Genomic DNA, 42,274 nt, shown 5'->3' on the forward strand with positions numbered 1-42,274 from the left:
ACCCAGCCGGAGTTGGTAAAGATCGAGGTGCCGTTGCCGTTGGGGTTGGCGTTGATGAACTCGATCGCCTCTTCCAGGGTCTCGACGCTGAGGACGCAGAGCACCGGGCCGAAGACCTCTTCACGATAGATGGTCATCTCCGGGGTCACGTCGGCAAACAGGGTCGGGCCCACAAAGTTGCCGTCCGGGTAGCCATCTACCGTGTAGCCACGGCCATCGACCAGCATCTTGGCGCCTTCCTTCTCGCCGGCGGTAATCAGCCGTTCGACGCGCTCCTTGGCCTGGGGTGACACCAGCGGGCCGAGGTCGGCGTCGGTCTGGGTACCGGGGCCCACCTTCATGTTACGGGCCCCCTCGACGATGTCATCCAGCCACTCGCGGGCCTCGCCCACCAGCACCACCACCGAGTTGGCCATGCAACGCTGGCCGGCGGCGCCGAAGGCGGAACCCAGCAGGTTGTTGATCGCCTGGCTGCGGTTGGCATCCGGCATCACGACGCAGTGGTTCTTGGCGCCCATCATCGACTGCATGCGCTTGCCGGCGGCGGCGGCGCGGTTATACAGCAGCGAGCCCACGTGGCTGGAGCCGATAAAGGAGAGCGCCTTGATGTCCTGGTGGTCGGCGATCTGGTTGGCCACGTCCGGGCCACCGTGAACCACGTTGAGCACGCCAGCCGGCACGCCCGCCTCATGGGCCAGCTCGACAAGGCGCATGGAGGAACTGGGATCCTGCTCGGAGGGCTTGAGCACGAAGGTGTTACCGGTGGCGATGGCCAGCGGGAACATGAAGCAGGGCAGCATGATCGGGAAGTTGAAGGCCGTGATGCCGGCGCCAACGCCCAGTGGCTGATGCATGGAATACACATCCACATCCGTCGCCACGTTCTCGGCCAGCTCGCCCATCTGCAGGGAGGTGATCGAGCAGGCATGCTCTACCACTTCCAGGCCACGCCCCACTTCGCCGGCCGCGTCGGGCAGGGTCTTGCCGTGCTCCTCGGTGATCAGCGCCGCGATCTCATCGGTGTTCTCGCGGATCAGCGCCTGCAGCTTGAGCATGATGCGCATGCGCTTGCCGAGAGGTACCTTGCGCCAGGTCTTGAAGGCCTCCTTGGCGCTGGCCACGGCACGCTCCACTTCCTCGGCGGTACAGAACGGTACCCGAGCCACCACTTCCTGGGTAGCCGGATTGACCACATCGCGCCACTCCTGACTAGCGGACTGGATGGGCTGGCCGTCGATATACATGGGAATTTCGCGGACTGACATGGGCATGCTCCTCTCGATTATCGCTATCGGCATATTGCAGGGTTGTCGTTATGAACCGTTTCTGCAGTTGCTGCCGTCTTTCGCCCTTAGACTTTGTGTGTATATAAACACGCAAGATGATGGATACGAGTCTATCCAGAGGTCGCATGGCATGACAACGGGTACTCGGGCACATTGCTTGTGCATTAATGCACAGGAAAATTGCTCAGCGAGGAGCCGTCATGCTCGACTGGCACGATATCCAGATTTTTCTCGAGGTCGCCCGCAGCCAGCGGCTTACCGATGCCGCCCGTCGCCTGGGACTGGACCACTCCACCCTGTCGAGGCGCACTCGGCGCTTCGAGCAGAAGCTCAACACCCAGCTCTTCGAGCGTAGCACCCATGGCTACCACCTCACCCAGGCCGGACAGCAGCTGCGCGCCCATGCCGAGGAAATGGCCCGCCACGCCTTCGAGGCCGGCGAAGGCCTGACCGACAAGAACCACCAGATCAGCGGCCAGATCCGCCTGGGGGTGACCGAGGGCTTCAGCACCTGGGTGATCGCACCGCTTCTCTCGGCCTTCTGCGAGCGACATCCGGGCGTCACCCTGGACCTGCTCGCCCTGCCCCGGGTGGTGAACCTGAGCCGCCATGAAGCCGACCTCGCGATCACCGTGGAACGCCCGGTCAGCCCGGGCCTGGTGGTCTCCCGGCTATGTGACTATCGCCTGCGGCTGTATGGCAGCGACGGCTACCTGGCCCGCCATGGCACGCCGGAGCGCCTCGCCGAGCTGGGCACCCATCGCCTGGTGGGATATGTCGACGACCTGATCTTCAGCGAGCAGCTCAGCTATCTGGAGCCGCTGCTCGAGCCCTCGGCGGCCGGCCAGCCGCCCCACTTCGCCATGCGCAGTACCAGCGTGACCACACAACACGCGGCCTGCCTCTACGGGGCGGGGCTCGCCATCCTGCCCTGCTTCATGGCCAGCACCTCACCGACCCTGTGCAACGTGCTGGAGCACGATATCGCGATCGACCGCCAGTTCTGGATCACCGCCCGCCAGGAGCAGCGCCAGCTGGCCAGGGTGCGGCTGCTATGGGACTTCCTGCGTGAGGCGCTGGAAGACAACCGTGCCTTCCTGATGGGTGAAGCGAAGGAGATGGTGATGCCCGAGGCCGCCCCCGCCGACGGCTAGCGCGGCATGCCAGGCATGGCCCCCATCATGAAGATTGGCTATCGGCTCGGTCGGCAATCTCGCTTGGAGCTAATTGACTGACAGGGAGTAACTTGAGAACCACCCAAGGGGACAAGGCAAGCCAGGCAAAAGAGAGCATTACCGTCGAAAATTGACCTGCCTCGCCGCTCCACGAACGCCGACACCCATGCAGGGGTGGCAATACCTCAGCGCGGAACAAGATAGGGAAGAGCCATATGGACAACCAGCAGCATGCAGGCAAGTGTCCGGTCATGCACGGCGGAAACACCGCCACGGGCCGCGACAACATGGAATGGTGGCCGGAAGCCCTCAATCTGGACATCCTGCACCAGCATGATCGCAAGACCGATCCCATGGGGGCAGACTTCGATTATCGCCAGGAGGTCCGCAAGCTCGACTTCGCGGCGCTGAAGCGAGACATGCATGCCCTGATGACCGACAGCCAGGCGTGGTGGCCGGCCGACTGGGGCCACTATGGCGGCCTGTTTATCCGCATGTCCTGGCACGCGGCCGGCACCTATCGCATCGCCGACGGCCGTGGCGGCGGCGGCACGGGCAACCAGCGCTTCGCCCCGCTCAACTCCTGGCCCGACAACGTCAGCCTGGACAAGGCACGGCGCCTCTTGTGGCCTATCAAGAAGAAGTACGGCAACCGGATCAGCTGGGCCGACCTGATCATTCTCGCCGGCACCATGGCCTACGAGAACATGGGGCTGCCCTCCTTCGGCTTTTCCCTCGGCCGCGAAGACATCTGGCACCCGGAGAAAGACATCTACTGGGGCAACGAGAAGGAGTGGCTGGCGCCTTCCGATGGGCGCTACGGCAGCGTCGACGAGCCCGACACCATGGAAAACCCGCTGGCGGCGGTACAGATGGGCCTGATCTATGTGAATCCGGAGGGCGTCAACGGAGAGCCGGACCCGCTCAAGACGGCCGAGCACATGCGCGAGACCTTCGCTCGCATGGCCATGGACGACGAGGAGACCGCGGCACTGACCGCCGGCGGCCATACGGTCGGCAAGACCCACGGCAACGGCAATGCCGCCGCCCTGGGTGCCGAGCCCGAGGCCACCGATGTCGAATCGCAGGGCATGGGCTGGAGCAATCCCGACATGCAGGGCAAGGCCGCCAATGCCGTCTCATCCGGCCTGGAGGGTGCCTGGACCACCCACCCGACCCGGTTCGACATGGGCTTCTTCGACATGCTGTTCGGTCACGAGTGGGAGCTGAAGAAGAGCCCCGCGGGTGCCTGGCAGTGGGAGCCGGTGGACATCAAGGAGGAGGACAGGCCGGTCGACGCCAGCGACCCCTCCCGGCGCCACAACCCGATGATGACCGACGCGGACATGGCACTGAAGCTGGACCCGGCCTACCGCGCCATCTGCGAGACGTTCATGGCGGACCCGGAATACTTCAAGGCATGCTTCGCCCGGGCCTGGTTCAAGCTGACCCACCGGGACATGGGGCCGAAGAGTCGCTATATCGGCCCGGACGTACCGCCCGAGGATCTGATCTGGCAGGACCCGATTCCCGCCGGCAGCACCGACTACAGCGTCGAGGCCGCCAAGCAGAGGATCGCCGAGAGTGGGCTCTCCATCGGCGAGATGGTCAGCACCGCCTGGGACAGCGCCCGCACCTTCCGCGGCTCCGACATGCGGGGCGGCGCCAACGGTGCCCGCCTTCGCCTGGCGCCGCAGAAAGACTGGGAAGGCAACGAGCCGCAGCGTCTGGCCAGGGTGCTCGAGGCCTACGAGAGGATCAGCACCGAGACCGGGGCCAGCCTCGCCGACCTGATCGTGCTGGGTGGCGGACTGGGCATCGAACAGGCCGCCAAGGCCGCCGGCCACGACGTCCTGGTGCCCTTCCTTCCGGGCCGTGGCGATGCCAGCGCCGAGATGACCGACACGGCGTCCTTCGAACCGCTGGAGCCGCTGGCCGATGGCTTTCGCAACTGGCAGAAGAAGAACTACACGGTCAAGCCGGAAGAGCTGCTGCTCGACCGCGCCCAGCTGATGGGTCTGACCGCCCCGGAGATGACCGTGTTGATCGGCGGCATGCGCATGCTGGACACCAACCACGGTGGCACCAGGCTCGGCGTGCTCACCGACCGTGAAGGCCAGTTGACCAATGACTTCTTCATCAACCTGACCGACATGGACAACGCCTGGAAAGCCGCGGACAACGACGCCTACGAGATCCGTGACCGCCAGAGCGGCCGGGTGAAGTGGACCGCCAGCCGCATCGACCTGGTATTCGGCTCCAACTCCATCCTGCGCAGCTACGCCGAGGTCTACGCCCAGGACGACAACGAGGCGAAGTTCGTCGAGGACTTCATCAAGGCCTGGACCAAGGTCATGAACGCCGACCGCTTCGACCTGGGGCAACGCCAGCCGTGATCACGCCCCGCGCCGGGCGCTTCGCCCGGCTCGCCGGATGAGCGAGACAGAAAGAACAGAGACGCCCGGGGCTTGATCGAGCCCCGGGCGTCTCGTTTCGGCTTGAAGCCAACGGCGGTTCAGGTCCCGCAGAAGGTTCGCAGCACCCGTTCGGTGGGCGGGGCCGGCCGGCTGTGCTCCTCCCGGCCGGGCTGCTCGACAAGAGGCTCGGCCAGCACCTCGCGTAGCGTCTCGAACGGACCGAAGTCATCATGTTCGGCGGCGGCGGCAATCGCCCGCTCCACCTGGTGGTTGCGCGGGATATAGAGCGGGTTGACGGCATTCATGCGGACCACAATCTCACCGATGGCCTCGGTCCCTTCCCGCTCCAGGCGCTGCCGCCAGCGCGGCAGCCAGGCCGCCAGGCCGTCACTGGCCTCGAACAGATCGAACAGCGCGGGGGCATCCTCCTCCACCGCCTCACTCAGGCGGCGAAATGTCAGGGTGAAGTCGGCGCGGCCGGCCTGCATCGCCTCGAGCAGGGCCTCGACCAGCTCGCGATCGCCCTTCTCTTCCCGCTGCAGCCCCAGCTTGGCACGCATCACCGCCAGCCACTCGGCCTCATACCGGGGCTCATAGCGCTTGATCGCCTCGGTGGCCTTCGCGACTGCCGACTCTTGCTCATCATCGAGCAGCGGAAGCAGGGTCTCGGCGAAGCGCGCCAGGTTCCACTGGGCAATCCACGGCTGATTACGATAGGCATAGCGCCCCTGCTCATCGATGGAGCTGAACACCATGGTCGGCGAATAGTCTTCCATGAAGGCGCAGGGACCGTAGTCGATGGTCTCTCCGGCGATGCTGCAGTTGTCGGTATTCATCACCCCGTGGATAAAGCCGAGCCCCATCCACTTCGCCACCAGCGCCGCCTGGCGAGCGGCCACGGCCTCCAGCAGCCCCAGATAGCGCTCGCCCGCGCCCGGCTCGGTGGTCAGCAGGCCTGGATAGTGCCGCTCGATGGCCATATCGGCCAGGGTACGCACCGCCTCCACGTCATCCCGCGCGGCGAAATACTGAAAGGTGCCCACCCGCAGATGACTCGCCGCCACCCGAGTCAGCACGGCGCCCGGTTCCGGCACCCGGCGAAACACCCGCTCGCCGCTGGTGACGGCGGCAAGCGCCCGAGTGGTGGGCACGCCAAGCCGATGCATGGCCTCGCTGACCAGATACTCGCGCAGCACCGGGCCCAGCGGTGCGCGCCCGTCGGCACCGCGGGAGAAGGGCGTCATGCCGGCCCCCTTGAGCTGGATATCGCGCAACCGTCCCTCGCGGTCGACGACCTCGCCAAGCAGCACCGCCCGGCCATCGCCGAGGCGCGGGTTGAAATGCCCGAACTGGTGGCCGGCATAGGCCTGGGCGAGGGGCTCGGCGCCCTCGGGAACGCTGTTTCCGGAAAACCACTGGGCGGCGCGCGATTCATCGAAGCCATCGAGATCGAAGCCCAGGGCCTCGGCCAGCGGTCGATTGAAGGCCATCAGCCGTGGTTCGGACACCGGCACGGGATCGAAGCGCAGGTAAAAGCGTTCGGGCAGGCGCGCGTAGTGCAGAGTGAACTCGGGAAACATGGCAGCTCCAGTCTGGCCGGGAGGAAAGCGAGGGAATAATGCCCGAGTATAACGCTCGGACATTCCTCTATCGACCCAGCTCCTCCCGGCTGACCCAGCTCATTCTGGCTGGCGCCAGCTCTTCACGAATCAGCTCGGCCAGGCGCCGGGCCGGCTCGGTAGGACGCCGCGCGGCACGGTGCAGCGCCAGCTCCACGGCCGGCAACGCCGGCAGGCCGCTGGATTCGTCCAGGGCGCGCAGCTGAGGGCCGAGCATGCTGCGGGTGACTACCACGATGGCCAGCCCCGCCTGGACCAACGGCGCCAGCCCGGCCATGGACTGACTGGTATAGGCCACTCGCCAGTCGCGTCCGGCGGCGGCCAGTGCATCCTCTGCCGACTCACGAAAGAGATCCGCGCCGGGCGAATAGAGTGCCAGCGGCAAGGGGTCGGAGAGTGGCGGCTGACGCTCCAGCCCTACCGCCCAGGTCAGCGGTTCACGGCGGATGACCTCGCCGCCCGGCGAGCGGCGTTGACGAGTGACCAGCGCCAGGTCGAGCTCATCGGCGCGTACCCGCTCCATCAGTTCGGCACTGACGCCACAGATGACCTGCAGGCCGACATCCGGGTACAGCTGATGAAACCAGGAGAACACCGCCGTCAGCAACGGCGCATAGTCCTCGGGAATACCCAGATTGAGCTCTCCGGTAATGCGTCGCGCACGCATATCGGCCAGCACCTCGTCGTTGAGCGCCAGCAACCGCCGGGCATGCTCCAGCAGCCGCTCGCCCTCGGCGGTAAAACGGATACGTCGCCCCTGCCGCTCGTGAAGCGACACCTCAAGCACCGCTTCCAGGCGCGATAGCTGCATGCTCACGGTCGATTGAGTAAAGGCCAGGCGCCGTGCGGCAGCGGTGACGCTGCCGGTATCGGCCACCGCCACCAGGGTACGCAGCAAGGCGAGATCGAGAGTCGGTGCGCGCATTACTCATCAATCCTCTTGATGGTTATGATCAATTAAGATCGATATTGTGATGAGTATGGCACGGTTAGCATGGCGTCAGCATCCAGCCTGAATCCATCCATGCTTCACGGGAGGCCGCGACCATGCAGCTTCAGCGCCCACACCTCACACACTCTCCCTGGCTCGGCGGTAGCGCCGCGGCACTGGCGGTATTGCTGTGGGCGCTGGTACCTCTGATGGCCAATCAGGCCGGTGACCTTCCCCCGCTGCGCCTCTCGGCCCTCGCCCTGCTCGCCGGTGCGCTTGGCACCCTGCCCATGGCGCGCCGCCGCCGCTACAGGGATGCTCCCCTTCGCCCGGTGCAGGGCCTGATCGTCTACCTGGGCGTGCCATTGCTGACCGCCGGTGCGGTAGGGGCCTGCTTCGCCGCCTTCAACCGGGCCCCGGCCGAACAGGTGGCCCTGATTCTCTACACCTGGCCGGTGCTGTTCCTGCTGGTTAGCCAGTGGCGAGCCCTGGGACGCCTGCCGGGAAATTGCCTGATCGGCACCGCCCTGGCGTTCTCGGGTGCCGCCCTGCTGGTGGCACCGCAGGCCCTGGCCGGGGGCATTTCCGGCACCTGGAGCGGATATCTGCTGGCCGCGCTCGGGGCTCTCTGCTGGGCACTCTACTCCCTGGCAAACCAGGTGGCGGCCTGGCGCCTGGGGGAGCGCATGCCGCACCTGCTGCTGATCGCCAGCCTGCTGACCGGGGGCGCCAGCCTGGCCCTGGAAGGCACCATTGTCCTGCCTTCAAGAGACGCCCTGATGACCGTTATCGCCCTGGGACTCGGCCCCTACGGACTGGCGATGCTGGCCTGGGATCGCGCCATGCGCGACCCTCTCGCACATCGCGTCGGCAACCTGGCCCATGCCGTGCCGGTACTGGCCACGCTGTTTCTGGTACTGGCGGGAATCAGCATGCCGGACTGGCGGTTACCGGTGGCCGCATTACTGGTGGTAGCGGGCAGCTTGACCGCATCAGCGGAGCCGACTTCACGGCATGGAGCGGAACCCGAAGGCATTTTCGCTGCAGCTAAGCGCATTTGCCTTCTGATTCGCGACTGATTAGACATATCCCCTTCGGGTGAGTAGGGTATACGGCGCCCGGATCAGACAACAAACCGATAATCGATCCCTGACGGGCTCTGGCCTCAGCGCCCTGCCCAACCTGGTCTCGCCTTGATTGCAGGCCGGTTCGCCGTACCTTCGACTGACCGTCGATGACGCTATCGAAAGAGAAAGAGTCCATGTCGCTACACTACGCCGACAGGGGGCGATGCATGCCGCGCCGCCCGCCACCTGGTCTCCCCACTCTGGGGTAAGCCGTTCTCACGGCACCTTTGCCGTGCCGAGCCAACAGCACCGCAGCCGCGGCGTCATATCCTGCGCCGGCCTGCCTGGGCGCTCGCCATGCAGCACGGCCATCGGGTACCCCGTCTTTATCACTGCGTCCTGCATGTGGCGACAGCCGACATGCCCGAGACGTGTTTGTTCAATCAACCGAGGGACTGCCCTTGAACAGCGAAACGCTTTACCAGTTCTCGACTCTGACCGTCGTCTTGCTGCTGCTTGCCTTCTATGGCGGCACCTATCTGATGACGCTCGGCATCCGCAAGAAGAACGAGGATGCCGATGCCTTTATGGTCTCCAACCACCGCGTCGGCTTCGGCATGGGCGCGGCCAGCATGACCGCCACCTGGATCTGGGCGGCCTCGTTTTACGCCGCGGCCACTTCCGGCTATACCTACGGCGTATCCGGCCCCATCCACTACGGGCTCTGGGGTGCCTTGATGATCCTGTTCATCTACCCCTTCGGTCGGCGCTTCCGCAAGCTGGCCCCCAATGCCCATACCCTGGGTGAGCTGATCCACGCTCGCCACGGCTCCTCCAGCCAGCTGATCCTGGCGTTTTCCAACGTGCTCGGCAGCATCATCAGCCTGATGGTCAACTTTACCGCCGCCGGCGCGCTGGTTTCGGTACTTTCGCCGCTCTCCTTCCAGGCCGGGGTGATCATCTCCGGCGTCGGCGTGCTGTTCTATACCCTGTGGTCCGGGTTCCGCGCATCGGTGCTGACGGACTTCGCCCAGCTGGTGGCTCTCATGGCCATTGCCGTCGTGATCATTCCCGCGGTGTTCTTCGCCATGGGTGGCCCCAGCGAACTGGTCGCCGGCCTCGGCAACCTGACGGCGGAACAGGCCAACTTCTTCTCGTCCGAGGCCATCCTCAAGCAGGGCGCTCCCTTCTTCGTCGCCGTGCTGGCCTACGCCATCGGCAACCAGACCATCTCCCAGCGCCTGTTCGCGGTGAACGAGGACCACATCAAGCCGACCTTCCTCACCGCCACCATCGGCTACGGTGCAATCGTCATCGGCCTGGGCATGATCGGCCTGATGGCGCTGACTCTGGGCATCCAGCCGCTCAACGGCGACATGAACAACCTGATCCCGCAAATGGTATCCGGCTACCTGCCGCCGATCTTTATCGCACTGTTCTTCATCCTGGTGATCGGCTCGCTCTCCTCCACAGCCGACTCCGATCTCTCGGCACTGTCGGCCATCATGATGGCCGACGTCTACGGCAAGAACATCGCCCGCGGCAAGGCCGACCCCAAGCGCATGCTGCTGGTCGGTCGCCTGACCATGATCACCGCCACCGCCGCCGGCATCGTCTTCGCCAGCTTCTCGCTGGATATCCTGGTGATGCTGGTCTTCGTCGGCGCACTCTGGGGGGCCATTGTCTTCCCGGTGATCGCCAGCTGCTTCTGGAACCGGGTCACCAACCAGGCCTTTACCGTTTCGGTACTGGTGGCCATGGTGCTGTTCTGCATCGCACGCTTCGAACTGATCGATCTGGCCGGCCCCGGCGGGCTGTTCTTCGAGCTTCTGGCCAGCATCGGCGGCGGCGTGATCATCGGCCTGATGGTCTTCGGCTTCCTCGGCCGTGCCGCCGGCTTCATCGCCGGCATCCTGGCACTGATCGCCATGCTGGTCTTCGCCACCGACTTCCTGCGCGACTACACCGTGCTGCTGGCCTCGCTGACCGCCTACGGCACCAGCACCCTGGTATGCGTGGTGATGAGCCTGACCAGCCGTGAAGAGTTCGATTTCGATACCATTCGCGAGCGGGTGGGCGACTACGACGACACGCCGATCGAGGAGCCGGTGGCAACGCCCGGGGACACCCCGGTTACCGCCAACCTCGCCTCTCAGCGCTGAACTTCGCCCATCCATCATACGGGCGGCACCGGGAGTGCCGGTGCCGCCCCAGGAGACCGACCATGACGACGCTACTTGCCTTTTACGTATTGATCTGGCCCGCCATGACTCTGGGTGTGCTGGTCGTGATCTGCCGCGCCGTGATGCGCGATCGTCGCCAGGCGCGAGAGGAGAACCGCGAACTGGTCTGACGCTCAGGTGTTACCCCGGACGGCCCGGCGGGCATTGCCCGCCGGGCCGTCCTGTCTGTGGCAAGGGGTATCAAAACGGGTAGACTCCGGGGAGACGCCTTCGCACTGCCAGGGGACACCCATGAACCGTGACACCGTCGACTACTATCGCCCACCGGCGGCGGACGCCCTCGGCCTGATTCGCCTTCGCGCCAACGCCGACGGGATCACCGAGATCGATTTTGTCGATGAAGAGACCGAGCCCGTGCACCCCGGGCCGTTGACCGACCAGGCCCGCGAACAGCTGGCCGAATACTTCGCAGGCACTCGCCGCGATTTCGACCTGCCCTTGGCCCCCATGGGCACCGACTTCCAGCGCCGGGTATGGACCGCACTCGCGCACATTCCCTATGGCGAGACCCGCAACTACGCCGAACTCGCCGAACAGCTCGGCAGCAAGGGCGGCCAGCGCGCCGTGGGCGCCGCCAACGGCCGAAATCCCATCTCCATCGTGGTGCCCTGCCACCGGGTCATCGGCAGCGATGGCCGCATGACCGGCTACGCCGGCGGCATCGGCCGCAAGCGCTGGCTGCTCGCCTTCGAGGCGGGCGAGGTACCGATGCTGCTGTAGTAAAGCTGCTCAATGACAACAATTCAGGGAGCTGTAACCAGAATGAGCCACAACCTTTTCGAGACCTTTGCGCGCCGCATGCAAGAGCGTGGCGACGCCGACTTCATCACCACTCGCGAAGGACGCGGCTATTCATACACCGAAGCGCTCGCCATGAGTGCACGCCTGGCCGGCGCCCTGGTCGGGCTGGGCGTCGCCCCCGGTGACCGGGTCGCGGTGCAGGTCGACAAGAGTCCCGAGACGATTCTGCTCTACCTCGCCACCCTGCGCGTCGGTGCCGTCTATCTGCCGCTCAACACCGGCTACACCGGGGACGAGATCCGCTACTTTCTTTCCGACGCCGAGCCGGCGCTATTCGTCTGCCGGCCCGCGACGCTGACGGAATCAAGCGGCATTGCCGCCGACACCGGCTGTCCGTCGGTACAGACGCTGGGCACCGCTGCAGACGGTAGCCTGATGGAAGCGGCCACCGCAGCTATCCCGTGCGAGATGGTAGAACCCCGCGACGAGCACGATCTGGCTGCCATCCTCTATACCTCCGGCACTACTGGTCGCTCCAAGGGCGCCATGCTCACCCACCGCAACCTGGCCTCCAACGCCGCCACCCTGATGGAAGCCTGGCGCTTCAGCGAGTCCGACCGGCTGATTCACGCCCTGCCGATCTTCCATACTCATGGACTGTTCGTGGCCTGCAACGTCACCCTGATGGCGGGCGCCAGCATGCTCTTCCTGGCGAAGTTCGATGCCGACGTGATCGTCGAGGCGATGTCACACGGCACGGTGCTGATGGGCGTGCCCACCTTCTATACTCGCCTGGTGGCCGACCCGCGCCTGACTCCCGAGGTTACCGCCAGGATGCGGCTGTTCGTTTCCGGTTCAGCGCCGCTGACTGCCGAGACCCACCAGGCCTTCGAGGAGAAGACCGGCCATGCCATCCTCGAGCGCTACGGCATGACCGAGACCAACATGAATATCTCCAACCCCTACGATGGCACGCGCCGGGCCGGCACGGTGGGCCAGCCGCTACCGGGAGTGGAAATCCGTATCACCGACCGCGAGACCGGCCGGGAAGCGGCCGATGGCGAGATCGGTATCCTCCAGGTGCGGGGCCCCAACGTCTTCATCGGCTACTGGCGCATGCCCGAGAAGACGCGTGAAGAGCTACTGGATGACGGCTTCTTTATCACCGGCGACCTGGCCATGATCGACGAGCACGGCTACGTGCAGATCGTCGGCCGCGACAAGGATCTGGTGATCTCCGGCGGTTTCAACGTCTATCCCAAGGAGGTAGAAGAGGTGATCGACGAGTACTCGGGTGTGGCGGAATCGGCGGTAATCGGTCTGCCCCATCCTGACCTTGGCGAGGGCGTCACGGCTGTGGTGGTACCCCAGCCTGGAGCCAGGGTCGACGAGGCCGGAGTGCTCAATCACCTCGAGGGGCGGCTGGCCCGCTACAAGCAGCCAAAGCGAGTGTTCTTCATCGACAGTTTGCCGCGCAATACCATGGGCAAGGTGCAGAAGAACCAGCTGCGCCAGCAGTTCCAGGACACCTACCGCTGAGGGGCGACCATGCCGACCACGATCCGCTACTACTACACCCATATCTCGCCATGGAGCTACCTGGGCCACGCGAGCCTCGGCGAGATCACGGCCCGCCACTGCGCCACCGTGGACTACGTGCCAATCACCCTCGGGGCGATTTTCCCGCACACCGGCGGTCTGCCACTGGCCAAGCGCGCCCCGGAGCGCCAGGCCTACCGCATGGCCGAACTCAGGCGCTGGCCACAGCGGCTGGGCATTCCCCTCAACCGGGAACCGGCGCACTTCCCGACGGACGACCGTCCGGCGGCCCGACTGGCGCTGGCAGCCAAGGCGCGGGGGCATGACATCGCCGAGCTGTCGCTTGCACTTATGCGGGCCTGCTGGGCCGAGGAGCGTGACATCGCCGACCCTGCGACCCTGGGCGAGATCGCCGACGCCTGCGGACTGGACGGCTCCGCCCTGCTGGAGGCGGCCGCTGGCGAGGCGGGCCAGCGACGCCTGGACGAGGCCTGCCAGGCCGCCCTGAACGATGGCTGCTTCGGGGCGCCCTGGTACATGCTCGACGGTGAGCCCTTCTGGGGCCAGGACCGCCTGGAACTGCTCGAAGAGGCACTGGAGAAGCGATGATGACGCAACTGCCTGACGCCCTGGCCGATGTCAGGGCCCTGACCTTCGATGTCTTCGGTACCGTAGTAGATTGGCGTAGCAGCGTCATCCGCGAGGGCGAGGCACTGGGCAGCCGCCTGGGCCTCGCGGCGGACTGGGCGACCTTCGCCGACGCCTGGCGCGGCGGCTATGCGCCGTCCATGGACCGGGTTCGTCGCGGCGAGCTGCCCTGGACGCGCCTCGACAACCTGCACCGCATGACGCTGGATCGCCTGCTCGAGCAGTTCGGCCTCGCCGACGCTTTCGACGAGGCCCGGCGGGAACACTTCAACCGCGTCTGGCACCGTCTGGACCCCTGGCCGGACAGCGTCGCCGGGCTGGCCCGACTGCGCGAACGCTACGTGCTGGCCACCCTCTCCAACGGCAACGTCTCGCTGCTGGTCAACATGGCCAAGCGCGCCGGCCTTCCCTGGGACTGCGTGCTCTCGGCGGAACTCGCCGGTCACTACAAGCGCGACCCCGAGGTCTACCGCATGGCAGCCCGCCTGCTCGATCAGCCCCCCGAACGCATCCTGATGGTCGCCGCCCACCAGGACGACCTCCAGGCCGCCCACCGCGAGGGCTTTCGCACCGCCTTCGTCCGGCGCCCCCTGGAGCACGGCCCCGACGCCACTCCCGACCTCTCGGTGGATCCGGTCTTCGACCTGGTGGCCGACGACTTCCATGATCTGGCCGACCAACTCGGCCTGCCCGGGGGAACTCACCCTTGAAGGATGCCACCCACGAGCTTGAGTCAAACGCATGGCCTACGTAGCAATGGGCCTTCACCTAGCCGCTATATCGCGGCCTTGCACTGCGACTCCGGCTAGGACGGGGCGCTCATGGCACTGCCCGAGAACAGGCGGTAGATCTTGCCCGGGCTTAGCTCATGCTCCTCCAGCAGATAATCACTCATTCAAGGAACTCCATTATCGAACCAGCCTTTGTATGGTTCCCCATCCCGGAGTGCGCCCTGGCGATGTGCAACACATGTCGACGAGCGAGGTACCGATGCTGCTTTAATGCGGCAACGGTCCCTGGCGCCGGCGCGGATAGCCTGGGCGGTGATGTCTATTCGAAGCTGGTACAGACAGGCGCCTGCATCGCCGGCTCATGGACCACATCGAGGGTGACCGACGACTCGACGTGAATCAGCGCCTCACGCCACTGATGGTCGATGTTGATCGGGTCGCACTGACCCTCACTGCCGCCGCCGAAGTTGGAGTCGGCCCAGTAGTGAACGTCGTAGAGTCGCCCTTCCTCCAGCGCACCGGGGAACGTAAAGGAAAAGGCCGGCTCCTCGCTCGTCGAGACGCTGCCGGTATCACTGGCCACGACCTCGCCGGCGGTTACGTCATACAGCGCCACGTGGATGGTCTGGCCACCATGGGGCGAGATAAAGGAGCCATCACCGGTAAAGGTGAGATCGTGGCCTTCATTGGCCAGGGCAGATGCGGCCAGGACGGATGTGGACGCCAACAGCAGTGCCGCCGCCAGCGGGCGTGAAATGCTCCGGGTACCGGGAATCAAGCGCTTCATGACATACCTCCTTGGGGATCATTCGACTTCGCTCGGGGCCTGTCGGCCTTCCCTTTCAGCCTAGCCTACCCGGCACATCTATCGAACCCGGGCAGGCAGCCCCGCGCCATGGAGTATGGCACCATGGCAAGGCCCCCTCTGACCACCCGCGAAGGAACCGCACCATGCCCGTCCTCGAAGACTCCGCCCTGCAGCCCGGCTTCATGGTGATTCACGGTAACCGCCTGGAGTCGCTGCGCGGCCTGGCGGTCGAGTGGATGCGGCGCCATCCGCTGGGGCCGCTGGAGGACGAGACGATCCTGGTGCAGAGCAACGGCATCAGTCAGTGGCTGAAGCTGGCACTGGCCGAGGACCGACAGCATGGCGGTGCCGGTATCGCCGCGGCCCTGGACGTGACCCTGCCGGCACGCTTCCTGTGGCAGGCCTATCGTGCCGTTCTCTCTCAACGAGAAGGCGAAGAGCAGGTGCCGCAGGTCTCTCCCTTCGACAAGCCGCGCCTGGTGTGGCGACTGATGCGCCTGCTGCCCGCCCTGCTCGATTCACCGACCTTCGCTCCCCTGGCTCGCTTCCTGGAAGGCGACGACGACCTGCGCAAGCGCCACCAGCTGGCCGAGCGCCTGGCCGACCTCTTCGACCAGTACCAGGTCTACCGCGCCGATTGGCTCACCGCCTGGGCGACAGGTCATGACGTGATCCTGACGGCCCGCGGCGAGTCGCGCCCCCTGTCGGAGGAGCAGCGCTGGCAGGCCGAGCTGTGGCGCGCACTGCGAGACGACATCGGCCCCGAGGGGCTGGCCTCCAGCCGCGCGGCGGTGCATGAGCGCTTCCTCGAGGCGTGCCGCGGGCTCGACCCTCAGCCGACCCCGGAAAAAGCGCCCCCGGCAGGCCTGCCGCGACGGGTCGTGGTATTCGGCATCTCCTCGCTGCCCGCCCAGACCCTCGAGGCGCTGGCCGCCATGGCGCGGGTCAGCCAGGTCCTGCTCTGCGTGCACAACCCCTGCCGCCACTACTGGGCGGATATCATCGAGCACAAGGACCTGCTTCGCGCCGAACGCCGGCGCCAGCGCCGCCGCCCCGGCATGCCGGCGGACCTGGCCGACACCGAGCTGCACCTTCACGCCCAGCCGCTGCTCGCCGCCTGGGGCAAGCAGGGCCGGGACTACCTGCGCCTGCTGGATGAGTTCGACGAGGCCCAGGCCTACCGGAAGCTGTTCGAGGGCGAGGCGCTACGCATCGACCTCTTCGACTCGCCGCTGGATGGCGGAGAAGGCTCTCGAGGGAAGAGCACCGAGCCCGGCCTGCTTCGCCAGCTCCAGGACGATATCCTCGAGCTTCGCCCGCTCCAGGAAACCCGCGACACCTGGCCGGCGATAGACCCGGCCCGGGATGGCTCGCTGCGCTTCCAGGTGGCCCATAGCGCCCTGCGCGAGGTGGAGATCCTTCACGATCGGCTGCTCGCCGCCTTCAGCGAGGACCCGACTCTCAAGCCCCGCGATATCCTGGTGATGGTGCCCGATGTGGACCAGTACGCCGCCGCGGTGCAGGCGGTGTTCGGCCGCCTCGGCGTCGACGATCCTCGCCATATCCCCTTTACCCTCTCCGACCAGGCCAGCCGCCACCGCCTGCCGCTGTTGATCGCGCTCGAGTCGCTGCTGCGCCTGCCGGAGCTGCGCCTCTCGGTAAGCGACCTGCTCGACCTGCTGGAGGTGCCGGCGCTGCGGGCCCGCTTCGCCATCCCCGAGGGCGGCCTGCCCACCCTGCGCCGCTGGATCGAGGGCGCCGGCATCCGCTGGGGGCTCGACGCCCGCCAGCGCCAGAGCCTCGACCTGCCCGAGGGACTCACCGCCAACACCTGGGCCTTCGGCCTGCGCCGGCTGCTGCTGGGCTATGCGGTGGGCTCGGCCGCCGAGGGGCCCTGGCAGGGCGTGGAACCCTATGACGATATCGGCGGACTGGAGGCCTCCCTGGCCGGCCCGCTGATGGCGCTGGTCGACACCCTGGAGACCCAGTGGCGCATACTGGCCGAGCCCTGTGATGTGGCCACCTGGGGCGAGCGGTTGCGCGGCCTGCTGGAGGCCTGCTTCCTGGCCGACTCCGACCAGGACCTGATGGCGCTGACGCGGCTCGAGCAGGCCCTGGAAGTCTGGCAGGAGAGTGCCGAGGAGGCCGGGCTCACCGAGCCCCTGCCGCTATCCGTGGTGCGCGAGCACTGGCTTGCCCAGATAGACGAGACGAGCCTCTCCCAGCGCTTCCTGGCCGGGGCGGTGAATATCGCCACCCTGATGCCGATGCGCGCCATCCCCTTTCGCCATGTCTGCCTGCTGGGCATGAACGACGCCGACTATCCCCGGGTACAGCGCCCGCTGGACATCGACCTCATGGCTCAGGACTACCGGCCCGGCGACCGCTCCCGACGCGAGGACGACCGCTACCTCTTCCTGGAGGCGCTGCTCTCGGCCCGCGACCGGCTGAGCATCAGCTGGGTGGGGCGCAGCATCATCGACAACACCGAGCAGCCACCCTCGGTGCTGCTCAGCCAGCTGCGCGACCATATCGCCCGGGGCTGGCGGCTGGCCGGAAAGGAAGACGACAGCGAGGCACTGCTGGCCGCGCTGACCACCGAGCACCCGCTGCAGCCCTTCAGCATCGATTACTTCCGCGAAGGGTCGAGCCTTGCCACCTACGCCCACGAATGGCGCGAGCCGCATCGCCCCGACGCCGACTCCGCGAACGCCTCGCCCACGGGCACAACACCGCTGGCGCCGTTTCATCAGGAGAAACCGCTCACCCTGTCCCAGCTGGGCCACTTCCTCAAGGCCCCGGTAGCGGCCTTCTTCAACACGCGGCTCAGGGTCCACCTCGAAACGGAGGCCACCGAGTCCCTGGATAGCGAGCCCTTCATGCTGGATGGCCTCGGCCGCTGGCAACTACAGCAAGCCCTGATCGATGCGAGTCGAGCGGCGGTGGAGGCCGGCGAGCCCCATGAGCCCGCCATGCAGGCGACCCTGGAGCGCCTGGAACGCGAGGGACGCCTGGCCATGGGCGGCTTCGCCGAGCGCATGCGCGACGAGCTCGTCGAACCTATGGACAGCCTCTTCTCCGAGTATCGCCGGGTCCTCGAGGAGTGGCCCCACGCCCTGCAGGAGCCGCTGGACGTCTCTCTCGACCTGCGAGAGATACTGGGCGTCGACCTGGTGCTGGAGGACTGGCTGGGCGAGCTGCGCGTCAACGACGCCATGGAACGCTGCCGGGTGCTGCTGACCACCAGCAGCCTGGTCAGCAAGGGCAAGTATCACTGGAAGCACTGGCTCACCCCCTGGGTCGCCCATCTCGCCGGCCAGCTGGAAGGCCCCATGACCACGCGGCTGCTCTCCCGCGCCGGGGGCGGCACCCTGGCCCCGCTTCCCGCCGAGGAGGCCCGCGCACGGCTTGCGGACATTGCCACGGCCTGGCAACGCGGCATGGCCACCCCCCTGCCACTGGCCCGGGACACCGCCTTCACCTGGCTGGAGAAGGGCGGCACGCCCCAGGCCATGCAGCGCTGCCAGGCCGGCCAGACAAGCGACGAAGATAACAAGGCCTGGAACGCCCTCGACACCGCCTACTACGGCAGCGGCTTCAACAACGACCATGGCGAGCGCGGCCGCGACGCCTACCTGATGCGCCAGTGGCCAGCGCTGGAGCCCATGCTCCGCGCCGAGCCCTCTCCCGTGGGGTCAGACCCCTCGCTCATGGGGTCTGACCCCATGGGTTTTGCCGAGCTGGCCGAGGCGCTCTACGCCCCGCTGCTGCGCGCGGTCAGGAAACCGCAGGACAAACGCACCAAGGGAAGCAACGGGAAAGGCAAGGGAGGCAAGGCATGAACCCACAGGACCCGACACCCCCGACCCTGGACCCGATTCATCTGCCGCTCACCGGCAGCCGGTTGATCGAGGCCAGCGCCGGCACCGGCAAGACCTTCACCATCGCTCTGCTCTACGTGCGCCTGGTGCTGGGCCCTCGGGACGAGGCCGACGACGAGAGCTTTCCCCTCGCCCTCACCCCGCCGGAGATCCTGGTGGTAACCTTCACCAACGCCGCCACCCGGGAGCTGCGCGACCGCATCCGCGCCCGGCTGGTGGAAGCCGCCGAGGCGTTTCAAGCGGCACAGCCGGGGACAGTCTCCCATTTCAATGCCGCCTCCGGATCAGCTCCGTTCATGAAAGCTCCATCAAAAGACGAGGTCGGCGACCCTCTTCTGGCACTGCGCGACAGCTACCCCCGCGAGCGCTGGCCCGCCTGCGCCCGACGCCTGCAGCTGGCCGCCGAGTGGATGGACGAGGCCGCCGTCTCCACCATCCACTCCTGGTGCCACCGCATGCTGCGCGAGCACGCCTTCGAGAGCGGCAGCCTGTTCTCCCTGGAGATGAACCTCGACCAGTCGGAGCTCGAACTCGAAGTCGCCCGAGACTACTGGCGCAGCTTCTACTACGCCCTGGACGCTGAAGCCCTGTCGGTGATCACCCGCTATTGGGAGACCCCCGACGCCCTGGCCGCCGACGTGCGCCGCCTGCAGGGCGACGCCGACCTGCTGCCCGACGCCCCGGCCCCCGCCGGGGCACTGGCCGACATGCAGGCAGAGCGCAAGCGCGTGCTGGAAGACCTCAAGGCGCCCTGGCCCGCCTGGCTCGATGAGCTCGGCGACGCCCTGGAGGCCGCCGCGGCCGGCAAGGCCTTCGATCAGCGCAAGCTCAACAGCAAGAGTCGCGCCAGCTGGCTGGGTGCCCTGCGCGACTGGGCCAATGACCCCGAGCTCGACGTCCCCCGGCTGACCGATACCGCCTGGCAGCGCCTGACCCCGGCGGGCATCGCCGAGATCTGGAAGACGGGCGAGCCCCTGGACCACCCCGCCCTGCATGCCATCGCCGAGCTGCCGGACCGGCTCAAGGCCCTGCCCGATGCCCACGCCGACCTGCTGGCCCACGCCGTGCGCTGGATGAGCCGGCGCCGCCAGCGTGTACAGCAGCGCCGCGCCGAACTCGGCCCCGACGACCTGCTCGAGCGCCTCGACGCCGCCTTCGCCGGCCCCTCCGGCGAGGCCCTGGCCGCTCATGTCCGTCGCCAGTTCCCGGTGGCGCTGGTGGACGAGTTCCAGGACACCGACCCGGTGCAGTACCGATTGTTCGATCATGTCTACCGGCTCGCGGCGCCGCCGGACCCCGATGCCCCCAGCGGCATCCTGCTGATCGGCGACCCCAAGCAGGCGATCTATGCCTTCCGCGGCGCCGATATCCACACCTACCTGCAGGCACGCCGCGATACCGCCGGGCGCCATGTCACCCTGGGCACCAACTTTCGCTCGGCCAGGACCATGGTGGCGGCGGTCAACCGCGTGTTTCGCTTCGCCGAATCTCACCCGGCCGGGCGTGGCGCCTTCCTGTTCCGCCACGAAAAAACGCCGCAGGAGCCCTCGGTGGCCGATAACCCGGTGCCGTTCCTGCCGGTCGCCGCCCAGGGCAGAAAGGACTCCCTGGTGCGCGACGGGGCACCCGTGCCCGCCATGACGCTGTGGCACCTGGCGAACGACGCCACCCCCGAGAAGGGCATGAGCAAGGGCGCCTACTTCGAGGAAATGGCGACCCGCTGCGCCACCGAGATGGCCCGGCTGCTGCGCGAGGGCCAGGCCGGACACACCGGCTTTGCAACGCCCGGCGAGCCCTTCAGGGCGCTGGCGCCCTCCGACCTGGCCGTGCTGGTCAACAACGCGAGCGAGGCCAGGGCGATCCGCAACGCCCTGCTCGAGCGCGGCATCAAGAGCGTCTACCTCTCCGACAAGGAGGGCGTGTTCGAGACATCCGCGGCCCTGGAGCTGGAGACCTGGCTGGCCGCCTGCGCCGAGCCCGACAGCGAGCGTCGCCTGCATGCGGCCCTGGCTCAGCCGAGCCTGGGGCTGTCTCTGGCCGAGCTCGACGCCCTGCAGCATGACGAGCTGGCCTGGGAGGAACGCGTGTTGCAGTTTCGGGCCTACCACCGCCAGTGGCAGCGCCAGGGCGTGCTGCCCATGCTGCACCGGCTGCTGGCCGACTTCGCCATCCCCACCCGGCTGCTCAAGAGCGCCAGCGGTGAACGCCACCTCACCGACCTTTTACATTTAGGCGAACTGCTCCAGCAGGCCAGCGCTGAACTTGACGGCGAACATGCCCTGCTGCGCCACCTCGGCGAGGCCTGCGCCCAGCCACCGGCCCAGGCCGACACCCATCGTCTGCGCCTGGAGAGCGACGCCGACCTGGTGCAGGTCGTCACCATTCACAAGTCCAAGGGGCTGGAATATCCGCTGGTCTTCCTGCCCTTTATCTGCGCCTTCCGGGCGAAGCAGGCCAGCGACCTGCCGCTGACCTGGCACGACGAAGCGGGCCACCGAAAGCTCTCCCTGGAACCCGACGAGCATGTGCTGGCCCGTGCCGACGACGAACGCCTGGGCGAGGACCTGCGCAAGCTCTACGTGGCCCTGACCCGCGCCCGTCACGCCACCTGGTTGGGCCTCGCCCCGCTCCAGGCCCTGGAGCGCAGCGCCATCGGCCAGGTACTGACCGCCGGTGCACCGCTCTCGTCACCCTCGACGGAGGGCCTGCTCGAGGCCCTGTTTCCCCTCGCCCACGAGGCCGCGGAGACGGAGCTGCGGGTAATGCCGGCACCGGAGCCCAGCGACCTCATGGTGCCCGGCGAGGCGAACGACGCGATTCTGCGCGAGGCGCTGACGCCGGTTCGACGCGCCCGGGAGCACTGGTGGATCGCCAGCTATTCGGCGCTGCAGATAAGCGGCGGACGCATCGGCGGTGGGGAGGAAGAACCTGCTCTTCTGGAAGAACCTGCTCTTCTGGAAGAACCTGAAAAGGCGCTGTTGATAGAGCCCGAAACCGCTCTGGAGGCCACCGCCCGAGAGTTGCGCGACGAGCCCAGCGACAGGGTGGCGCCAGACATGGAACGCCATCGAGCGCAGGCCGGACAAGGCGATATCTTGCGAGAAGGCGGAGTTCACAAGCCGTTAAATGAGCATTTCGAGCAAGATATCAACGCCGTATGGCCGAGCGCAGATCGTTCCATTCACCGCTTCCCCCGGGGTCCGGCGGCGGGGACCTTCCTGCACGGCCTTCTGGAATGGGCCGGCCAGGAAGGCTTTGCCCGGCTGGCCGTCGCTCCCGAGCGGCTGGATGACACCCTGGCGCGACGCGCCAATCTGCGCGGCTGGCGCGAGCGTATTCCGGCGCTGCAGGCCTGGCTCCACGGGCTGCTGGCAAGCGAGCTGCCGGTGCCCGACGCCCCCGAGGGACCGGTAGCGCCGCTGCGCCTCGACCGGCTGGAGGGCGCTCGCTATCAGGTGGAGCTGGAGTTCTGGTTCGCCGCTCACCGGGTCGATACCGGCCGCCTGGACGCCCTGATCAGCGCCCATACGCTGGGGGGCGCGGCACGCCCGGCGCTGGAACGCGACCGCCTCAACGGCATGCTCAAGGGCTTTATCGACCTGGTGGTGGAACACGAGGGACGCTTCTATGTGCTGGACTGGAAGTCCAACTACCTGGGCCGCGACGACGCGGCCTATTCCGAGGCCGCCATGGCCGAGGCGGTGCGCGAGAAGCGCTATGACCTGCAGTACTGCCTCTACCTGCTGGCCCTGCATCGCCTGCTCGAGGCACGCCTGCCGAACTACGATATCGACCGCCACCTGGGCGGGGCGCTCTACGTGTTCCTGCGCGGCCAGCATGCCCCCTCTCGCGGCGTCCATCGCGAACGCCCGCCCCGCCAGTTGATCGAGGAACTCGACGCCCTGTTCCGCAACGCCGACGCCACCGCCCCGGAGGCCAGCCATGAGTGACCCTTCACCTACCGCCCGGGCCGCCACCACCGGGGCCCTGCACGACACCGACGCCCTGTTCGCCCTGCTCGACCGCTGGGTGGACCGCGGCTGGCTGCGCGCCCTGGACCGGGCCTTCGCCGCCTTCCTGGCCCGCGAGGTGGCCGATGCCCCGGCGCCACTGCTGCTGGCCGCGGCACTCGCCAGCCACCAGCTCGGTCGTGGTCACGTGTGTCTGGACCTGACACAGACCCTGGCCGAACCGGACCTGGCTCTCTCGCTGCCACCGGAGGGCGACAGCCTGGAGGATCCACCGCCGCGTCCCAGCCAGCTGCTCGCCGAACTTGGCCTCGCCGACTGGCTGACGTCGCTCATCCATCCGGTGCTCATCGGCGACGGTCCCGGCAGCACACCGCTGGTGCTCGAGGGCGCCCGGCTCTACCTGCGCCGCTACTGGCATCATGAACGCTCGATCCAGCAGCATATCGCCACCCGGCTGGAAGGCCTGGATGGCAGGCCGGCAACCGATGTCGCGATCGGCGTCGATAGACCGCGGGGGCGGCCCTCCCCGCCCTCCGCTACTGGTCCCCTCTCCCGGGCTCTCGCCGCCCTCTTCCCGGCGTCCGAGGCCCTGGACTGGCAGAAGGCCGCCTGCGCCCTGGCCTCCCGCTCGCCCTTCGCGGTGATCACCGGCGGGCCCGGCACCGGCAAGACCACCACCGTGGTCAAGCTGCTTGCCCTGCTGCAGGCCCTGACACTCGGCGCGGGATGCCGCCCGCTGCGTATTCGCCTGGCCGCCCCCACCGGCAAGGCCGCCGCGCGCCTCAATGAATCCATCGCCGGGCAGGTCTCGGGGCTGGACATGACGGCACTGGCTCCCCTGCTGGTGTCCCCTGAGGCGCCAGGGAAAACGACTGGATCGCGGGAGCCCGATGTATCGGCAACAGATCAGCCCTCCCAGGACAACGGCGAGCGACTTCGCCAGGCGATTCCTACCGAGGTCACCACCCTCCACCGCCTGCTGGGCTCACGCCCCGATACCCGCCACTTCCGCCACAATGCCCGCCACCCGCTGCCCCTGGACGTGCTGGTGGTGGATGAGGCCTCCATGGTCGATGTGGAGATGATGGCCGCCCTGCTCGACGCCCTGCCGCCCCTCGGGCGCCTGGTGCTGCTGGGTGACAAGGACCAGCTGGCATCGGTCGAGGCCGGCTCGGTGCTGGGCGATCTTTGCGCCCGGGCGGAGGGCGGACACTACACGCCCGACACCGCCGACTGGCTCGCCGAGGCCATCGGCCAGGCGCTGCCTCCGGAGATGCACGATGCCGAGGGCACGCCACTGGACCAGGCCATCGCCATGCTGCGGGTCAGCCACCGTTTCGATGCCGAGAGTGGCATCGGCCAGCTCGCCGCCGCCGTCAATCAGCAGGGGCGGGCACCAGGCCGCGAGGCACCGAGCAGACAACAGCGTGCCGCGATCCGTGGCGTGCTCGACCACGGCTACGCCGACCTCTCACACCTGAAGCTCGACACCGACAACGACCGCCGACTGGAGCGCCTGGTGGTCTCGGGCCACGCCAGGGGCTTTCCCGGTGCCGGCGTGAATCGCCGGCTGCGCGACCAGCCACTAATGCCGCCGGTGGGCTATCGTCACTATCTGGAGACGATGCAAGATGCCTCGCCGCCGCCGGATGCCAGCGGCGAGGTCGAGCGCGGGGCCCTGGACGACTGGGCCCGTTCGGTGCTTACCGCCCACGGCCGATTCCAGCTGCTCTGCGCCCTGCGCCGCGGCCCCTGGGGCGTGGAAGGGCTCAACGAGCGCATCCGCGCCGCGCTGGAGAAGGAGGGATTGATCGACAGCGGCGACGGCCGGCGCCTCTGGTATCCCGGCCGACCGGTGCTGGTGACCCGGAATGATTACGGCCTGGGACTGATGAACGGCGATATCGGCATCACCCTCGCGCTGCCCCGGCCGACGGCCTCGCCACGGGGGCCCCACCATGGCGCCTCGTCACTGCGCGTGGCCTTCCCCGCCGGCGACGGCAGCGGCCAAATCAAGTGGGTGCTGCCCAGCCGCCTGCAGGCGGTGGAAACGGTCTTCGCCATGACGGTGCACAAGTCCCAGGGCTCTGAGTTTACCCACGCCGCCCTGCTGCTACCCGACGCCCCCAACCCGATCCTCACGCGGGAGCTGGTCTACACCGGCATCACCCGCGCCCGCCACTGGCTCAGCCTGGTGGAAGCCGGCCGCGGCCAGCTGCTGGATGCGGTGGAGAGACGCGTGATGCGAACCAGTGGGTTGGGAGTATCCGGGAAGATATGAAAAGGCCGGATACAAGCATCAAAAACGCCCGACGAATGATAAGCGGCATATGAGGACCCCGGTTTTGTGGTGAGAGAACCAAAGAAAGGGTCATGTTGTCCTGCAGCTTGATATGGCGTTTCGCCACCGCCATCCGGCCGCTTGCAAGGCCGCAGCCAGCGCCTGTGTCGCTGGACCTGAGGCATTGCGGTCGGCATGCACCAGAAACAGCGTTTCCTGCCGCTGTCCGCCTTCCATCAGCGGGAGCCGCTTCAGGGTGCCTGCCTCCAGCTCCCCGCGAATATGCTCGTAAGGTAGCCAGGCAAACCCCAGCCCATCCGTGGCGAACTGAATCGAGGTGCTGAGCTGGGAAACGGTCCAGCGCTGTTCGGCGTCAAGCCAGCCCGCATCCTGGCGTCGCTTGAGCCCCGAGTCCCGAACCACAAACTGGCGATGCGCGCGCAGGTCATGGTGGGTCAGCTCGCGCTCAAGTTGATGCAACGGATGCTCGGGGTGCGCCACCGCGAGAAAGGTCACGTCCAGCAGCGGCTGGCCCAGAAAGCCGGGAGGCGGGCGGTGAGTTATTACCAAATCGGCCTCTCCATTGAGCAGGGCTTCCTGGGTGCCGGACAGCACCGACTCGATGAGCTGCACCCTTGACGCCCGGCTCTCGGGCACAAAGGCCGCCAATGCCTGACTCAGCAGGGCGGTGGGGAAGATGGCTTCTACCGCCAGCCGAACTTCTGTTTCCCATCCTTCGGCCAGGTTGCTAGCCAGGTACTCAAGGCTCAAGGCGTCATCGATCAAGACGCGCGCCTGTCGCAGCAGCGTTTCGCCCGCCGGCGACAGCGTTGCCTTGCGCCCCTGCATCGTCAGTACCTCCACCGGCAGCTGCTCCTGCATGCCTTTCAGCGCATAGCTTATCGATGACTGGCTGCGGTTGAGCGCCTCGGCGGCTCGGGCGTAGCTGCCTTCATCCACCACCGCTTGCAATATGGCCCACTGCTCCAGACTGATACGGGGAATTCTCTGTGTCATTTCGTCTTCTCGTAGCAATACGCCTGGCCGGAAACTGCCCCGCGAATGGCCGAGCGATATGAGTTTGATCGAATTATCCGTTCTTTACGCTTTAAATAATGCCACTTTTTAGCACGTTAAAGTGGCTAAGCTATCGTCATTACATCAACACATCTATCGCTAGGACTTTCGCATGAACACATCATTGGTCCACAAGGTTCTTTCCAGCAACGCCGGTATTGCTCCTTTGGCGCTGCGCATTCCGGCCGGTGTTATCTTCATGGCTCACGGCGCACAGAAGCTGTTTGGCTGGTTTGGCGGCGGCGGCCTTACCGGTACCGCCCAGTGGCTGTCTGCCATGGGTATCGAGCCGGGCTTTCTGATGGCGCTGCTGGCGGGTGGCACCGAATTCTTCGGCGGCCTTGCCTTGATCCTCGGCCTGCTGATCCGTCCGGCCGCGGTGGGACTGGCTGTCACCATGCTGATGGCGATTTTCAGCGTGCATATCGCCAACGGCTTGTTCATTAGCAACAACGGCTATGAGTTCGCTCTATCCCTGCTGGCCATATCCATCGCGTTAGCCATCAGCGGTGCGGGTAGCGTCTCGCTTGACCCGTATCTGGCTCGCAAGGCGCGTTAAGCCTCACCAACCATCAGGAGGTCTCTTATGGCTGGGCTGACCGAGGCAATCAAGCAGTGGTTCTGTAAACCCAAGAACGGGAATATTCCCCAGGAGGCAACAATGACCAAGGTACTGGTGCTTTATCATTCCATGTACGGCCACATCGAAACCATGGCGAATAGCGTCGCCGAAGGCGCACGCCGGGTAGACGGCGTCGAGGTCACGATCAAGCGTGTTCCGGAAACCATGCCGGCCGACGTCTTTGAATCGGCCGGCGGCAAGACCGACCAGGAAGCGCCGGTGGCCTCACCGGCGGAGCTTACCGAGTACGACGCGATCATCTTCGGCACGCCCACGCGCTTCGGCAACATGTCCGGCCAGATGCGCACTTTCCTTGACCAGACCGGCGGCCTGTGGGCCAGCGGCGGCCTGGTGGGCAAGGTGGCGAGTGTATTCACCTCGACCGGCACAGGCGGCGGTGAAGAAACCACCATCGCCTCTACATGGTCCACCCTGGCACACCACGGCATGGTGATTGTGCCGATCGGCTACGCGACCCCGGAGTTGTTCGATATCTCCCAGGTGGGCGGGGGCACGCCCTACGGCGCTTCGACCATTGCCGGCGGCGATGGCTCGCGCCAGCCCGACGAGCGGGAGCTGGCCATTGCCCGCTTCCAAGGCGAACACGTGGCTAAAGTGGCGGCAAAGCTTAGTCGCTAAGTTCAGTTGCTAAGCCCGCCTGGCGGAGGGAGGACGGTGCTCTCCCTCCCCGGCTTCTGGCTTGACATTCCACCCAGCGAACCTTGCAAACGGAGTGAATCACCATGGGTCTCTTGATCAACGGCGAATGGCGCGATCAGTGGTACGACACCAAAAAGCACGGTGGCGAGTTTGTGCGCGAATCCGCCAAACTGCGCGACTGGGTGACGTCCAACGGCCAGCCCACCGCAGACGGTCACCCAGGCGTGGCCGCCGAGGCGGATCGTTTTCACCTTTACGTATCGCTTGCCTGCCCCTGGGCACACCGGGTGCTGATCATGCGCAAGCTGAAGGGGCTGGAAGGGCTGATCAGCGTGTCGCATACCAGCCCGCTGATGCGGGAGAAGGGCTGGACGTATCACGTCGATGAAGGCTCAAGCGGCGATGCGGTCAACGGCGTTGACTATCATCATCAGCTCTACACCCTGACCAACCCGGAATACACCGGGCGTGTCACGGTGCCGGCATTGTGGGACAAGCGCGACTGGCGCATCGTCAACAACGAGTCTGCAGAGCTTGTGCGCATGCTCAACGGGGCGTTTGACGAGCACACCGGTAACCGGCTGGATTTCTATCCGGAAGATCTACGCGAGACCATCGATGCGGTCAACGCCGATGTCTACGATCACATCAACAATGGCGTCTACAAGGCCGGTTTCGCTACCGAGCAGGGGGTTTACGAGAAACACGTTGTGGCCCTGTTTGAAGCGCTTGACCGCATGGAGGCAAGGCTTGGCGAGCAGCGTTACCTGGCCGGCGAATGGCTGACCGAGGCGGATATTCGCCTGTTTACCACCTTGGTGCGCTTTGATGCCGTCTACCACGGCCACTTCAAGTGCAACCTGCGCCGGATTGAAGACTACCCCAACCTGTCGAACTACCTGCGCGAGGTGTACCAGTGGCCGGGCGTCAAGGAAACGGTCAGCTTTGACCATATCCAGCGCCACTATTACATGAGCCACGACACCATCAACCCTAATGGCATCGTGCCCAAGGGGCCGGAGCTTGACCTTGAGCGTCCCCACGACCGCGAGCGTCTGCCCGGCCACGGCGTGCGTGAAAAGGCATGAAAGCCAATAGCCAAGCCAGCAGCCAAGAGAGGAGCAACTCATGCTGATCCGCGCAGGCAATGAGCGCGGCCACGCCGATCATGGCTGGCTGCGCTCGCGCCATACGTTTCGTTTGCTGACTACTTTGACCCTAACCAGATGGGCTTTCGTACGCTACGCGTGATCAACGAAGACCGCGTACAGGGAAGTCATGGATTTGGCACCCACGGCCATGAAGAGATGGAAATCATCTCTTACGTGCTCGACGGTGAGATGGCTCACAAGGACAGCATGGGCAATGGTGCGGTGATGCGTCCGGGGGATGTTCAGCGCATGTCGGCGGGCACCGGCGTTCTGCACAGCGAGTTCAATCATTCAAGCGAGCAGGAGCTTCATTTTCTGCAGATATGGATCCTGCCACAGCGGCGTGGCATTGCTCCCAACTACGAACAGAAAGCCTTCCCGCGTCATCAGCGACAAGGCCAGTGGCGCCTGGTAGTCTCCCCCGGCGAGCGTGACGACTCCGTGAGTATCAATCAGGACGTCAATCTTTATCTGGGCAGCTTTGCAGCCGGCGAGCAGGCCGAGCTACCCGCCGTGCGCCATGCCTGGCTGCATGTAGCCAAGGGTGAAGCGGTAGTCAACGGCGAGGAGCTTTCCGCAGGGGATGCGGCGGCCTTCAGCCCCGGGGAGCGGATCGATGTAGTCGGTCAGCGAGATGCCGAGCTTTTGCTGTTTGATCTGGCCTGAGCCTTTGAAATTCATCCGGTTCGGCAACACGAGTAGCCAGACACGCGTGTTCCTGGATCAGACCGGTGCTGACATGCTGGTTAGCCAGTAGAATTTCGGGCCTGCTTGTAGTAAGCGTTATCGATTCACTCAAATATACCGGAGATAGAGATATGAAACTCGTCATAGCCCCTATGGTCGCTTCCATGCTGTTTATTACCGCGTGTGCAACGTCACAGCCGCAAGATGCCCAAACAGCGGCACCCTCCCCGTCTACGCCAGTGACATATCACTATGCATGCGACAGCGGCGAGACAATTGCGGCCGCCTATCCCACTACAGATTCGGCAAGAGTGGACTACCAAAACACCACATACAGCATGCAGGTCGCAGTTTCGGGAAGTGGTGCACGCTATGTGGGCGGCGGCCTGGAATGGTGGACAAAAGGTTCCGGCTCGGGCTCACAGGGAACACTGTTTCAACACAACGCAGACGATACGAGCGGTAAGCGTCTCGAGTCCTGCACTGCAGAGTAAATAGGCTCTAACAGAACATGGCGGTTGCTGCTCCAGCGGCAACCTAGCTGAGCGATCTATCCAGAACATCAATGCCATGAGCAACACCGAATCAAACCCTGCGCTGTTCGAATCGCGCGAGTGCCCCGTCGTTGACGGTCACCGGCTTATTCAGCATCTCTCATCGCGTAAGGCCGAGGTAGGCGGTATTCCCATCAACCGGGTCCTGCCCCAGCGCGAGCGGCGCATGATCGGGGCGTGGTGCTTTCTGGACCACGCCGGGCCTGCGGTATTTACCGTGGACAGTCAGGGCATGCGCGTCGGCCCGCATCCACATACCGGGCTGCAGACCTTCACCTGGATGCTGGCCGGCGATATCCTGCATCGCGACAGTCTGGGCAGCGAACAGGTCATTCGCCCGGGGGAAGTCAACTTGATGACCGCCGGGCGTGGTATAGCGCACACTGAAGAATCACTCGCGAGCGAATCACAGCTGCATGCGGCGCAGCTATGGATCGCGCTGCCCTACGCTCACCGGCATACCAAGCCCCGCTTCGATCATTATCCCGACCTGCCACGCTGGCAGGAACAGGGCGTCGATATCACGCTGCTCACCGGCGCGCTCAACGGTCATGAAGCGCCCACCCTCGCATTTTCACCATTGGTGGGGGCCGATATGCTGGCCGACGCCGAAACCACTGTACATCTGGATTTGTATAAAGGCTTTGAGTACGGCGTGCTCGTGCTTGAGGGTAGCCTGCGCATCGGTCGGGATACGTTTTCACCAAACGAACTGGCCTACCTGGGCTGCGGGCTCGACGCCATCGCGCTGGAACTTGACGACGGCACCCGCGTACTGTTGCTGGGCGGCGAGCCGCTGAACGAAGAGATCTTCATCTGGTGGAACTTCGTCGGGCACAGCAAGGCCGAGATCGCCCAGGCGCAGCAGGAATGGGAGGCCGGCGATGCGCGATTCGGCGATGTTCCCGAATTCGACGGCGACCGGCTGATGCCACCGCCCATTCCCTGGCGCATGATGTCTGACACTTGATAAAAGGACTATACGATGAAACTGACCATCATTCTCACCAGCACTCGCCCCGGCCGGGCCGGTAAGGCCGTTGCCGACTGGTTCCATGCCCATGCCCGGGCTAACCCTGCCGGGTTCGACATCACGTTTGCCGACCTTCAAGACATCAACCTGCCGCTGCTGGACGAACCCAATCATCCTGCCATGCAGCAATATGAGCACGAGCACACCAGGCGCTGGTCGAAGATCGTCGATGACTCGGATGCCTTCATCTTTGTGCTGCCGGAATACAATTACACCCCGCCGTCATCCTTCGTTAACGCGCTGGACTACCTGTACAAGGAATGGAACTACAAGCCCGCCGGATTCGTCAGCTACGGCGGCATCTCGGGAGGCATTCGTTCGGTTGAGACCGCCAAGCACATGCTGAACACGCTGGAAATGGTGCCGGTCAAACAGCAGGTGATGATCCCGATGGTCGCTGATCACCTGGAAAATGGCACGTTCACGCCAACGGCTATTCATGAAAAGAGCGCGCAAACCCTGCTTGAGACCCTAGCCCGGTGGGCCAGCGCACTGAAAACCATGCATTGAGGCTATATAACGTTCTTGTAACTGACACACTGTCCGCCTTCTCGCTCAAGATCGGACAGTTTCCGCCCTCGTCATCGGTACCTAACTCCTTGAATGGCCTCCTTTCTCCCCACGCATCTCATCTGCTCAAGCCGCTGGTAGAGCGGTGGAAGCGGGTGATGCGAGTCACCGGGATTGAAGGCACCCGGAACGGCCTGTTTATCGCCTGTCACTCTCACCAGACCCTTGAGAGCCGTATTCGGGGAACCGGATGCATCAGGCGAAACCGAGGGCACAGGCAGGCACCACCGCGGTGATATTCGTGCCGCTGGCAGGGTGCAGGATACTCACCGGATCGCGCTGCTCGGTAGCGCAAGAGACATCGTGGAGGCCCCGTCTGCCGCCAGCTGAGCCATGCCAAATCTCTCAAATGCGACTAAATCATATTTACATGAGGTAACGACTTGCACTATTGTTGATAATGGAAACCATTCATTATCAACTAACAAACGCCCGCCTGGAGCCTTATGACTTCCCTGCCCGCTCGCCTTCCGCTGACCAGCGCCATCACCCTCGCCTCGCTTATCCCGGTCGGCGCCCTCGCCGCGGAGGATACGGTCACTCCCGAGTCGGTCGTCAGCCACTATGCCGATGTCGCCCATGCCACCTATGCCGACTCATTGGCGGCGGCCCGGGCGCTCGACGAACGCATCGATGCCCTGCTGGAGGCCCCTTCCGCCGAAACGCTCTCGGCGGCCCGCGAAGCCTGGCTTGAGGCGCGTGTTCCCTATCAGCAGAGTGAAGTCTTCCGCTTCGGCAATCCCGTCGTCGATGATTGGGAGGGTCAGCTGAATGCGTGGCCGCTGGATGAAGGCATGATCGACTATGTCGCCAGCGACGACTATCAGCACGAGCTGGGCAATGCCGGGGCTACCGCCAACATCGTGGCCAACACCAGCATCGAGATCGGCGGGAAGACGCTCGATGTCAGCGAGATCACGCCCGAGCTGCTCGCCGACCTGAACGAGGCAGGCGGCTCGGAGGCCAACGTGGCGACCGGCTATCACGCCCTGGAATTCCTGCTCTGGGGCCAGGATCTCAACGGCTTCGATAGCGGCAACGGCGAGCGGCCGGCCAGCGATTACCTGACCGGCGATGACTGCACCAACGGCCACTGCGATCGCCGCCGCTCCTACCTGGATGCCGCATCCGACCTGCTGGTGAGTGACCTGGAGTGGATGGTCGCCCAGTGGTCGACGGATCAGCAGGACAACTATCGCCAGACACTGCTCGCACAGCCCGCACAGGAAGGCCTCAGGCGCATACTGTTCGGCATGGGCTCTCTGTCACTGGGTGAGCTGGCCGGCGAGCGCCTGAAGGTGGCACTGGAGGCCAACTCCTACGAAGACGAGCATGACTGCTTCAGTGACAATACGCACAACTCGCACTTCTATAACGGACAAGGGATACAGAACGTCTATCTGGGCGAATATGAGCGCCGGGACGGCAGCGTCATGGAAGGCCCCTCTCCGTCGGACCTGCTGGCCCAGCAGGACGCCGAGCTCGACACCCAGCTCCGCGAGCAGCTGGAAGCGACCATGGCCGAGCTGGGAGACCTGAAGGCAGCCGCCGAGGCCGAGAGCTCCCCCATGGCCTTCGACATGATGATCGCCCCCGGGAATGAGCAGGGCGCCAACATCATCAACGAGGCCATCCTGGCCCTGGTCATGCAGACCGGCTCGATCGAGAAGGCGGCGGGAACCCTCGGGGTGAACAGCCTGCAATCCGACGATGCAGGCCACAACTTCTAACCACGCCTCCCCCTTGAACATGGCCGCCGCCAGCCTGGCTTGTGGCGGCCTTTGTCATGGCAACATCCGTTACCCCAAGGTCCTCCTCGATGTCCCGACGCCCCTCCCTTGTCCATGCCATGCTGAGCAGCGCCCTGGCTGCCTCGATGGCACTATCGGCGCACGCCGAGCCCCCCGTACAGATGACGCCGGATAGCGGGGGAGCAGGCTCGGTGGCACAGTTCGACCACAACGCCTACTCTCTTCCGCTGGGCAACATGGCCATGACCCAGCGCCTGGATTTCAGCGTCGGCAACAGCTTCTTCCGCAACCCCTGGGTGGAAGCGCCGGCCAGTACCGATGCCCGCGACGGGCTCGGCCCCCTGCTCAACACCAACAGCTGTCAGGGCTGCCACATCAAGGATGGCCGTGGTCATCCCCCGAGCGGCCAGGAACGCTCCGTCTCCTTGTTCCTGCGCCTGTCGCTACCCTCGGAAGGCGCAGACCCCGAGGCGCTCAAGCGCCAGGGCATCCATCCCGTGCCGCACTATGGGGGACAGCTGCAGACGGCCGCCATCACCGGCTTCGACGCCGAGGCCAACATGCAAGTCGGCTATACCGAGAAGGCGATCACGTTAGGCGACGGCGACGTCGTCTCCCTGCGCGTTCCCGAGTACCGGATCACCGACCCCGCCTATGGAGCGCTGCCCGACGAGCTGCTCACTTCACCGCGGGTCGCCCCGCCCATGATTGGCCTGGGCCTCCTCGAAGCCATTCCGGCCGAGCGCATCGCGAGGCGTGCCGACCCGCAGGACCAGGATGGTGACGGCATCTCGGGGCGCATCAATCGCGTCTGGGACGCACGACAAGGTGAGACGGTGCTGGGGCGCTTCGGCTGGAAGGCCGGCCAACCCACCATCGAGCAACAGAACCTGCGCGCCTTCGCCGATGACATGGGCCTGACATCGAGCCTCTTCCCGCACACCGACTGCCGGCCGAACCAGGGTTGCGCCACGATGCCCCACGGAGGCGCCCCGGAAGTGAGCGACGAGATTGCCGACTTCGTCACCTTCTATGCCTCCAGCCTCGCCGTGCCGAAGCGCCGTCAGATGGAGGATCCGCGAGTCACCGCGGGTGCCGAAACCTTCAACACCCTGGGCTGCGCGGCGTGTCATACGCCGCGGCAGCGCACGGCGGCCGACGCCTCACGGCCGGCACTCGCCGACCAGATCCTGTGGCCCTACAGCGATCTGCTTCTCCATGACATGGGGGAAGGACTGGCGGATGGGCGGCCGGAGTTCGAGGCGACCGGCAGAGAGTGGCGCACGCCGCCGCTGTGGGGGATCGGGCTCGCCCAGAAGGTCAATCCCCAGGCCGGCTTCTTGCATGATGGCCGGGCTCGTACACTGGAAGAGGCGATCCTGTGGCACGGTGGCGAAGCCGAACCTGCCGCCGCGGGCTACAGGACCCTACCCTCATCCGACCGCCAGGATCTGCTGCGCTTCATGGAGTCGCTGTGATGTCTGAGTTCACCCCAATCGCGTTCCCGGGCCGACGGGGCCGGGCCGGCCTGCTGGCCCTGATGATGGCCGGCGTCGCACCGGCGGCGATGGCCGACGCGCCATCCACCGCACGCGGCCTCTGGCATGAGGCCATCGGTGAAGGCTACGCCGAGCTGGAGCGCGACGCTCGGCGGCTCGCCGAGCAGGCGGCCGACTATTGTCATGCCCCCTCTCCGGAGGGGCGCGCATCGCTGGAGAGCCTGTGGCGCGATGCCTACCAGGCATGGCAGGCCGTTCGCTTCGTCAACTTCGGCCCGATCGAGCAGCAGAGCCGCGGATGGCAGCTGCAGTTCTGGCCCGACCGCAAGAACCTGGTCGGCCAGAAGGCCTCGATCTGGCTGAAGGCCGATACCCCACCCAACAGGCAGTCCATTGCCGACGACAGCGTGGCCATACAGGGGTTTCCGGCACTGGAATACCTGTTGTTCGATGACCGGATGGACTCGCCCGATGCCCTGGCGGCCCCGCAGGCCTGTGGCCTGTTCTCGGCCATCACCCGGCACCTGGAAACCACGACTCACCAGCTGCATGACGACTGGCAGGCCTTCGGCGATCATTACCGGGAGACCGACACCTACACCCAGGCCACGCTGGAAGCCGGCCTGCAAGCCTTGGAGACCATGGAAACCAGGAGGCTCGCCGCCCCCCTGGGCCTGTCGGGCAAGCCAGCCAATGCTTACCTGGCCGAGGCATGGCGAAGCCGGCAATCGGTCCTGCTGATCGGGGCCAGCCTCGCCGGGCTGGAGCAGGCCTATCTCCCGGGACTGCGCCCCCTGCTTCACCAGGCAGGTCAGGAAGGCCTTTACGATGACTTCGCCACCCGGCTTCACCAGGCGCAGGCCAATGTTGATGACATCGAGGGCGATGACATCGAGGGCGGTATCGCTCATGCCCTGGAAGACCCGGCCGCCTTTTCCACCCTGCAGGGCCTTTATATCGACGTGAGTCAGCTGAACTGGATGGGCCGCGAGATCGCATCGGCCCTGGGCATCGCACGAGGCTTCAACGCCACCGATGGGGACTAGCGATGTGGCATCGACGTGAGTTTCTCAAGGCGGCGCTGGCCGGCCTGGGCTCCCTGGGCCTGCCGCCGCTTGGCTGGGCACAGAGCGAGCCCCGGGGCACCTGGCTGTGGAGCGCCATCGACGACGCCCAGGGTCACCAGCTCATCGGCTACCAGCCGGCTACCGGGAGTCACTTCCGCATCCCCGTGCCGGAACGCTGCCACAGCGGCTGTCGACGGCCGGGGCATCCACAGATCGCACTGTTTGCCAGGCGTCCGGGACGCTCGATCCATGTGCTGGACGGCATCGAACAACGCGAAACGGCCCGCATCGAGGCCGGTCCCGACTACCATTTCTATGGACACGGCGCCTACTCCCCGGACGGCCGGCACCTCTATGCCACCGCCAACCGCATCGAGGATGGTGCGGGGGTGATACGCGTGTTCGCGGCGAATGACGGCTATACCCTCGAGGGCGACATCGACCTCGCCGGCACCGGCCCCCATGAGCTGCGCCTGATGCCGGATGGCCAGACGCTGATGGTCGGGCTCGGTGGCATCCGCACGCATCCCGATTATGGTCGGGTAAAGCTCAACCTGGACGACATGGCACCGGCACTCCTGCAGGTGAACCGGACGAGCGGCGAGATCCTTGAGCGCCATGCCCCGAGTCACCACCAGCTGAGCTGTCGTCATCTGGACGTTGCCCCCGACGGCGGCGTATTGGCGGGATACCAGTTTCAGGGGCCGGCCTGGAAGCGCCACCCCCTGCTGGCCTATCGCGATCCACGAGGAGAGTTTACGGAGCTTACGCTGCCGGACGACCTCACCGATGAACTGCGCCACTACATCGCCAGTGTCGCCATGGCCCCCGACACCGCCCGGGCCCTGATCACCGCCCCTCGGGGGCATCGGGTTCTGCTACTGGACCGAGACGAAAAACGGCTGATAACAAGCCACCACCTCCCGGATGCCGCCGGCGCCCTGCCGGACGGACACGGCGGCTTCTGGGTGTCATCGGGTCATGGCGCGCTCTATAGCGTTCCGGGTGACGGCTCTCCACCACGGCGAATCGATAGGCTCGATCTGAGTTGGGATAATCACTTGAGTTGAGTCAACCCTCGCCGTACCGAACGAGTTGTTGTGAAAGCTCGCTCTCGCCATTCCCTCTGCATGGCTCCAAAAGGGAGCCAACGCCAAAGGCGTTTTCCCGTAAGCCTGGTCGGCTTTAGCGCCAGAGGCGGTGCCATCAATGCTGCCGAGTCGTCGGTGAGTACCACTTAGTCTGATTCAACGACAGACAGGGCCTGGCTCGAGTATTCTCTCTGAATCAGGGCCAGGCGCCTTCACGGCACCTGGCCAACAGCGACATGTCTATCAACCGGGAGAATCGGGTCTTGCCGGCACCAGGAACAACACATCAACTTCACCCGCTGACCGGCCAGTTTCACGAAGCAAGCCGAGAGGCGCTGTATCGCAGTAGCATCGAGCCGCGAGTACGAACGGAAACCTGTCTGACGCTGAGTGTGGCGACCCTGATCTACGCCATGTTTGCCATCTCGGACTATTTTTATACCGGCTTGACCCTGGAGTTCACCCTGCTGATCACCATGCGCACGCTGGTGGTCGCCTCATGCCTGATCCTGGCATTCGTGCTCGGACGTCTGGGTGACTATACTCGCCATGCCTGGCTGCACGCCCTGCCACTCTGGATACTGGCGACCGGCATCATACTGATCGTTCCCTTGCGTCCCGAGACCCTCTCGACTCAGGTGCCGGCGGTCGTGGCTGCCACCATTGCCTTCTACCTGCTCATCCCTAACCTGCTGCCCGTCGCGGCAGTCGCCAGCCTCTATCTGGGCATCGGCTTTCTGGTTGCGTCCGTGATAGCGGCGGATGCCTCTCCCGTGGTGGTGATGCGCACGACGCTGCTGCTTATCATGACCAATGGCGTCGGCTTCTTCACCCTGCTGCGTCTCGAGAAGCTGCAGCGCAAGCAGTTCGCGCTTCTCCAGGAGGAGCGTGTACAGAACCACCAGCTGATCGAGGAGATCACTCACCGCCAATCGCTGGAGACTCAGCTGCGCAGGGTTGCCGAGCAGGATGCGCTAACCGGCCTGGACTCTCGTGGCCACTTCATGGCGTGCGCCGAAGCGCTGTTGCGGCGCTGTCGATTCGACAAGACACCCTTCAGCCTGTTCATGATCGACGTGGATCACTTCAAGACCATCAACGATACCTGGGGCCATAGCCAGGGAGATCGAGTGTTGTCCGCGATCGCAGCAGCCTGTCGGCAATCACTCAGGCCCCAGGATGTCATCGGACGCTTCGGAGGGGAGGAATTTATCGTGGCCCTGCCGGGAACCCATCTGAATGACGCTCGAATGGTCGCGGAGCGTCTGAAAGAAGAGGTCGCCGAACTGACAATAATTGAAGACATGCCCGACCAACGCCTGAGCGTCACCATCGGTGTCGCCGGAGTTCTCGACGAGGAAGCCGACCTGGAACAGCTGATTCAGCAGGCGGACCGCGCCCTCTACGCCGGCAAGCGCGGCGGCAGGAATCGGGTGGTGGTCAGTCACGAAGGGAGCGAAGAGGCCCCCTCAACCCAACCCAGAAACAAAAGCTGGACTACGCCGATGCCGGAACCTGTCAACCTGATTCGGACAGATCGTTAAAAATTAGTGTCGATTTCGTCGCGGTGGCACCTGCCGCCGATAGCGTCGGGAAGTTCACCACGCTGTAGGGGGCCGGGTCGTCGTCATCGGGCTGTACTGGATTGATCGAGACACTGTCCGGTGGCAGCGCCACCTTTGGGCGTCCGCGTAGGAACCGCTCGGGATGCGCCTCGAAGCTGTCATCGAGCGCTCGCTGGCGGACCTCGGCAATCTCGCGATATCGGCCGGTGAAGACCTGCTCCGGCGTGAAGCCAGCCAGCCCGCTGTGATGGTGCAGCAGGTTGTACCAGTCGACGTAAGCGCTGTACCACTGCCGGGCATGGACGATGCTCTCGAAGCGCCCCGGGTAATCGGGCTGGTACTTGCTGGTCTTGAACTGGCTTTCGCTGAAGGGGTTGTCGTTGCTGACCCGCGGCCGGCTATGACTGCACGTGACCCCCAGCTCTCCCATGAGATCCAGATAGCTCCGGGCGATCATCGGCGAGCCTCGATCCTGGTGGAGCGTCAGTGCGCCATGCGGGATACCGTAGCGATCCACGGCCTCCTGGAAGAGCTGCTGAGCCAAGGCGGCATTCTCCTTGTGGGAGACCATCCAGGCCACGATGAAGCGGCTGTACAGGTCCAGCACCACGTAGAGGTTGAGGTAGACGCCGCGTCGCCGCGTGGGCAATTTGCTGATGTCCCACGTCCAGGCCTCATTGGCGGCCCTTGCCGTGATGCGTGGGACGGCATGGTGTTGGGGAGCACGCTGAGGACGGCGGTCACCGCTCTCCTTGGCCTCACGCAGCTGCCGGTACCACGTGCTGAGCGAGCCAAGATAGATCCCTTGCTGCAGCAGGTCGTGATAGATCTCATACACCGGCTGATCCCGATAGGGCTCGCTATGTGCGATCTCCAGCATTTTCGCTCGCTCCTCGGCCGACAGGGCCCTGGGCTGCGGGCAATGCCGGCGCGACGTTGAAGCTCCGGTATAAGGCTCATGGCGGCGTTTTCGCCAGGCGTACACCGTGCTGCGGTTGATGCCCAGGGCTCGGCAGGCCATGGCCAATGGGAGGCGCGCCGGGCGCTCTTCGAGCACCGTGATCATGGTTCGCTCCCATTGTTCATGCGATCGAGCATCGATAGCGCTTTTTTTTGGAGCGATAGGCAGTCTTCGGCGGTCGAGAGCCTCTGCTGAAGACGGGCGTTCTCACGCTCCAGTGCCTCGATACGCTTCTGCTCCGGCGTCTTGCTCGGGTTCGGCCCTGGGGCGGTCTTGTGGAGCTTCTCCACGCCGCTCTCGGCAAGCTCCTTGCGCCAAGTGGTCAGCTGGCTGTTGTAGAGCTTTTCGCGGCGTAACAGCTGCCCGAGCTCACCATGCTGGCAGGCATCGGCTTCTGCGAGGATGCGCAACTTGTATTCGGTCGAGAACTGACGACGTGTGCGTTTCTCCAGCTTGGGATTCGGCGTGACCTGATGATCGGGCAGCTCGGTTGGCGGTTTAGGCATGATACGGGCTCCTGAACCTCGGGCTCTGATATTGAGCTTAACTCACTGAGCCGGTGTATGGAATCAGGTTGACACACAGGGGATTCGGCGTGACCTGATGATCGGGCAGCTCGGTTGGCGGTTTCGGCATGATACGGGCTCCTGAACCTCGGGCTCTGATATTGAGCTTAACTCACTGAGCCGGTGTATGGATTCAGGTTGACACACAGGGATGCCTCCCAGGCCAAGCACTGGCTCACGCTGATCGAAACGGGCACGGCCGGCTGTTGGACGTGGTGGTGAGGCGCATGATGCGGGTGAGTGGCTTGGGGAGCCTCGTAAGCAAGACCGACACAGCCCTCAGGTAGTGGCGGCTTTCGGCCATAAGCGGTCGTTCGGTGTGTGGCGCTTCTGGCAGAGTCGCAGTCGCCGCGACAGTGCAGAATTTGGAAGCTATTTGTCATTTCCTATAGGGATTAACTCTTATGATGTCATTTGAGAAGCGATCCTCACTCCATGAAGAAATAATTTCTCTTGACTTAAGCCATTCGACTAAAGCCTGATTCTCAGTAGTGTTTTTCAATCTCGGCCTATAGTAGCCAGTTTTTATTTCGGAGAATGGTTGGGGCAAGTTAGCTAAGACATGTCGCACTTCGTCATTCGACATAAGAGAGTGATATTTGTTAAAGAGTGAAATTTGCGTCACTATAGGCGTGGAGTTTATTATAAGGGATTTCGCAATACTACTGTTAAGGTTGGATAAGATAGCGTCAGTGCTGTTAATAACCGGGCCGATAATCGCTGATCGCTCGGGAAGGTCCTCAAGCGCCCCTAGATCCATCAATTCGACTATCCTGAGCTTGTCCACATTACCAATTTTAGATTGAAGAAGTTTCTCTCGGAAGTCATCGTCGAGTGCAAATTTTTCTGGATCCACCAGATATGTATCGATGTTGGCTGCGACGAATAGTATCTGCAAATCCCTATTATCAGCGAGCGCGTCGAGACTCTCCTTAGTGAATGTTATTTTTCCTTCATCAATCACGATTCGAAGCTTGGTTGATTCCAATCCTTCGGGTAGTTTACTGAAAGCCTTCGGCAAGGCATGAACATATTCATTATAGGCAGCATCAGATAGCGAGCCCGCCTCGAAAAGGAATTGACGCAGCTGCTGTGAGTCCGAGTCGCTTGGGATAGGGTGTTGTAGGATAGCGCCGCGGACAACATCTCGTTCAAGGTAGCCAACTAGGCTATCTGCTTCGAACCCATCCGCTTCCATGAAAGCAAGACAGTTCACCCAGCTTGGTTCAATCATATTTATCTTGAACAGCATTGCGTGCAATCTATCGGGCACATCCTCTAGAGTTGGCAGCAGGGTCGTCTGCCGTTCAAGAAACTCCCAAAGAACATTTTTATCAAGCGTATCGTGGCGAAGCACGGCGAGAATAGCGGGAGCATCCTCTTTTGAATTTCCTTGTAGCGAAAGAAGGATATCGCGTAGGTAGAGATCAAAATCGCGCTCAACTCGCTTAATCAAGGTTGTATTATTCTTTAAACGTATGGTCGTGAAGTTCCTCTCACGTAGTTTCTCAAGATCGTTCTCTCCCAAAATCGCTTGGTAGACGTATTCCAAGTTCGGGATCGTAAGTTCGAAAAATCCCTTCTCGAACATGAGCCGCACAACTTCAGAGTGCTCTTTTATTTTATCCAGATCTTTAATCTCAAAGTCGAGACATGCAAGGCGCTCCGGTGCTAGCTCGGATGCATTCACCAGAATCTCTGGAAGATTTTCCGAAATAAATTCAGGCAATTCTGAAAAATCTCTTGCAAGCGCTTTTAGCGAGGTTTCGGGTAGGTTCGAGACCAGCTGGGTGACATGGGAGATATTGTGGCTCTTCGACGCTGGGTGTGGAATTCGCCCCCTGAGCTGGGTCAGGATATGACCTCCACGACGACAGGAGGTATGGCATGGACGGCACCCAGATTCTGACCCTCGGCCTGGGCCTGGAAGCGCCCTGGATTCTCAAGGACCAGCACCTGGATACCGCCGTATCGCCCCACCGGCTGGATCTCTACGTCGAAGCCGAGCGCGGCAGCCTCTACCCCTGTCCTGAGTGCGGTGATGCTTGTCCGGCTCATGACTTTGCCGACAAGACGTGGCGG

Annotated in this window: 30 protein-coding genes and 3 pseudogenes (1 of these 33 running past the window's edge); 25 read left to right on the top strand and 8 right to left on the bottom strand. The window is 64.5% G+C overall.

The features are described from left to right. On the bottom strand, positions 1-1,265 hold the 5' portion of the coding sequence (locus Q358_RS0108775; RefSeq protein WP_027961708.1) for a CoA-acylating methylmalonate-semialdehyde dehydrogenase. The gene continues 235 nt to the left of window position 1, outside the view; only the first 1,265 of its 1,500 coding nucleotides appear in the window; it begins with the start codon at positions 1,263-1,265; its stop codon lies beyond the left edge, outside the window. 221 nt (positions 1,266-1,486) lie between these two features. On the opposite strand from Q358_RS0108775, the gene Q358_RS0108780 reads away from it, so the two are divergent. Then, positions 1,487-2,440, top strand: coding sequence for a LysR family transcriptional regulator (locus Q358_RS0108780; RefSeq protein ID WP_027961709.1), 954 nt, complete (start codon positions 1,487-1,489; stop codon positions 2,438-2,440). 236 nt (positions 2,441-2,676) lie between these two features. Continuing rightward, positions 2,677-4,857 carry a catalase/peroxidase HPI gene (gene katG / locus Q358_RS0108785; protein WP_027961710.1) on the top strand — a complete coding sequence of 727 codons (2,181 nt, stop codon included), beginning with the start codon at positions 2,677-2,679 and terminating at the stop codon, positions 4,855-4,857. Positions 4,858-4,976: 119 nt separating this feature from the next. Here katG and Q358_RS0108790 read toward each other — a convergent pair whose 3' ends face one another. Both Q358_RS0108790 and Q358_RS16945 read right to left on the bottom strand, forming a co-directional pair. Continuing rightward, complete coding sequence (locus Q358_RS0108790) at positions 4,977-6,458, bottom strand: protein adenylyltransferase SelO (protein WP_027961711.1); 1,482 nt, start codon at positions 6,456-6,458, stop codon at positions 4,977-4,979. A gap of 67 nt (positions 6,459-6,525) precedes the next feature. Beyond that, entirely contained in the window at positions 6,526-7,422 is an 897-nt protein-coding gene (locus Q358_RS16945) for a LysR substrate-binding domain-containing protein (protein ID WP_051530269.1), read from the bottom strand. Positions 7,423-7,544: 122 nt separating this feature from the next. On the opposite strand from Q358_RS16945, the gene Q358_RS16950 reads away from it, so the two are divergent. The 7 genes from Q358_RS16950 (at position 7,545) to Q358_RS0108830 (ending at position 14,376) form a co-directional block, all read left to right on the top strand. Then, positions 7,545-8,507: a DMT family transporter gene (locus Q358_RS16950; RefSeq protein WP_084286494.1), complete on the top strand. Its 963-nt coding sequence runs from the start codon at positions 7,545-7,547 to the stop codon at positions 8,505-8,507. Between the two features lie 449 nt (positions 8,508-8,956). Beyond that, a complete protein-coding gene (locus Q358_RS0108805; RefSeq protein ID WP_027961712.1) occupies positions 8,957-10,657 on the top strand; it encodes a sodium:solute symporter family protein in 1,701 nt (566 codons plus the stop codon). Positions 10,658-10,719: 62 nt separating this feature from the next. Next, on the top strand, positions 10,720-10,848 hold the full coding sequence (locus tag Q358_RS18850) for a putative transporter small subunit (RefSeq protein ID WP_211248321.1): 129 nt from the start codon (positions 10,720-10,722) through the stop codon (positions 10,846-10,848). Between the two features lie 121 nt (positions 10,849-10,969). Continuing rightward, positions 10,970-11,458 (top strand): methylated-DNA--[protein]-cysteine S-methyltransferase, encoded by a 489-nt coding sequence (locus Q358_RS0108815; protein WP_027961713.1) that lies wholly within the window; start codon positions 10,970-10,972, stop codon positions 11,456-11,458. A 42-nt stretch (positions 11,459-11,500) separates the two neighbouring features. Next, the gene (locus Q358_RS0108820) at positions 11,501-13,018 is read left to right on the top strand and encodes a malonate--CoA ligase (protein WP_027961714.1); all 1,518 of its coding nucleotides are present in this window, start codon (positions 11,501-11,503) and stop codon (positions 13,016-13,018) included. A gap of 9 nt (positions 13,019-13,027) precedes the next feature. Further along, positions 13,028-13,627 (top strand): 2-hydroxychromene-2-carboxylate isomerase, encoded by a 600-nt coding sequence (locus tag Q358_RS0108825; RefSeq protein ID WP_027961715.1) that lies wholly within the window; start codon positions 13,028-13,030, stop codon positions 13,625-13,627. Then, on the top strand, positions 13,624-14,376 hold the full coding sequence (locus Q358_RS0108830; RefSeq protein ID WP_027961716.1) for a haloacid dehalogenase type II: 753 nt from the start codon (positions 13,624-13,626) through the stop codon (positions 14,374-14,376). Before Q358_RS0108825 ends, Q358_RS0108830 begins: the two co-directional genes overlap by 4 nt. A gap of 340 nt (positions 14,377-14,716) precedes the next feature. On the opposite strand, the gene Q358_RS0108840 is transcribed toward Q358_RS0108830, so the two are convergent. Continuing rightward, positions 14,717-15,184, bottom strand: coding sequence for a hypothetical protein (locus Q358_RS0108840; RefSeq protein WP_051530270.1), 468 nt, complete (start codon positions 15,182-15,184; stop codon positions 14,717-14,719). A gap of 164 nt (positions 15,185-15,348) precedes the next feature. Between Q358_RS0108840 and recC the strand changes: the two genes are divergently transcribed. Genes recC through recD form a run of 3 tightly spaced genes read left to right on the top strand, consistent with a single transcriptional unit; the run spans position 15,349 to position 25,338 of the window. Beyond that, positions 15,349-19,047 (top strand): exodeoxyribonuclease V subunit gamma, encoded by a 3,699-nt coding sequence (gene recC, locus Q358_RS0108845; protein WP_027961718.1) that lies wholly within the window; start codon positions 15,349-15,351, stop codon positions 19,045-19,047. After that, a complete protein-coding gene (gene recB, locus Q358_RS0108850; RefSeq protein ID WP_027961719.1) occupies positions 19,044-23,036 on the top strand; it encodes an exodeoxyribonuclease V subunit beta in 3,993 nt (1,330 codons plus the stop codon). The genes recC and recB overlap by 4 nt, the downstream gene beginning before the upstream one ends. Then, entirely contained in the window at positions 23,029-25,338 is a 2,310-nt protein-coding gene (recD, locus tag Q358_RS16955) for an exodeoxyribonuclease V subunit alpha (protein WP_043487942.1), read from the top strand. The genes recB and recD overlap by 8 nt, the downstream gene beginning before the upstream one ends. 90 nt (positions 25,339-25,428) lie before the next feature. On the opposite strand, the gene Q358_RS0108860 is transcribed toward recD, so the two are convergent. Further along, on the bottom strand, positions 25,429-26,355 hold the full coding sequence (locus Q358_RS0108860; RefSeq protein WP_027961720.1) for a LysR family transcriptional regulator: 927 nt from the start codon (positions 26,353-26,355) through the stop codon (positions 25,429-25,431). A gap of 172 nt (positions 26,356-26,527) precedes the next feature. Here Q358_RS0108860 and Q358_RS0108865 point away from each other — a divergent pair, with 172 nt between their 5' ends. From Q358_RS0108865 to Q358_RS16965, 12 genes and pseudogenes are all read left to right on the top strand, one after another. After that, the gene (locus tag Q358_RS0108865) at positions 26,528-26,974 is read left to right on the top strand and encodes a DoxX family protein (protein WP_027961721.1); all 447 of its coding nucleotides are present in this window, start codon (positions 26,528-26,530) and stop codon (positions 26,972-26,974) included. A 102-nt stretch (positions 26,975-27,076) separates the two neighbouring features. Next, positions 27,077-27,676: an NAD(P)H:quinone oxidoreductase gene (wrbA, locus tag Q358_RS0108870; RefSeq protein WP_027961722.1), complete on the top strand. Its 600-nt coding sequence runs from the start codon at positions 27,077-27,079 to the stop codon at positions 27,674-27,676. A 104-nt stretch (positions 27,677-27,780) separates the two neighbouring features. Further along, a complete protein-coding gene (locus Q358_RS0108875) occupies positions 27,781-28,785 on the top strand; it encodes a glutathione S-transferase family protein (RefSeq protein ID WP_027961723.1) in 1,005 nt (334 codons plus the stop codon). Between the two features lie 40 nt (positions 28,786-28,825). Next, positions 28,826-29,514 (top strand): annotated as a pseudogene (locus tag Q358_RS16960) (pirin family protein). A gap of 185 nt (positions 29,515-29,699) precedes the next feature. Beyond that, positions 29,700-30,029, top strand: a complete 330-nt coding sequence (locus tag Q358_RS18175) for an MliC family protein (RefSeq protein WP_245598298.1) — start codon at positions 29,700-29,702, stop codon at positions 30,027-30,029. Positions 30,030-30,105: 76 nt separating this feature from the next. After that, positions 30,106-31,059 carry a pirin family protein gene (locus Q358_RS0108885; protein WP_027961724.1) on the top strand — a complete coding sequence of 318 codons (954 nt, stop codon included), beginning with the start codon at positions 30,106-30,108 and terminating at the stop codon, positions 31,057-31,059. Between the two features lie 15 nt (positions 31,060-31,074). Next, the gene (locus Q358_RS0108890; RefSeq protein ID WP_027961725.1) at positions 31,075-31,632 is read left to right on the top strand and encodes an NADPH-dependent FMN reductase; all 558 of its coding nucleotides are present in this window, start codon (positions 31,075-31,077) and stop codon (positions 31,630-31,632) included. Between the two features lie 506 nt (positions 31,633-32,138). Continuing rightward, positions 32,139-33,422, top strand: a complete 1,284-nt coding sequence (locus Q358_RS0108895) for an imelysin family protein (RefSeq protein ID WP_043487945.1) — start codon at positions 32,139-32,141, stop codon at positions 33,420-33,422. 146 nt (positions 33,423-33,568) lie between these two features. Further along, positions 33,569-34,921, top strand: a complete 1,353-nt coding sequence (locus Q358_RS0108900; protein ID WP_245598299.1) for a di-heme oxidoreductase family protein — start codon at positions 33,569-33,571, stop codon at positions 34,919-34,921. Continuing rightward, positions 34,921-35,988 carry an imelysin family protein gene (locus Q358_RS0108905; protein ID WP_051530271.1) on the top strand — a complete coding sequence of 356 codons (1,068 nt, stop codon included), beginning with the start codon at positions 34,921-34,923 and terminating at the stop codon, positions 35,986-35,988. The genes Q358_RS0108900 and Q358_RS0108905 overlap by 1 nt, the downstream gene beginning before the upstream one ends. 2 nt (positions 35,989-35,990) lie before the next feature. After that, entirely contained in the window at positions 35,991-37,079 is a 1,089-nt protein-coding gene (locus Q358_RS0108910) for a DUF1513 domain-containing protein (protein WP_027961729.1), read from the top strand. 257 nt (positions 37,080-37,336) lie between these two features. Further along, complete coding sequence (locus Q358_RS16965; RefSeq protein WP_051530272.1) at positions 37,337-38,644, top strand: GGDEF domain-containing protein; 1,308 nt, start codon at positions 37,337-37,339, stop codon at positions 38,642-38,644. Here Q358_RS16965 and Q358_RS16970 read toward each other — a convergent pair. From Q358_RS16970 to Q358_RS16975, 3 genes and pseudogenes are all read right to left on the bottom strand, one after another. Next, positions 38,619-39,731, bottom strand: a complete 1,113-nt coding sequence (locus tag Q358_RS16970; RefSeq protein WP_051530273.1) for an IS3 family transposase — start codon at positions 39,729-39,731, stop codon at positions 38,619-38,621. The genes Q358_RS16965 and Q358_RS16970 overlap by 26 nt on opposite strands. Then, positions 39,728-40,132 (bottom strand): transposase, encoded by a 405-nt coding sequence (locus Q358_RS0108925; RefSeq protein WP_027961730.1) that lies wholly within the window; start codon positions 40,130-40,132, stop codon positions 39,728-39,730. The genes Q358_RS16970 and Q358_RS0108925 overlap by 4 nt, the downstream gene beginning before the upstream one ends. A 439-nt stretch (positions 40,133-40,571) precedes the next feature. After that, a pseudogene (locus tag Q358_RS16975) lies at positions 40,572-42,002 on the bottom strand (P-loop NTPase fold protein); the annotation flags it as partial. A gap of 77 nt (positions 42,003-42,079) precedes the next feature. Between Q358_RS16975 and Q358_RS0108935 the strand changes: the two are divergent. Continuing rightward, positions 42,080-42,274, top strand: a pseudogene (locus Q358_RS0108935) (ISL3 family transposase); the annotation flags it as partial.

Source organism: Halomonas halodenitrificans DSM 735 (genome assembly GCF_000620045.1).
Lineage (GTDB): Bacteria > Pseudomonadota > Gammaproteobacteria > Pseudomonadales > Halomonadaceae > Halomonas > Halomonas halodenitrificans.

Excerpts from the sequence above, each read along its gene's own strand:
- Q358_RS0108780 (WP_027961709.1), top strand. The coding sequence starts at position 1,487 with ATGCTCGACTGGCACGATATCCAGATTTTTCTCGAGGTCGCCCGCAGC.
- katG (WP_027961710.1), top strand. The coding sequence starts at position 2,677 with ATGGACAACCAGCAGCATGCAGGCAAGTGTCCGGTCATGCACGGCGGA.
- Q358_RS0108790 (WP_027961711.1), bottom strand. The coding sequence starts at position 6,458 with ATGTTTCCCGAGTTCACTCTGCACTACGCGCGCCTGCCCGAACGCTTT.
- Q358_RS16945 (WP_051530269.1), bottom strand. The coding sequence starts at position 7,422 with ATGCGCGCACCGACTCTCGATCTCGCCTTGCTGCGTACCCTGGTGGCG.
- Q358_RS16950 (WP_084286494.1), top strand. The coding sequence starts at position 7,545 with ATGCAGCTTCAGCGCCCACACCTCACACACTCTCCCTGGCTCGGCGGT.
- Q358_RS18850 (WP_211248321.1), top strand. The coding sequence starts at position 10,720 with ATGACGACGCTACTTGCCTTTTACGTATTGATCTGGCCCGCCATGACT.
- Q358_RS0108815 (WP_027961713.1), top strand. The coding sequence starts at position 10,970 with ATGAACCGTGACACCGTCGACTACTATCGCCCACCGGCGGCGGACGCC.
- Q358_RS0108820 (WP_027961714.1), top strand. The coding sequence starts at position 11,501 with ATGAGCCACAACCTTTTCGAGACCTTTGCGCGCCGCATGCAAGAGCGT.
- Q358_RS0108825 (WP_027961715.1), top strand. The coding sequence starts at position 13,028 with ATGCCGACCACGATCCGCTACTACTACACCCATATCTCGCCATGGAGC.
- Q358_RS0108830 (WP_027961716.1), top strand. The coding sequence starts at position 13,624 with ATGATGACGCAACTGCCTGACGCCCTGGCCGATGTCAGGGCCCTGACC.
- Q358_RS0108840 (WP_051530270.1), bottom strand. The coding sequence starts at position 15,184 with ATGAAGCGCTTGATTCCCGGTACCCGGAGCATTTCACGCCCGCTGGCG.
- recC (WP_027961718.1), top strand. The coding sequence starts at position 15,349 with ATGCCCGTCCTCGAAGACTCCGCCCTGCAGCCCGGCTTCATGGTGATT.
- recB (WP_027961719.1), top strand. The coding sequence starts at position 19,044 with ATGAACCCACAGGACCCGACACCCCCGACCCTGGACCCGATTCATCTG.
- recD (WP_043487942.1), top strand. The coding sequence starts at position 23,029 with ATGAGTGACCCTTCACCTACCGCCCGGGCCGCCACCACCGGGGCCCTG.
- Q358_RS0108860 (WP_027961720.1), bottom strand. The coding sequence starts at position 26,355 with ATGACACAGAGAATTCCCCGTATCAGTCTGGAGCAGTGGGCCATATTG.
- Q358_RS0108865 (WP_027961721.1), top strand. The coding sequence starts at position 26,528 with ATGAACACATCATTGGTCCACAAGGTTCTTTCCAGCAACGCCGGTATT.
- wrbA (WP_027961722.1), top strand. The coding sequence starts at position 27,077 with ATGACCAAGGTACTGGTGCTTTATCATTCCATGTACGGCCACATCGAA.
- Q358_RS0108875 (WP_027961723.1), top strand. The coding sequence starts at position 27,781 with ATGGGTCTCTTGATCAACGGCGAATGGCGCGATCAGTGGTACGACACC.
- Q358_RS18175 (WP_245598298.1), top strand. The coding sequence starts at position 29,700 with ATGCTGTTTATTACCGCGTGTGCAACGTCACAGCCGCAAGATGCCCAA.
- Q358_RS0108885 (WP_027961724.1), top strand. The coding sequence starts at position 30,106 with ATGAGCAACACCGAATCAAACCCTGCGCTGTTCGAATCGCGCGAGTGC.
- Q358_RS0108890 (WP_027961725.1), top strand. The coding sequence starts at position 31,075 with ATGAAACTGACCATCATTCTCACCAGCACTCGCCCCGGCCGGGCCGGT.
- Q358_RS0108895 (WP_043487945.1), top strand. The coding sequence starts at position 32,139 with ATGACTTCCCTGCCCGCTCGCCTTCCGCTGACCAGCGCCATCACCCTC.
- Q358_RS0108900 (WP_245598299.1), top strand. The coding sequence starts at position 33,569 with ATGGCACTATCGGCGCACGCCGAGCCCCCCGTACAGATGACGCCGGAT.
- Q358_RS0108905 (WP_051530271.1), top strand. The coding sequence starts at position 34,921 with ATGTCTGAGTTCACCCCAATCGCGTTCCCGGGCCGACGGGGCCGGGCC.
- Q358_RS0108910 (WP_027961729.1), top strand. The coding sequence starts at position 35,991 with ATGTGGCATCGACGTGAGTTTCTCAAGGCGGCGCTGGCCGGCCTGGGC.
- Q358_RS16965 (WP_051530272.1), top strand. The coding sequence starts at position 37,337 with ATGTCTATCAACCGGGAGAATCGGGTCTTGCCGGCACCAGGAACAACA.
- Q358_RS16970 (WP_051530273.1), bottom strand. The coding sequence starts at position 39,731 with ATGATCACGGTGCTCGAAGAGCGCCCGGCGCGCCTCCCATTGGCCATG.
- Q358_RS0108925 (WP_027961730.1), bottom strand. The coding sequence starts at position 40,132 with ATGCCTAAACCGCCAACCGAGCTGCCCGATCATCAGGTCACGCCGAAT.